Source organism: Synechococcus sp. H60.2 (assembly GCF_047462315.1).
Taxonomy (GTDB): domain Bacteria; phylum Cyanobacteriota; class Cyanobacteriia; order Thermostichales; family Thermostichaceae; genus Thermostichus.
This window is the reverse complement of record NZ_JANSIZ010000016.1, coordinates 1-42,612: the sequence shown is the minus strand read 5'-3', so window position 1 is coordinate 42,612 and position 42,612 is coordinate 1. Positions and strand designations below refer to the sequence as shown.

The 42,612-nt window shown below is 60.9% G+C and carries 31 protein-coding genes and 1 tRNA gene; 17 read left to right on the top strand and 15 right to left on the bottom strand.

The annotated features are described in order from the left end of the window. Window positions 1-228: 228 nt before the first annotated feature. From thiL to NW845_RS04220, 3 genes are all read left to right on the top strand, one after another. Window positions 229-1,251 carry a thiamine-phosphate kinase gene (gene thiL, locus NW845_RS04230; protein ID WP_414377021.1) on the top strand — a complete coding sequence of 341 codons (1,023 nt, stop codon included), beginning with the start codon at window positions 229-231 and terminating at the stop codon, window positions 1,249-1,251. Window positions 1,252-1,503: 252 nt separating this feature from the next. Then, window positions 1,504-2,097 carry a hypothetical protein gene (locus tag NW845_RS04225; RefSeq protein ID WP_414377019.1) on the top strand — a complete coding sequence of 198 codons (594 nt, stop codon included), beginning with the start codon at window positions 1,504-1,506 and terminating at the stop codon, window positions 2,095-2,097. Between the two features lie 84 nt (window positions 2,098-2,181). Further along, complete coding sequence (locus NW845_RS04220; RefSeq protein WP_414377017.1) at window positions 2,182-3,711, top strand: S10 family peptidase; 1,530 nt, start codon at window positions 2,182-2,184, stop codon at window positions 3,709-3,711. Window positions 3,712-3,721: 10 nt separating this feature from the next. On the opposite strand, the gene cysS is transcribed toward NW845_RS04220, so the two are convergent. Next, window positions 3,722-5,254, bottom strand: coding sequence for a cysteine--tRNA ligase (gene cysS, locus NW845_RS04215; RefSeq protein WP_414377016.1), 1,533 nt, complete (start codon window positions 5,252-5,254; stop codon window positions 3,722-3,724). Window positions 5,255-5,653: 399 nt separating this feature from the next. Between cysS and NW845_RS04210 the strand changes: the two genes are divergently transcribed. The 5 genes from NW845_RS04210 to NW845_RS04190 all read left to right on the top strand — a co-directional run bounded on the left by NW845_RS04210 (window position 5,654) and on the right by NW845_RS04190 (window position 12,818). Further along, window positions 5,654-7,255 (top strand): LysM peptidoglycan-binding domain-containing protein, encoded by a 1,602-nt coding sequence (locus NW845_RS04210; RefSeq protein WP_414377014.1) that lies wholly within the window; start codon window positions 5,654-5,656, stop codon window positions 7,253-7,255. A 93-nt stretch (window positions 7,256-7,348) separates the two neighbouring features. Then, the gene (locus NW845_RS04205; RefSeq protein WP_414366074.1) at window positions 7,349-8,689 is read left to right on the top strand and encodes an FIST N-terminal domain-containing protein; all 1,341 of its coding nucleotides are present in this window, start codon (window positions 7,349-7,351) and stop codon (window positions 8,687-8,689) included. Window positions 8,690-8,850: 161 nt separating this feature from the next. Beyond that, complete coding sequence (locus NW845_RS04200; protein ID WP_414366075.1) at window positions 8,851-10,638, top strand: ABC transporter ATP-binding protein; 1,788 nt, start codon at window positions 8,851-8,853, stop codon at window positions 10,636-10,638. 178 nt (window positions 10,639-10,816) lie between these two features. Continuing rightward, on the top strand, window positions 10,817-11,569 hold the full coding sequence (locus NW845_RS04195) for a response regulator transcription factor (protein WP_414366077.1): 753 nt from the start codon (window positions 10,817-10,819) through the stop codon (window positions 11,567-11,569). Between the two features lie 466 nt (window positions 11,570-12,035). Further along, on the top strand, window positions 12,036-12,818 hold the full coding sequence (locus NW845_RS04190; protein WP_414377012.1) for an S-adenosyl-l-methionine hydroxide adenosyltransferase family protein: 783 nt from the start codon (window positions 12,036-12,038) through the stop codon (window positions 12,816-12,818). Window positions 12,819-12,864: 46 nt separating this feature from the next. Here NW845_RS04190 and NW845_RS04185 read toward each other — a convergent pair whose 3' ends face one another. Then, window positions 12,865-13,338 carry an Hsp20/alpha crystallin family protein gene (locus tag NW845_RS04185; protein ID WP_414377010.1) on the bottom strand — a complete coding sequence of 158 codons (474 nt, stop codon included), beginning with the start codon at window positions 13,336-13,338 and terminating at the stop codon, window positions 12,865-12,867. A gap of 509 nt (window positions 13,339-13,847) precedes the next feature. Between NW845_RS04185 and NW845_RS04180 the strand changes: the two genes are divergently transcribed. Beyond that, window positions 13,848-17,972 (top strand): hypothetical protein, encoded by a 4,125-nt coding sequence (locus tag NW845_RS04180; RefSeq protein ID WP_414377008.1) that lies wholly within the window; start codon window positions 13,848-13,850, stop codon window positions 17,970-17,972. 23 nt (window positions 17,973-17,995) lie between these two features. Here the strand turns inward: NW845_RS04180 and NW845_RS04175 are convergent, their stop codons facing one another. Continuing rightward, window positions 17,996-19,057 (bottom strand): histidinol-phosphate transaminase, encoded by a 1,062-nt coding sequence (locus tag NW845_RS04175; RefSeq protein ID WP_414377007.1) that lies wholly within the window; start codon window positions 19,055-19,057, stop codon window positions 17,996-17,998. An 83-nt stretch (window positions 19,058-19,140) separates the two neighbouring features. After that, window positions 19,141-19,214, bottom strand: a tRNA-Asp gene (locus tag NW845_RS04170). A gap of 49 nt (window positions 19,215-19,263) precedes the next feature. Between NW845_RS04170 and NW845_RS04165 the strand changes: the two genes are divergently transcribed. Next, the gene (locus NW845_RS04165; protein WP_414363979.1) at window positions 19,264-19,755 is read left to right on the top strand and encodes a hypothetical protein; all 492 of its coding nucleotides are present in this window, start codon (window positions 19,264-19,266) and stop codon (window positions 19,753-19,755) included. An 18-nt stretch (window positions 19,756-19,773) separates the two neighbouring features. Here the strand turns inward: NW845_RS04165 and NW845_RS04160 are convergent, their stop codons facing one another. After that, window positions 19,774-21,429: a protein kinase domain-containing protein gene (locus tag NW845_RS04160; RefSeq protein WP_414363977.1), complete on the bottom strand. Its 1,656-nt coding sequence runs from the start codon at window positions 21,427-21,429 to the stop codon at window positions 19,774-19,776. Window positions 21,430-21,716: 287 nt separating this feature from the next. Here NW845_RS04160 and alaS point away from each other — a divergent pair, with 287 nt between their 5' ends. Both alaS and NW845_RS04150 read left to right on the top strand, forming a co-directional pair. After that, window positions 21,717-24,386, top strand: coding sequence for an alanine--tRNA ligase (gene alaS / locus NW845_RS04155; protein WP_414377005.1), 2,670 nt, complete (start codon window positions 21,717-21,719; stop codon window positions 24,384-24,386). Between the two features lie 55 nt (window positions 24,387-24,441). After that, window positions 24,442-25,416 carry a GDP-L-fucose synthase family protein gene (locus NW845_RS04150; protein ID WP_414377002.1) on the top strand — a complete coding sequence of 325 codons (975 nt, stop codon included), beginning with the start codon at window positions 24,442-24,444 and terminating at the stop codon, window positions 25,414-25,416. On the opposite strand, the gene NW845_RS04145 is transcribed toward NW845_RS04150, so the two are convergent. The 3 genes from NW845_RS04145 to NW845_RS04135 form a co-directional block, all read right to left on the bottom strand. Next, window positions 25,413-26,150 (bottom strand): DevA family ABC transporter ATP-binding protein, encoded by a 738-nt coding sequence (locus NW845_RS04145; RefSeq protein ID WP_414377000.1) that lies wholly within the window; start codon window positions 26,148-26,150, stop codon window positions 25,413-25,415. The two genes, NW845_RS04150 and NW845_RS04145, sit on opposite strands and share 4 nt — an antisense overlap. 191 nt (window positions 26,151-26,341) lie before the next feature. Beyond that, window positions 26,342-27,526 (bottom strand): ABC transporter permease DevC, encoded by a 1,185-nt coding sequence (gene devC / locus NW845_RS04140; protein WP_414376998.1) that lies wholly within the window; start codon window positions 27,524-27,526, stop codon window positions 26,342-26,344. Between the two features lie 11 nt (window positions 27,527-27,537). Next, complete coding sequence (locus NW845_RS04135; RefSeq protein WP_414371883.1) at window positions 27,538-28,692, bottom strand: ABC exporter membrane fusion protein; 1,155 nt, start codon at window positions 28,690-28,692, stop codon at window positions 27,538-27,540. Between the two features lie 264 nt (window positions 28,693-28,956). Here NW845_RS04135 and murC point away from each other — a divergent pair, with 264 nt between their 5' ends. The 3 genes from murC to NW845_RS04120 all read left to right on the top strand — a co-directional run bounded on the left by murC (window position 28,957) and on the right by NW845_RS04120 (window position 32,346). Beyond that, entirely contained in the window at window positions 28,957-30,489 is a 1,533-nt protein-coding gene (gene murC / locus NW845_RS04130) for a UDP-N-acetylmuramate--L-alanine ligase (protein WP_414376996.1), read from the top strand. After that, window positions 30,486-31,418, top strand: a complete 933-nt coding sequence (murB, locus tag NW845_RS04125; RefSeq protein ID WP_414376994.1) for a UDP-N-acetylmuramate dehydrogenase — start codon at window positions 30,486-30,488, stop codon at window positions 31,416-31,418. Before murC ends, murB begins: the two co-directional genes overlap by 4 nt. Window positions 31,419-31,566: 148 nt before the next feature. Next, on the top strand, window positions 31,567-32,346 hold the full coding sequence (locus tag NW845_RS04120; RefSeq protein ID WP_414376992.1) for a DUF3598 family protein: 780 nt from the start codon (window positions 31,567-31,569) through the stop codon (window positions 32,344-32,346). Here NW845_RS04120 and NW845_RS04115 read toward each other — a convergent pair. Both NW845_RS04115 and NW845_RS04110 read right to left on the bottom strand, forming a co-directional pair. Further along, on the bottom strand, window positions 32,312-33,094 hold the full coding sequence (locus NW845_RS04115; RefSeq protein ID WP_414376990.1) for an alpha/beta hydrolase: 783 nt from the start codon (window positions 33,092-33,094) through the stop codon (window positions 32,312-32,314). The two genes, NW845_RS04120 and NW845_RS04115, sit on opposite strands and share 35 nt — an antisense overlap. A gap of 47 nt (window positions 33,095-33,141) precedes the next feature. Continuing rightward, window positions 33,142-33,915 carry a ZIP family metal transporter gene (locus NW845_RS04110; protein ID WP_414376988.1) on the bottom strand — a complete coding sequence of 258 codons (774 nt, stop codon included), beginning with the start codon at window positions 33,913-33,915 and terminating at the stop codon, window positions 33,142-33,144. A gap of 357 nt (window positions 33,916-34,272) precedes the next feature. On the opposite strand from NW845_RS04110, the gene NW845_RS04105 reads away from it, so the two are divergent. Next, on the top strand, window positions 34,273-34,461 hold the full coding sequence (locus tag NW845_RS04105) for a hypothetical protein (protein WP_414376987.1): 189 nt from the start codon (window positions 34,273-34,275) through the stop codon (window positions 34,459-34,461). A gap of 432 nt (window positions 34,462-34,893) precedes the next feature. On the opposite strand, the gene NW845_RS04100 is transcribed toward NW845_RS04105, so the two are convergent. From NW845_RS04100 to frr, 5 genes are all read right to left on the bottom strand, one after another. Continuing rightward, on the bottom strand, window positions 34,894-35,952 hold the full coding sequence (locus NW845_RS04100) for an aspartate-semialdehyde dehydrogenase (protein ID WP_414376985.1): 1,059 nt from the start codon (window positions 35,950-35,952) through the stop codon (window positions 34,894-34,896). A 35-nt stretch (window positions 35,953-35,987) separates the two neighbouring features. Further along, window positions 35,988-37,112 (bottom strand): 3-dehydroquinate synthase, encoded by a 1,125-nt coding sequence (gene aroB, locus NW845_RS04095; RefSeq protein WP_414376983.1) that lies wholly within the window; start codon window positions 37,110-37,112, stop codon window positions 35,988-35,990. A gap of 243 nt (window positions 37,113-37,355) precedes the next feature. After that, window positions 37,356-38,291: a M48 family metallopeptidase gene (locus tag NW845_RS04090; RefSeq protein WP_414376981.1), complete on the bottom strand. Its 936-nt coding sequence runs from the start codon at window positions 38,289-38,291 to the stop codon at window positions 37,356-37,358. A gap of 88 nt (window positions 38,292-38,379) precedes the next feature. Continuing rightward, window positions 38,380-41,097, bottom strand: a complete 2,718-nt coding sequence (locus NW845_RS04085) for a CBS domain-containing protein (protein WP_414376979.1) — start codon at window positions 41,095-41,097, stop codon at window positions 38,380-38,382. Between the two features lie 83 nt (window positions 41,098-41,180). Then, complete coding sequence (gene frr, locus NW845_RS04080) at window positions 41,181-41,729, bottom strand: ribosome recycling factor (protein WP_414363962.1); 549 nt, start codon at window positions 41,727-41,729, stop codon at window positions 41,181-41,183. Between the two features lie 176 nt (window positions 41,730-41,905). Between frr and NW845_RS04075 the strand changes: the two genes are divergently transcribed. Then, a partial coding sequence (locus NW845_RS04075) for a PD-(D/E)XK nuclease family protein (protein WP_414376977.1) occupies window positions 41,906-42,612 on the top strand: 707 nt, incomplete at its 3' end.

Genomic DNA, 42,612 nt, shown 5'->3' with positions numbered 1-42,612 from the left:
CCAGTCTCAAGGTTCCGCTTACTTGTTGACTGACAGCACTGTCCGGGTCTTTCACCGGGGTGGGTGCTTGCTTAGAATTATGGCATTGGCGAGCGACTCAAGTCGCTCAAGGACTACGTCCTGCTAACGCGAACGGGCTTTTCCGCCCCGTACTACTCGCGTCAGCGGTGCGGAGCGCTTAGTACGAGGCTAGCAAGCTACCCCGCTGTGTATCCGCAAAGGGCTCCTTTGTTTTTCGATCCTCCGTGTCGTCCTCCCCAACCCAGCGGCGACCTTTCTCCCCTGCCGATCTCGGCAATTGGCGAGGCAGGGCTGTTGCAGATCGTACAGCGCTACTGCCCTGACCAGGTGGTGGGGGATGACGCGGCAGTGTTGGCCGCTCCCAAAGGGCAGTTGGTGGTGACCACCGATGTCTTGGTGGAGGGGGTTCACTTTAGCGACTTAACCACCCCGGCCCATGCAGTGGGCTGGCGCGCGGTGGCGGCCAATCTCTCGGATCTGGCGGCGATGGGATCCCATCCCCTAGCTTTGCTGGTGGGCCTGGGCCTGCCGGGATCCACGCCGGTGGCTTGGGTGGAGGAGCTCTATCGAGGGATGCAAGCCTGTTGTGCCCCTTGGGGAGCGGAATTGGTAGGGGGGGATCTGTGTCGGTCGCCGCAGCGGTTTGTGGCGATCACGGCTCTGGGATCGGTACAGCCGGGGCGGGCTATTGAGCGCAAACGGGCCCAGCCGGGCGATTGGCTGATCGTAACAGGGCCCCATGGCGACGCGCGGGCCGGCCTGGAGCTGCTGCTCCATCCCGAACAGGGATCCTCAGCCGCGGCAGCCGAGCGAGAGCAGTTAATCAGGGCGCACCAATATCCGCGCCCGCGCTTGGATCTATTACCCCTTTTGGAAGGGATCCCGGATCCTTTGCGCCTGGCCGGCATGGACACCAGCGATGGCTTGGCAGATGCTCTGGTGCAGGTGTGCCAGACCAGTGGGGTGGAGTCGCGGATCGAGGCGGAGCGGATCCCGATTTCGGCGGCTTTGCAACATGTTTTTCCGGGCCAAGCCCTGGAGTGGGCGCTCTACGGCGGGGAAGATTTTGAGCTGTTGCTCAGCGCCGAGCCCGCGCTGGCCCAGCGCCTTCTGGAACAGTTGCCGGGGGCGACCTGGATTGGGGAAGTAACCGGCTGGGATCCGCAGGGAACGGTGCGGTTGAGTGACGGACAACCCCTCAGCCGCCAGCACGCCTTCCAGCACTTTTGAGCCCCATCCCCCCTCTCCCTCTGGGAGAGGGGCTGGGGGTGAGGGCCGTGCGCCTCAATTCAAGTTGAACAAGTAGGCTTTCGGGCTGCCCAAAACTGCCCAAAGTTGCAGATAAAGCTACTCACCCCGGAAAAGGGGCTGGCACTTTGATTCGATAACCTAGAAGTTATGGAGAGATCTGCACAGGGAAGGCAACTGGCCCCGCAAGGCCACAGACACCCGCCAGAACCCTGGAGAATTAGGAGATTTGCAATGAAAGCTATCTTAGCAGCCGCTGTGATGGGTTGGGCAGGGATCCCTCTGCTGGCCCCCTTGCCGGTGGTGGCCCAGCCGCTTTTTGAATTGGGCACCTACCGCCTTGAGCAGGGGACGATCATTCCCGTCGGCAGCCTCAGCAGCGAAGAGCCGCAATACTTTTATCCAGACACCATCTATCCCCTGGAAGTGGCCGTCACGCAAAACATTTTCGACAACCAGGGGCGTTTGGTGATCCCGGCTGGCAGCCGCGTCTTCGGGCAGATGGAGCCGGCGCCGGGCGGATCCCGCTTTGTTGCCACTGCCATCGTCCTCGGGGGTCGCACCTATAGCCTGCGGGCTGTTTCCAACATTCTTCACGACGAGAAAGATCCCCGGCAGTATTTGGCTGAGGCCATCGCCCAGGATGCGGCCATTGGGGCAGCCGCAGGCACCCTTTTGGGAGCCATCACCGGCGGTGTCTCGGCGGGCAATGTCCTGGCAGGGGCAGCGGCTGGCGTAGTGGTAGGCAATGTTACCGCTCCCCAGGTGGTGGTGCTGCGCCCCGGCCAATCTTTTAATCTGACCTTGGAAGCGCCGCTCACCCTGTAACCCTCGGCTCCTGTTCCAAGGCAGGGGTGGAGATCTGGCAACTTGTGATTTACTGGATAGGCAAGTTGCAGCTCCCGTGTCTCTATGCCTGCAGAATCTAAGTCCACTCCTGTCTTGCACACCACAGAGCACACGTTCAACGCTGGGGGGGAGTCCTTCCCCTACAGGGCGGTGGCTGGCTGGCAGACGCTCTTCCGCCGAGAAAAGCCGGTGGCCGAGATCTTTCACGTCGCTTATCTGAGGCAGGATTCTGACTCCCCGCACCGCCCGCTGACTTTTGTTTTCAACGGCGGGCCGGGGGCCGCCTCTGCCTATTTGCACATGGGATCCCTGGGGCCGAGACGGATTTGCTTTGGGCCCAACGGCAGCCTGCCGCCCTCGCCGGTGCAACTGGTGGATAACGCCGAAAGTTGGCTGCTGTTTTCTGATTTGGTCTTCGTCGATCCGGTGGGGACAGGCTTTAGCCGCGCCCTGCCCAAAGAGTCTCAAGACGCCAAAAGTTCTCAGGAAAAATCCGATCCGGCGGCCAAGCCCACTCAGCCGGAGGAGAAGGAGGAGGAGCCCCCCAAAGAAGCACCCTTCTGGGACGTGGAGCGGGATTTGCAATCTTTGGGCGAGTTTATCCAGGGCTTCCTCTCGCGGTATAAGCGCTGGCTCTCTCCCATTTTCATTGCCGGTGAGAGCTACGGGGGATTTCGGGTGGCGCGGCTGGCCAAGGAGCTGCAAGCCAAGTTTGGGGTGGGCCTGTCAGGAGCGATTCTCATCTCGCCGGCCATCGAGTTCGGGCTGCTGGAGACCACCGATTACAACCTCAGCACCTGGGCAACCCTGTTCCCCTCCTATGTAGCCACGGCGGCCTATCACGGGCGGTGTGGCTGGGGGGAGGATTTGCAGATCTTGCTGCCCAAAGCAGAAAGCTTTGCCCGCCAGCGGCTGTTGCCTCTTTTGGCCATGGGGGAGGCGATGCCAGAGGCAGAGCGGCAGGCCATCTACACAGAGATGGCGGCAGGGATCGGACTCTCACCTGAGTATGTGGCCCACAAAGGCGGTCGGATCGACCCGGCCAGCTTTGCCCGCGAGCTGTTGCGCTCCCAGCGGCTGGTGTTGGGGCTGTACGATGCTTCCGTCACCACGGTGGATCCCTTTCCGGATCGGCCTACCTTCGAGGGATCCGATCCCACCTTGGATGGGGTAGATCGCCTCTTTACCGCCGCCATCAACAGCCACCTGCGGGAGACCCTCCAGGTGGACACAGACTTGACCTACCACCTCCTGAACTTAGAGGTGTTCAAGTCCTGGCGGTTTACCCCCAAAGGGGAACTCAAGCAAGGGTTTATTGGCGCCATGGACGAGCTGCGCAGCAGCATGGCCCTCAATCCCCACCTGCGGGTGAGCATTCACCACGGCTTCTACGACCTGGTCACCCCTTACTTTGCCTCCAACCACTTGGTGGACTTGATGAAGCTGGATCCCCGCCTCAAGGCCAACCTTCTCTTGCGCCACTACCGCGGCGGCCACATGTTCTACACCTGGGATCCCTCGCGAGTGGAGTGGTTTGCCGAGATGCGCCAGTTCTACCACCAGGCCGTTTCCGGCCTAAGGATCCCTTCGTGATGGGCAACCCCTACTCCCGCAGCCAACGGGTGGTGCCGTCTTTTTGGTCGATGAGGGTGATTCCCAGGGCCTTTAACTGCTCCCGGATTCGATCCGCCTCGGCAAAGTTTTTCGCCCTGCGGGCTGCCGTGCGTTGGGCCACCAGCTCCTCAATCTGCTTTTCTTCGAGGGGTGGAAGCTTGGCCAGTTCCCCATTGGCGACGGCTTTCTCGGATCCCTGGGCGGTGGCAGGCTGGGGCCAGCAGAAGCCCAGCGTGGTCAGGATCTCCAGCAGGGCGGCGCTCTTCTGCCTCAGCACCTGCGGCTGCAGGTGGGTGTGGCCCTGGTGGGTCAAGAGGTTGTGCTCACGGATCAGTTCTTTGGCCAGCTCAAAGGCAAGGGCCAGCGCCCCAGGGGTGCCAAAATCATCGTCCATAGCGGCCTGAAAGGCTTGCATCGCCTCGCAATCGGGAGATGCCGTCTGGCAAAACTGCTCGGCGCAGTGGATCCCTTTCTCCAGGGTTTCCCAGCCGCGGCTGGCTGCCTGCATCGCCGGCTCGGTGAGGTCAATCGGGCTGCGGTAATGGGTCTGGAGCAGGAACAGCCGCAGGGCCATGGGGTGATAGACGGCAAGCGCCTGGCGTAGGGTGGTGAAGTTGCCCAACGATTTGGACATCTTCTGGCCGTTGACGTTGACAAAGCCGTTGTGCATCCAGTACTTGGCCAGCGGCTTGCCGGTAATCGGCTCCGATTGGGCCAGCTCGTTCTCGTGGTGGGGAAAAATGAGATCCGCTCCGCCGGCGTGAATGTCGATGTGATCCCCTAAGTTTTCCCGCACCATGGCCGAGCATTCGATGTGCCAGCCCGGACGTCCCCAACCCCAGGGAGACTCAAACCCCGGCTCGGAAGGGGGAGCCGCCTTCCAAAGAGCAAAATCGAAGGGATCCTGTTTGCCAGCCCCTTCCTCTCCCACCCGGCCACTGGCCCCTGCCTCCAGCTCCTCTAGCTTGCGACCGGAGAGCTGGCCGTAGTCCGGGAATTTACGGACGGCGTAGTAGACATCGTAAGCAGGGATCTCCGCCTGACGGGCAAGGGGATCCCGTACCCGGTAGGCAAAGCCCTTGAGCTCCAGCGATTGGATCAGCTCGAACATCGCCCGCAGCGATCGGGTTGCCCTGGGGTAGAGATCGGCCCGCTTGATGTTGAGGCGATCCATATCTTGGAAATACTCGGCGATGAAGCGTTCCGCCACCGCCTGCATCGATTCGCCCCGCTCTAAGGCCCGCTTGAGGATCTTGTCGTCCACATCGGTAAAGTTCTGCACATACTTCACCCGGTAGCCCCGCCACTCCAGGTAACGACGCACCATGTCCCACACTACATAGGTGCGCGCGTGGCCGAGGTGGCAGAGATCGTAAACTGTAACGCCGCAGACATACATCCGCACCAGGGGCTTCTCCCCGCCAGCCGCCTCGTCGGCAGACATGGGCTCAGAGCCACCGGCTGACAGGGGCTGAAACACTTCCTTACGGCGAGTCAAGGTGTTGTAGACAACTAAAGTCATGGAGAGTCCTGGTTTGTAGTTTCAGCTACAGCAAAGCGGGCTTTATCTTCCAGGTAAGCACGATGGCACATTCTGTCCTGCATCAGATAAGGCTCGACAAAATCTCAACGGGCCGGAGGCTGCAATCATTGGGGGACAAGCATCTCAGCTGAAACTACCTGTGAAGACTTGTCTAGATTTATTAACTACGGTACTCTAACCTGAGTGCGAACCAATCTGTTCATTATCGAACTGCGCTTGGGCTTCGCCAGTCTTGGTGCAGCTTGCTGCAAGGGGCTGCTGGCCTCAATTTTGACATCTTCTCTTCCACTCTAGTATCAGCCTATTGGTGTGAGGATGCCCCAAAGATTGACGTTCTCAAATGCCCAGAGGAGTGAGCTGGACATCCAGGGTGCTGCCGTGAGCACCCTTTCTCCGCCCGAAGATCCGGCAGGGATCCCGACCGCTCAGGAGCGGGCTGCCGAGGGGTGGGAGCCGGCACTTCTCTCTGCCCCGTCAAGACTCCGGTGGGCTGGCTTAGCCCTTTCTCTCAGCTTAACGGGCCTGGTGTGGCTCCTAAAGCTGGAGGCGGATCCCCGCGCCGATGCCCTGGAAGAGTCGGGGCCGGCCCCCTCCGATGAGCCAGCCGAGCCAGAAAATCCAGATCCCTCGACCTTGGCTCCGGCGCGACGGGGCTATCCGATGTGGACCACCGGCCTCTTGCTCATGTTGGGCTTGGCGGGGGCGGCCACGCTGCATCAACGTCAGCTTTCTCGCCACCCCTGGGGATCCCAGCTGGCGGAGCCGATTCCCCCCTCGGTGCACACGCTGTCCGGCGCCCTGCAGCAGAACTACGAGCAAAAAAAAGCCCGACTGCGGCAAGCCTTCGAGGCCGGCCAGATCCCAACCGGGGAAGGGCCTCGAGGCATTCTCGAGCATGAGGTGCAGCCGGGAGAAACCCTCTGGCATCTGACCCAGATGTACCAGCTCGACGCCGCCGCCATCACTGTCTCCAACGGCATTCAAGCCAGTACGCCGCTGCAGCCGGGGCAGAAGTTGCTGATCCCCAGCCAGCCGGGATTGATCTACACCGTCCAGCCAGGAGATACCCTGGAAGACATTGCCAACCGCTACCAAGTTCCGCAGCAGCGGATCATCGAGGCAACCCCCCTGGATCGGCCTGAATATCTGCGCATCGGCCAGCGGCTACTCATCCCCGGCGATGTGGGCGAGCTAATCCGGCGCGAGAAGGAGAGGATCGCCGCCCAGAAGGCCCGCGAAGCGGAAGAGCGCCGCCGCCAGGAGGAAGAGGCGCAACGCCAAGCCGAGGAGCAAGCTCGATTACAGGCCGAGCAGCAGCGCCGGGCCCAGCAGATGCAGCAAGAACGGCAGGCCCTCTTGGCCGGTGGCTCCCTGACCCACACGGTGGGAGCCGGTGACACCATCGAGCGGATCGCCGCTCGCTATGGGGTAACGCAGCGGTCGATTATCCAGGCTAACAATCTGCGCAATCCCCATTGGCTGCGCATTGGCCAACGCCTCACGATTCCGGCGCCAGGCACGCAGCCCCCGATCCCAGCTCCTGCCCGACGAGCCCGGAGACAATCCCAAGCTCGGCCAGTGCTGGCAGCTCCTCCCCAGGCCCGTAGCAGTGGCTTCATCTGGCCGGTTGCCGGGCCAATCACCTCCGGCTTTGGCTACCGTCGCGGTCGCTTCCATGCAGGGGTCGATATTCCCGGCCCGGTGGGATCCCCCATTGTAGCTGTGCAGGAGGGGGAAGTCATTTTTGCCGGCAATTCCGGAGATGGCTATGGCAATCGCGTGGATATTCGCCATCCCAACGGGATCGTCACCCGCTACGCCCACGGCCATCAGATCTATGTGTCCAAGGGCCAGTACGTGCAGCAGGGGCAGACGATCATGAGCCGGGGCAATACGGGTCGCAGCACAGGGCCACACTTGCACTTTGAAGTCCGCCCTGGTGGGGGCGCACCTGTGGATCCGCGGCCCTATCTGCCCTAAACACCTTGCAAACAAGAGGCTACGTAGAACAGCCAGTCCTGGGCATAAATTGCTAGCCTAAAAAAGCAAACTCCAGACCGTAGGAACACGCCGATGCAGTGGGTGAACGCGCTCTCCCAGCTTCCTTCTCTGGAAGCGGCTCTGCGGCAGGTGGTGGAGGAAGCCAAGGCTAAGCTTCAGGCAGCTCAACTGAAGAGCGTTCTGACGCGACAGGTGCAGGCAGTGGGGTCCGGCAGCTTGCCGGGGCTGCTCACCGGGTACGTTCCCCCGCAGCCGCTGCGGCCCAACCTAGGGATCCTGTTTGTGTCGGCGGCCTTTGCCAGCGAATACATTCGCGTGTTGCCACTGCTGTCGGATCTGCTGGAGGTGGACGTTTTGATTGGCTGCTCCGGCGGTGGTATCGTGGGTGGGGGGCAGGAAATTGAAGATGGGCCGGCCCTGTCGCTGTCTTTGGCGGTGCTGCCGGATGTGGCCTTGCACCCGTTTCATCTGCGGGGGGAACAACTGCCCGACTTGGATGCACCTCCTGCGGCGTGGATTGATCTGGTGGGGGTTGCGCCGCAGGCCCAGCCCCATTTCTTGCTCTTGGCGGATGGATTTTCCTCTCGGATCTCTGAGCTGTTGCAAGGGCTGGATTTTGCCTATCCGGGGGCGGTCAAGGTGGGGGGATTGGCCAGTGGCGGCCGCGCTCCTCGCGGCAATGCTCTGTTTTTGCTGGATGCGCGTACCCCTACGCCCCGGCGGGAGCTGTATCGGGAAGGCACGGTGGGGCTGGCCCTCTCTGGCAACGTGGTGCTAGATGCGGTGGTAGCCCAGGGATGTCGCCCGATTGGGGATCCCTTGCGTGTCACCGAAGCGGAGGGGAACGTGATCCTCAGCTTGGAAGGTCGCCCTCCTTTGGTGGTCTTAAGGGATTTAGCCGAACGGCTCAGCCCGTCAGATCAACGCTTGGCCCGCCAAGCTCTCTTCATCGGCCTGCTGATGGACGAATTCAAATCCGAACCGACGCCGGGAGACTTTCTCATTCGGGTGATTCTGGGCGTTGACCCACGCCTGGGGGCAATGGCCATTGGGGATCGGGTGCGCCCCGGCCAGACGGTGCAGTTTCATCTGCGGGATGCCCAGACTTCGGCAGAGGATCTCCGGTGGGCCCTCAGTCGTTATTGTGTCGAGCGCAACTTGGGGCAAAGTTATTCGTCAGAGCGCCCCTCCCAGCCGCAACCAGAGCCCTGTGGGGCGCTGATGTTCTCCTGTTTGGGGCGAGGCAAAGGGCTGTACGGCACTCCCAACCATGACTCGCAGCGGTTTCGGGAATTGCTGGGGGACTTGCCGCTGGGGGGGTTTTTTTGCAATGGGGAGATCGGCCCGGTTGGGGGCTCCACCTTTTTACACGGCTACACCTCCTGCTTTGGAATCTTCTGGCCCGCCCGCTAAGGTTTTGGCCATCCTGAGCAGGAGCTGAGCCGAGTCTGTAGCTGAGACCCAGACTCCCTCAGTGACGCTGCCGAAGTCCCGCAGCTGCCCCAGCGGGAAAAGAAGGGAAGCTGGAGGGGTGGTCTATAATCCTGCCAATCCCTCGATCGCCGCCCTCAGCCATGGCCGATGTCGCTCCGGTTGTTACTTCTGCCCTTCTGACTGTTCAGGGGTTGCGGGTTTTCTTGCCCAGCCGCACTGCCGGCAGCAGCCAGACAGAATGCTTGGGATCCCTGGTGGTGGATGGGCTGTCCTTTCAACTGGGGGCCGGACAAGTCCTGGGCCTAGTGGGGGAATCGGGATCCGGCAAGACCATGACCGCCCTGACGCTGATAGACTTGCTGCCCAGCTCCGCCCGGGTGGAAGGCACCATTCTCTTTCAGGGCCCCCAGGGAACGGTGGACTGGCTGCGGCTGGATCCTCGGCAACGGCGGCGCTACCGCGGCTCCCAGATCGCCATGATCTTTCAGGAGCCGAGCACCGCCCTCAACCCCCTCTACACCTGTGGTCAGCAGTTGCGGGAAACCCTGAGAACCCATACCTCCCTCCCCCCGGCGGAGATCCACGCCCGGGCGATCCGCCTGTTCGAGGAAGTGCAGCTTTCCCCGCACCTGCTGGAGCGCTATCCCCATCAGCTCTCCGGCGGCCAAATCCAGCGGGCAGCCATCGCTTGTGCGATCGCCTCTAACCCTAAGCTGTTGATTGCTGATGAGCCGACTACCGCCTTGGATGTGACGGTACAGGCGGAGATTTTGCGCCTGCTCCGGGATCTGCAACAACAGCGGCAGATGGCCATTCTGTTTATCACCCACGACCTCAACCTGGTGGCCGAATTGGCGGATCAGGTGGTGGTGATGTGCCGGGGCCAGGCTGTCGAACAGGGAGCAGTGAGCCAAATTTTTTGCCAGCCCCAGCACCCCTACACCCGTGGCCTGCTAGCCTGTCGCCCACCGTTGGAGCGGCGGTTGCGGCGGCTGCCCACCGTCCAGGATTTCCAGACGGGTCAGGGATCCCTCTCGGTCGAGGAGCAGTGGCAGCAGGTGGAGATCCCTGCCGCCGAAGAGGAGGAACGGCTGCGGTGGCTGCAAAGTCAGCCTCCGCTGTTGCAGGTGCGGGAGTTGCGCACCCACTACCCCGTGCGCCAGGGGCTGTTTCGCCGCCCGCTGGGCGAGATCCGGGCCTTGGACGGGATTAGCTTCGATCTGTATCCGGGAGAAACCCTAGGGTTGGTGGGAGAATCCGGCTGCGGCAAAACCACCCTGGGGCGAACCCTGTTGCGTCTGATCCAAGCCAGTTCCGGCCAGGTGATCTACGACGGAGAAGACTGGCTCCGCCTACCGCCCCGGCACCTGCGCCGCTTACGCCGGGAAATCCAGCTTATCTTCCAGGATCCGGCAGCCTCTTTGGATCCCCGCATGAGCGTGGGAGCCAGCATTATGGAGCCGATGGTTTTGCACGGAATTGGGAAAAATGCTGCCGAGCGGCGGCAACGGGCCCAACGCTTGCTAGAACGGGTAGGGCTGGATCCGGAGGCGCTGGATCGCCTGCCCCATCAGTTTTCCGGCGGGCAGCGGCAGCGGATTTGCATTGCCCGCGCCCTGGCTTCGGAGCCGCGCCTGCTCGTCTGCGACGAGGCGGTGTCTTCTCTGGATGTCTCCGTACAGGCCCAGGTGCTGAACCTACTCAAAGATCTGCAGGAGGAGCTGGGGCTGACCTATCTGTTCATCTCCCACGACCTGAGCGTGGTCAAGTTCATGAGTGACCGCATCATGGTTATGAACCGAGGCCGCATCGAGGAAATCGGCCCTGCCTCCCAGATCTACCGGAACCCGCAGCAGGATTATACCCGCCGCCTCATCGCCGCCATTCCCAAAGGGGATCCCAAAAAGCGTGCCCGCCAAGCCGGATGAAGGGTTTCCCCTGAAGCCGGCAGCTCCGCCCTTTGCCCAGCGGCCACCCCACCCGCCTGTCTTTCGGCCAGATTTGCAATGAGGCTAGAATTAAGTAAACTTTGAGTCGTAAAGCTTTGGACTCCTTGTTAGCTGATTTAACAAAACGTTTTATCCGCAGTGTGGGCTGCAACCGGCTATGGCTCGCATACTCATCATTGAGGACGACCCTTCGATTCTGGATATCCTGCGCATCAATCTGGAGTTGGCGGGCTATGAGGTCGTAAAGGCCACTGATGGGGTGCGCGGACAGGCGCTGGCCCTGCAAGTTCTCCCCGATCTAATCATCCTCGACCTGATGCTACCCCAGGTGGATGGCCTGACGGTTTGTCAGCGGCTGCGGCGGGAGGAGCGCACCAGCGAGATCCCGATCCTGATGCTCACTGCCCTTGGTCAAACCCAAGACAAGATCGAGGGCTTCAATGCCGGCGCCGACGACTACCTGACCAAACCCTTTGAGGTGCAGGAGCTGCTGGTGCGGGTGCGGGCCCTGTTGCGACGTGCCGATCGGATTCCGCAGACGGCCAAACACGGCGAGATCCTCACCTATGGCCCCCTCACCCTGGTGCCAGAGCGCTTCGAGGCGGTGTGGTTTGGCAAGACCATTAAGCTCACCCACCTGGAGTTTGACCTGCTCCACTGCCTGATGCAGCGGCACGGCCAGACAGTCTCCCCCAGCGAAATCCTGCAGGAAGTGTGGGGCTACGAGCCTGACGATGACATCGAGACCATCCGCGTCCACATCCGCCATCTGCGCACCAAGCTGGAGCCAGATCCGCGCCACCCCCAGTACATCAAAACTGTCTACGGGGCGGGCTACTGTCTGGAGCTGCCCAACATTGCCGAGCCGCAGCCGCTGCAGCCGCAACTGGCAAAGGAATCCTCCAACTGACCTCCTCCCGGCCCTGACCCCCCTCCGACTCCCCCCCCCGTATACGAGGGGAGGGAGGCAGGTACAGCGCCGGCCTTCCCGTCTTGCAAGGTAACTCCTGAGGGCGCTGCCTACCTCAACTGCTGCTGACTGGGAGGATCCCTGATGTTGGTTGAGCAATCGCTATCCTGTCTGTTCTGCCTGGGGTTTTGCGATAGAGAGGGACAGGGGGGCAGTGATGGTTATGTACAACGTTGCACCTAATCAGCACCCGGGGCTGGGAACCCGCCTCGTGCGTCTTGGATGCTGCAGCTCTACGATGGCTAGCGCCACGCTTTGCAAACGGAGACTCGGTATACGGGATGGACTCCGTCCCGCTGCCGCGAACGATGAAGCAACTGGGGCGGAGGAAGAGACAAAAGCCTTGCCCAGATGGGGAAACCCGTCTGCCCATGCGGTGAGGTAGTTCATGACGTTGAGACAGTATATGCCTTTCATTAGCCTACTGACGGATTTTGGCCTCGAAGATCCCTACGTAGGCATCGTGAAAGGGGTGATCTGGGGAATCGCGCCCCAAGCCCAACTGATCGACCTCAGCCACGAGATCCCGCCCCAGGATGTGGCAGCGGCCCGTTTTGCCCTGATGACGGCCTATCCCCATTTACCTTCTGGAACCATTCACCTGGCGGTGGTAGATCCGGGGGTGGGGAGCAGCCGAAGGGCGGTGGCCGTCCAAACCCAAGGAGGCTATTTGGTCGGCCCTGACAATGGCCTCTTCAGCGGCGTTTTGGAGCAATCCCCACCTCTGGCTGCTGTGGAACTCAACCGACCCCGCTACTGGCGCACTCCTTCTCCCAGCCGTACCTTTCACGGGCGGGATATTTTTGCCCCGGTGGCCGCCCACCTGGCCAACGGGATCCCTTTGGCAGAGTTGGGGGATCCCTTGGAGGTGGCCGAGCTGGTTCGCTGGGACTGGCCACCACCTCAGGCAGAGCCCGACGGCGGCCGCGGCGTGATCCAGGCCATCGACCGCTTCGGCAACGGCATCACCACTCTCCCCGGCAACTGGGTAGAGGGCCGCAACTGGAGAGCTTGGATCAAGGGGATCACCATCCGCTCCGCCGCCACCTTTGCCGAGGGAAGTGAGGGCGAGCTGCTTGCCCTGGTGGGCAGCTCCGGCTTGGTGGAGATTGTGCAAAACCGGGGCAACGCCAGCCGCACCTTGGATTTCAAAGTAGGGGACGAGGTGGGCGTGCAGTGGGGTAGCTAGGCGAACTCCCTCACCCCTGCCCCCTCTTGCTTGGGGAGAAGGGAGACTAGGCAGGCTGGCTTTCCACCGTTAAAGTTTCCGACGGAGCTGCGGAAGTTGAGGTTCCTATCTGAACTTTGACCGCCTGCACGGCATCGGCCTTGGGCAGGGTGAGGGTGAGAATGCCATCCCGGTAGATGGCCGAGACTTTTTCCGGCTGAATGCTTTTGGCTAGCTTGAGGATGCGTTGAAAAGGCTGAGGCTCCACCTCTTGGTAGCGTAATTCAGCACCTTCAGGGCCTTGAAGCTGGATTTCACCGCTAATGGAGAGCTGCTGGGCTGTGGCCTCGATGTGGAAGCGCTCGCGATCGGCGCCGGGCACCCAGAGCTGGACAGTGTAGGCCTCGCTGCTCTCCCAAACCTGTAATGGTGTGGGGAAGAAAGTGCGAGGGCGCTCTCCAGAGCTCTGCTGCTTCGGGAAGTCAAGGGTGCTTCGCTGCAGGCGCACATCGAGGATGGGGGTGAAGTAAACCAATTCCATAGCCGCTCCTTGGGTAGTAGGGTGGACAATTCTTGAAAAACAGGTCAACAGGGATAACAACCGGATCCCACCGTTCTACAGAACTCCCCCACGTTGGAAAAAGCTGTATTGAGACGAGATGGGATCCAAACCCAATTCTGCTTCAATGATCCAAGACCGCTGTTGCCAGCAGGGAGGGCAAACCGATCCAGCTAGGGGAGGATCCCATCACCTTTCTCCAAAGTTTGCTTTGGACAACCTTATCTAGAGCCAGCGGGATCCCTGTCGCAACCTTTTCTCTGCCAGTTCGATCGGCTTCTGCTGGGGATGCTGCCAGACAGCTTGACAGAGGAATGGGGGTTAGGGCCGTGCGGTAACAGCTTGGATTCTCTAATTTGCCCACCAGTTCAGCACACTTTATCAAAGCTTAAAATTCTAACCCTAGCTTCAATTGAAGTTATTTGGTTAGTCTCTCAGTTTGGTAGCAAGTTTTGAGAGAGAGCTGACAGGCAAGGCAGGTCGCCTCTAAGATGGCCTTCAAACCAGGACAGCTTGAGCAGTGGGATCCCATGTACGTGTATTGTCTAGAAGAAGTTTTGGAGGCAGGAGCGCCATACAACCTCGAGGAGCTGATAGAACGGCTATCGCAGGGGGATCGCACCCTTTTAAGCCGGTTGTTCGACGTTCGCTACCCCTACTGGAAGCGCAACCTCCGGCGCAATGTTCGCTTGGTGGGTGATCTGCGCTATCTGGGAGAGGTGCCGGTTTTGGTCTTGTTTGGCCTTTGGGGGAGAGGCAGCCACGAGTACCGAGAGTTCCTGGAGCGGCGGCAGGATCCCGGCTATCAAGAGCGGGTGAGGAACTGGGTGCCTGACGATCAGCTACAGGCCTGGCTGGCACAAAGGCAAGCGGAAAATGAACAAGAGGAAGCGCGGCAAAACCAGCTCCTCCCTCTCCCCAGTGAACTGTACGATTGGACACAGTTTTTAAATACTCCCAACCGCCAGGAGCGACTGGTGTTGGAAAGCGGGGAATGGGTTCGGCAAGTGCAAGCCCTTTCTCTAGAACAGCGGCGCCAAGTGTATCGGGCGGTAGAGCAATTCATTAGCGATGAGAAAGGTAATCTCTACCAGGAACTACCACTGTTTTATCCAGGAGCTGAGGTTAGATGCTGGCGGGAAGGCTCGATACATCTGGCTATCAGCCTGGTGCAGGTATGTGAGCAGGAAAGAGTCTTATCTCCATTTTTAATTGGGGTTTACGACCACGCTCCGGAGCAGAGAGAGCGGTTTGACCTAGGGCGCCAAACTTGCCTATTTGGGATGGGGGCCGATCGGCCGGATATTCTCCAACACCCACAATCTTTAGAGATTTGGAAGCGATATGCCCGCCGCGCCTACCCCGATTACATGGTTGCAGATGAAAACGTCTGGCTGGAAATCCAGGAAACTACAGAGGGGAACTTAGCTTTATCGATGGAGGAAGAAGAAATTCTCCAAAGCACCTCTATGCCTCTACTGATCAACGGGCGAGCTGGAAGCGGCAAATCTCTGATGTTGTATTACCGTTTTGCTGATTACTGCAGCCATTACCTGAAGAATTCAAGCAAAGGAAACTTTCAGTACCATCCTCTCTTTTTAACCTACAGCCCGAGTCTAGTACAGCAAGCCCGCAGCAAGGTAAGTACAATTTTGCGGGTCAACCATCGTTACCGAGAGAGAGGCAGTGACTTCTCAGAAGAGGAAATTGGGCGATGTCAAGCTTTCTTTAGCACCTTCCAGGACTACCTGTTGAGCTGTCTTCCGCCGGAGAGACAAGAACGCTATCAACTGGAGCGATATGTCAATTTTTATCGATTTCGGAGCTGGTACCGCGGCCGCAGCGATATAGAGTTAGCTTGGCATACGATTCGCACTCTGATCAAGGGCTATGAAGTAAGCGACTACTTGGATCCAGATTGCTATCGGGAATTGCCTCAAGCTGACCGCACTGTAGATGTAGAAGTCTTTGATCGAATATACAAGCAAGTTTGGCGAGGTTATCAGGAACGAACTACCTACGAAGGCTACTGGGACGATCAAGATTTGGCTAGAGATGTCCTACAGAATGGTTGTCTTAGATCAATTCATCCGGTCATTTTCTGTGATGAGGTTCAAGACTTTACCCAGCTTGAGCTGAATATTGTTTTCTGCTTGTCACCTTGGGGAAAATATAAGCTGGATTGGGCTATCGAGCGTTTACCTTATGCTTTTGCTGGGGATCCCCTGCAAACGATCAATCCTACAGGATTTCGTTGGGATGCTCTAAGGAGCCATCTCTACAAGCATATCCATGCTTACTTGTTGCCGAGTCATTCTCTCGAGATTCCAAGTCCCCGAGAGTTAAAAAATAACTACCGCTGTAGCCCTCAGATCACTCGTTTTAGCAACCTGGTTAACCTGTGGCGGCGAGTTCTTAGCAATGATCGGGGGATTTATCCACAGCAGCCTTGGCGTTTTCAGGAACCGGGTAGGCCAGCTCAAAAGTTTGTGCTGGATGGCCAGGACAAGAACTTAACTCAACATGAGCTGAGGAGTATGCTCAGGAACAGCACGGGTACAGTTTGCATCCTGCCTTGTCCCATAGGAGAGGAGCTGGACTACGTGCGCCAAGATCCCGAACTCCAGAGAGTTTTTGCCGAAGAGCTGGAGCAAAATCTCAAGCCGGCGCTGCTGCAGACTGTTACCGCTGTCAAGGGCATGGAGTTCAAAAAGATTATTCTCTACAAGTTTGGCGACTACTATCGACAAAACTTTAGCAGAAGGCTTAACCACTATGCTCAAGAACCTGCAGAGAAAGTATCCCTACAGCTACATTATTTTCTCAACCAGCTATACGTTGGTATTACCCGCCCCATCGAAGCCTTAGCTGTTGTGGATACCGCAGTTGGCTGGCGGGAATTTTGGGATCCTGCCTTGGAGATTGACTTTTGGCTCAATCACTCTCATTTGCAGCCCGATCGATCCCAATGGCAAACGCATCCGCCTGTACTGGCGGGCTTCGCTCCAGGCACCGGCATCCAATACTGGACGGATAAAAACTTACAGGATGTCCTGGACTTGGCTCTTGGGTTTCTTAGGCGAGGGGTAGAGGAGGGAAATCCTGAGCTCTTGGAAGATGCACGCGCTTTTGCTCGGCAGGCAGGCAACCAGAAATTAGAACAGGAATGCCAAGCTTGGATCCTCAAGCTGCAGAGGGATTACGTTCCTGCAGGTCGTCAGTTTTTAAGCCTGGAAAGATCCGCCCTACCCAATAGACATCTCATCCGGGAAGCCTGGGAGTGCTTTTGGAAGGCAAAAGCTTGGTTAGAGTTACAGCAGCATCGTCCCACTCACTTTGCCAGGTGCTCCGAGATCCCCGACTACAGTCCTCTGGTGGATTTGATGGTGGTAACCCAAAACAGCTCTGCCAAGTCCATGGAGCGCTTTCGACAGATAGTTCGAGTGCGAGATTGGTTGAGCGTTGAGGTCAGCCCGAAGCATTCGGATCCCACCTGGAAGGTTTGTGTGGAGAAGTTTTTGGTGGAGCTGGAGCAAGTTTTCGATAATCTAGAGACTTTTCGTTCTAAGCTGGAGGACCGTGAACTTTTTTGGCAAGAGACCCTTGAGGCCTTGAGGGAGCGTTTGGCCTTTCTTGGCCAGCGGCAGCCGTTCGCAGGGCAATATCACAAAATTCTCGGCATCTGTTATTTCCAGCAACAGAAACTTGAGGAGGCAGTTGCCATTTGGGATCAAGGTGGCCAAACGGAGCATTCCTACTACTACCGGGCCAAGATCCAATTGGAGAAGCCGCCTGGCCAGGTGAGGTGGCTATCCAAAGACCGGCAGGACGCAGCAGTGGTGAGCAAATGGCAGGAGGCGGGACGTCCCCTCGCGGGCGAGTGGGAGGAGTACATCAACGATGTCATCCTCAGCCTGGAGCGCTTGAAAGAGTGGCCGCTGCTGCTGCGAATCCTGATCCGGCGCCGCGAGTGGGGCAGGCTTTGGGAAGTGGTTCAGGCCCACCCACAGGCGTGGCAGCGCGGACATGACTACGAGTTGGTGGCCAGCATGGCTCGAGACATGGCAACCAACTGGGATGAGCTGAGGTGGAAGCTCCCTGGACTGCGGGATTTTCTGCAGGAAGTGGTAAGCAGTGTGCGCGGGGAGCACGCTTGGTGGCTGCAACCGCTGGAGGTGGGCCTGGCCTATGAGCGACTGGGCCGCTACCGAGACGCGCTCAGGTTTTATGAGCGCTTTGCTGAAAACGGAATCGGTAGAATCCCAAGATGGCAACGCTCTCAGATTCGGCAGCGCTGGCTTTTGGTTCACAAGAAGTATCGAGATTCTCTGCAGGCGGAGGGACGACCGACCGATCTTTTGGCAGAGGAGTTTAGCCGCGCGCAAGAGCGCTGGCGTGAGCAACTGCCCCAGGCAGAGCCTGAGCTGGAGGAACGGGATCCCTGGCTACACGACTTCGTGGAGCACCCCAGCCCTGTTCAGAGTTGGCTGCTGGAGCGGGAGCAAACTGAGGCTCAAAGACTGCAAGTGGCAATCCGCGAAGAACTGAAGCGGCTCAACGAGAGGCAGCTCCAGCAAGTTTATGGCCTGATCCAGCGATTTCTCGGCCCAGGTTGAGCAGGAGTTGGAAGTAGAGCCACCTACCGCAAGATCTGCTGCAGGCGCTCCAGGGCGCGTTGGTTTTCTTCAGGGGTGCCCACCGTTAGGCGCAGCCCGCCGCCGGTACAGCGCACACAAGTTCCCAGCTCTTGCCAGGCCCGCTGCAGATCCTGGGGATCCCATCCTGCCACCCGGAAGTAGAGAAAATTGGCCTGGCTAGGCCACACCCGCACCCCCGGCAGCTCCTGCAGGGCTTGGTAGAGGGCTTCCCGTTCCTGACGGATAAGGGGTAGGTCGGCCAAAAACTCCTCGGCATGTTCCAGGGCAATCTGAACGGCCCACTGGGAGATGGCCGAGAGATTGTAGGGCAGGCGGATGGCATCCAGCACCTGGACGAGCTGCGGATGGCCGATGGCATAGCCCACCCGGTGAGCTGCCAGGCGAAAGGCCTTGGAGAAGGTGCGCAAGATAACCCAGTTGGGGTGCTCCGCCAGCTTGGGCAGGGCCGTGTGTTGGCTGAACTCGAAATAGGCCTCATCGAGGATCACCAAAATCTCGGCGGGCAACCCTTCCACCCACTCCCACTCGGCGGTGCTCAGGCCATTGCCGGTGGGCGAATTGGGATCCACCAAACACACCACCCGCACCTGCTGCTCCGCTATCGCCTGTTGACACCGCTCCAGATCCAGGGCAAACGTCTCAGGGTGGCGGGGCACCCGCACCACTGGGATCCCCAGGCTCTGGGCCAGGATGGCGTACATAGAAAAGGTAGGCTCTGGCACCAGAATGCCACCCCTTCCGCCCAGGCAGGTGGCAATGAATAGGGATCGGATGAGCTCGTCGGAGCCGTTGCCCAGGCTAATCTGGGCAGGATCTGCCCCGGCATAGGCGGCAATGGCCTGCTTGAGGCCCCGGTGATGAGCATCGGGGTAGCGGTTGCTCGGGATCCCTTTTTCCCAGAGGAGGGAGAGTTTCTGCTTGAAGCCCGCCGGCCAATCCCAAGGAAACTCGTTGGCATCCAACTTGTCGGCAGCTTGGGGCGGCACGGCATCATAGGACTTGAGGTGAAGCAAATCCGGGCGCAGATACCGCAAGGCACACATCTCCCTACCCTAACGGAGCAAGGTACCTATGATAGCAGTGCTGACCTGCTTGCCGATGTAGGCTACAGTGTTCCTAACAGGTACGGGGCTGACGGGGCTCGAACCCGCAACTTCCGCCGTGACAGGGCGGTGCTCTAACCAATTGAACTACAGCCCCAGGAGCTGCGAATACCCATTTTGAACCTAAGTAAGGATGGTTGTCAATCATGGTATCTAGTCTGGCGGCCCAGGCCGCAACGCTGGTAGAGGAGGCCCCGCAGAACGGGATCCCGACAGCGGCGATGCAACAGGTCGCAGAGGTGCTCACCCAGGTGGCCCAACACCTGGATCACCTGCAGTACACCACCTTGCGCTACCCCGATGGCGGCTGGCTGACGGTGCGGGTGGTAGAAAGATCCGCCGGGACGGAGTCCCCCCCAGGATTCGAACCCATCGGCCAGCTGTGGATCCCGGCCTTTGGCCACCTGGAAGATGCTCAAGCCACGCTGGCGGAACTGCGGGAGCAAGCGCCGGACTTGGAGGCCACCTCCTTTGGGGTTTTGGAGCTGCTCTTTTTGGCCCTGGGCCTTTCCCGCGCCGAAGGCATTGTTTTTTACGACCAGGCGGGGGATCGGCGGCAAGGGAAAGCCGTAGCCTGCCGGCCTCTGGCGGAGCAGGTGAGCCAGGCTATCCGCAGCGGGCTTCCTCCCATAGCCTAAGGCGGGAACGGATCCGCTCTAGCTCACGATGGCACCCTGGCGGCGGGCGAACTCCCGCAGCTTCCTATCCATCTGCGCCCCTCGCAGATCCGCTTTGTAAAAGCTGGTGAAGCGCTTGCCCTTTTCTTCAGCTTGGCGTGGCAGGGAAGTCCTGCCGCCTGCAGACCAGAGCACCGACCCGGCTACCACCAAAGCAATCCCAGCCGCTCCCAAGGCATAAACCACATTGCGCGTGGTGAGGTGGACGAGCAAAAACGCCAGGCTCCCAGCTCCCAAGAGCCCTCCCAGGCCTGCTAGGATCCCTCCCAGGGTCTTGGCCGAGCCGAGGAGCCGGCTCAAAAAGCGCAGCCAGCGGGGTTGCGGTGTGTTGAAGCGGATCCCGCGCAGATCGGCTCCCTGCAAATTGGCCCCTGAAAAATCGGCCCCCCGCAGATCGGCGCAGCGCAAGTCATAACCGGCTAAGTTCTGGTTGGCGAAAGACTTGCCCCGCAGATCCGCCCCCGCCAAAGACGGGATCCGCGGCGGGGTGGCTGGCTTGATCTGCCCGCTGCCAGTGATGCGGCTGGCTTGGCCCAGTTGGGTAAAACCGGTGGGAACCGCTCCCACGGGCAGCATGCCTCCCGCACCGGACCGAGGGAGCGGCGCAGGCGAGAACCCATCTGTTCGGGCCAGGGGGAGAGCGGTTGAACGGCGTTTGGCCCACTGGTCGGAGATCAGCAACGGGCTGGAATCGGCAGTCAACGGAGAACTGGGCAAGAGAACCGGCGAGGAAAGGGGGCCCTCCTGCACCGGGATCCCTTGCAGAGCCCGCAGCACCTCGGTAGCCGTGGCAAAGCGCTGGCTGATGGCCGGCTGCAGCATGCGGCGCAAAATGGCGTCGAACTCAGGGCTGAGCTGCAGGCGATCCGACCAATCCCATTGGCCGGTGTTGTGGTCGTAAAACTTGGCCGGCGACTCCAGAGTCATCAAATTGATGCAAGTGGCGGCCAGCGCGTAGAGATCGCTGGCGGGGCCCACCGCCTGGCCAGCCATCTGCTCCGGCGGAGAAAAGCCCAGGGAGCGAATCGCCGTTCCCTCCTCCGACGACTTGTGGCCCGGCCCAAGCTGCTTCACCGCCCCAAAGTCGATTAGCACCAGGCGGCCATCTTCTTTGCGGCGAATCAGGTTAGCCGGCTTGATATCGCGGTGGACGGTGTTCTGGCTGTGGACATAGTTGAGGATCAGCAGCACCTCCTGCATCACTTGCCGGGCTTGTTCTTCGGAGAAAGGCCCATTGCGCCGCATCTCCTGAGAAAGCGTGATCCCCTCGATAAACTCCTGCACCAAGTAGAATTGGCCGCCTTCTTGGAAGTGGGCGTAGAGCTTGGGGATTTGCGAATGCTCCCCCAGGCGCTCCAACACCTCAGCCTCGCGGTTAAACAGTTCCTCCGCCAGCCTGGCCAGTTGGGGCGAATTTTCAGCCGGGCGCAACTGCTTGATCACCCGCCAGGGCTTGGAGGGCATGTCCTCATCGCGGGCCAAGAAGGTGGCGCCAAATCCCCCCTGCCCCAGACGCTTGAAGGCCCGGTAGCGATTGCGCACCAGCAGCGGCTGGCCACAGGAGGCACAGGTGGAGGCATCCGGTGGATTTTCTGGCTGCAGACAGTCAGGATTGAGACAATAGCAGGTGGGCATACCCCTCCAAGCGCTACCGACTGACGGCTAGGTAACCGAGACGAGGCTGATGGGCGGGCAAGCGCGTTGCCAGAGATACATCTAGCCTAGACCAAGGGGAGAAAAATCTTGTACATCTGGCTCCAACAGGCTGATCCTAGCGTTTGCCCACGCGGGCTCAATCGGAGAAATCGCTTAGATTTTTCTGCTTTGGCGGGCGGTGCCGACAAAATCCAGACCTCAAGAGTTCAACTGCCCCAGCGGCAAAAAACCTAGAATTATCAATACAGTTATTCTTCGCCTTGACCATGTCTCCATCCTTCTCCGGTGCCGCCATCCGGCAGGCTTTTCTGGACTTCTACGCCCAGCGGGGCCACCAGGTACTGCCCAGCGCCTCCTTGGTGCCGGAGGATCCCACGGTGCTGCTGACCATCGCCGGCATGCTACCCTTCAAGCCCATCTTCCTGGGGCATCGGGATCCGGAGTACCCACGGGTCACGACTGCCCAGAAATGCGTACGCACCAACGACATCGAGAACGTGGGACGGACGGCTCGCCACCACACCTTTTTTGAGATGCTGGGCAACTTCAGCTTCGGCGACTACTTCAAAAAAGAGGCCATCACCTGGGCCTGGGAGCTGGTGACGGAGGTGTTTGGCCTGCCGCCGGAGCGCCTGGTGGTGAGCGTCTTTCGAGAAGATGAGGAGGCCTTTGCCCTCTGGCGCAATGAGATTGGGATCCCGCCCCACCGCATCCGGCGCATGGGGGAGGAGGACAACTTCTGGGCTGCCGGCCCCACCGGCCCCTGTGGCCCTTGCTCCGAGATCTACTACGACTTCAAGCCGGAGCTAGGGGATGAGCAGATTGACCTAGGGGACGACTCCCGCTTTCTGGAGATCTACAATCTGGTGTTCATGGAGCTCAACCGGGACAGCGAGGGCCGCCTCACTCCCTTGGCCAAGCAAAACATCGACACTGGCCTGGGGCTGGAGCGGCTGGCTCAGGTGTTGCAGGGAGTCCCCAACAACTATGAGACAGATTTGATCTTCCCCATTGTGCAGAAGGCGGCTGAGATCGCTCAGGTGGACTACTTCCGGGCCAGCCCCGAGCAGAAAGTCTCCCTCAAGGTTATTGGGGATCACGCGCGGGCGGTGATGCATCTGATTGCCGACGGGGTAATCCCCTCGAATGTGGATCGGGGCTACGTGCTGCGGCGCTTGATCCGGCGGATGGTGCGCCACGGGCGCCTCTTGGGGATCGGCGAGCCCTTTACCTGGCCAGTGGTGGAGACGGCCATCCAGTTGGCGGAGGCGGCCTATCCCGAGGTGCGGGAGCGGGAGGCGGTGATCAAAGCCGAGCTGCAGCGGGAAGAGGAGCAGTTTCTCAAGACTCTGGAGCGGGGGGAGCGGCTGCTGTTTGATCTGTTTGCCAACGTCACCGCCACTGGCGCGCCAAAGCAGATCTCCGGTGTCGACGCCTTCAAGCTCTTTGACACCTACGGCTTCCCGTTGGAGCTGACCCAGGAAATTGCCCAGGAGCACGGCTTTAGCGTGGATGTCCAGGGCTTTGAGCAAGAGATGGAAAAACAGCGGCAGCGGGCCCGCGCCGCTCACCAAACCCTCGACGTCATGGCCCAGGGATCCCTGGACGAGCTGGCTGAGTTTTTAATCGAGACGGAGTTTCTCGGCTACAACCAGTCCTCTGCCCGCGGCGTGGTGGAGGCGCTCCTGGTGGAAGGGAAGTCGGTGCCTCAGGTAGAGGCGGGGCAGGTGGTGCAGGTGGTTTTGGATCGCACGCCTTTTTATGCGGAGTCCGGGGGGCAAATTGGCGATCGCGGCTACCTGGCCGGGGACGGAGTGTTGGTACGGGTGGAGGATGTGCAAAAGCGGGGGGATCTGTTTGTCCACTTAGGCCGGGTGGAGCGGGGGATCCTGCGGGTGGGGGATCCCGTGCAGGCCCAGATTGACCTGGCCTGTCGGCGGCGCGCCCAGGCCCACCACACAGCCACCCACCTCTTGCAGGCAGCCCTTAAGAAAGTGGTCGATCCCTCCATCAGCCAAGCGGGATCCCTGGTGGCCTTTGACCGGCTGCGCTTTGACTTTACCCTGTCGCGTCCCCTTACCCCCGAAGAGCTGCAGCAGGTTGAGGATCTGGTCAACACCTGGATTGCTGAGGCCCATCCGGCTCAGGTAGCCATTCTGCCCCTGGCAGAGGCCAAAGCCAGAGGGGCGGTGGCCATGTTTGGGGAAAAATACGGTGCCGAGGTGCGCGTGGTTGACTTTCCGGGGGTGTCGATGGAGCTTTGTGGCGGCACCCACGTCAGCAACACTGCCGAGATCGGCCTGTTCAAGATCATCTCCGAGAGTGGGGTAGCCGCCGGGATCCGCCGCATCGAGGCTGTAGCGGGGCCAGCGGTGCTGGAATACCTAAACGAGCGGGATAGCGTCGTGCGGGAGCTGAGCGCCCAATTCAAGGCCAAGCCGCAGGAGATCCCAGAGCGGGTAGCGGCTTTACAGGCGGAGCTGAGGGCTACCCAGAAGGCGCTTGAGGAGGCCCGCAGCCAGCTGGCCCTGCTCCAGGCAGAGCAGCTCTTGCCCCAGGCAGTATCGGTTGGGAACCTCAGGATCTTGGTGGCGGAATTGGGATCCACTCCTCCTGAGGCGCTTAAAACCGCCGCCGAGCACCTGCTGCAGCGGCTAGGGGAAGGGGCAGTGGTGCTGGGATCGGTGCCGGAAGCCGGCAAGGTCAGCCTGGTGGCCGCCTTTAGCCCGGCGGTGCAGCAACTTGGCCTCAAGGCGGGCTCCTTTATCGGCGAGATTGCCAAACTCGCTGGCGGTGGTGGGGGTGGGCGGCCCAACTTGGCCCAGGCCGGTGGCAAGCAGCCCGAGAAACTGGCGCAAGCCCTACAGGCGGCCCAGAAGCGGCTGCAGGCAGAGCTGGAAAAGGGAGGGAAGAAACCTGCAAGCTCGAGCAGTTAGGAGAGGAGCAGCCCCTCTGCCCCATAATGGAAGCCGGGGATTTTCCGCACTCACCATGATGCCCAACAGCTTGTCTACTGCCATCGATCTCAGCCAAAAGCGCATCTTGCTCACGGGGGGAAGCGGCTTTTTGGGCAAACATGTGCTGCAGCAGTTGCAAGTGCTGGGGGTGAAGCCGGAGCAGGTGCGGATCCCGCGCTCCCGCACCCACGACCTGCGCTGCTGGGAAGTCTGCCAAGAGGTGGTGCAGGGGCAAGATGTCGTCATCCATTTGGCGGCCCATGTGGGCGGCATCGGCCTCAACCAGGCCAAGCCGGCGGAGCTCTTCTACGACAACCTGATCATGGGATCCCAGCTCATCCACGCCGCTTATCTAGCCGGGGTGGAGAAGTTTGTCTGCGTGGGCACCATTTGCGCTTATCCCAAGTTCACCCCCGTCCCCTTCAAGGAAGAGGATCTCTGGAATGGCTACCCGGAGGAGACCAACGCCCCCTACGGCATCGCCAAGAAAGCCCTGCTGGTGCAACTGCAGGCCTACCGGCAGCAATATGGCTTCAACGGCATCTACCTCCTGCTGGTGAACCTCTACGGCCCCATGGACAACTTCGATCTCAAAACTTCCCACGTGATCCCGGCCTTGATCCGCAAGGTGCATGAAGCCCAACAGCGGGGCCAGAACTACGTGGAGGTGTGGGGAGATGGCAGCCCCACCCGCGAGTTTTTCTACGCCGAAGATGCCGCCCGCGGCATTCTCCTGGCCACCCAGCTCTACAATAGCTCCGAGCCCCTGAACCTGGGCACCGGAGAGGAGATCTCCATTCGGGATCTCATTGCCCTCATCTGCGAGCTGATGGAGTTTCGCGGCGAGATCCGCTGGCAAACGGACAAGCCCAACGGCCAGCCGCGCCGCTGCCTGGACGTCTCCAAGGCCCGTGAGAGGATTGGTTTTGTGGCCAAGGTGGGGCTGCGGGAAGGGCTGCAGCGCACCATCGACTGGTACCGCCGCCACGCCTCCAACGGGGCAAACTAGGCAAGGGGCTGGCTCTCCAGCCGTCCATCCTCCATGTGCAGCACCCGGTCGGCGATGTCGAGGATGCGGTTGTCGTGGGTCACCATCAGGATGGTGCAGCCCTGCTCCCGCGCCAACTTCTCCATCAGGGTCACCACCTCGCGGCCCGACTTGCTGTCCAGGGCTGCCGTCGGCTCGTCGGCCAGCACCAGTTTGGGGTGGCTGACCAGGGCCCGCGCAATGGCCACCCGCTGCTTCTGCCCACCCGAAAGTTGTTCGGGGTAGTAGTGGACGCGATCCTCGAGACCCACCGCCGCCAGCATCGCTTCCGCCCGCTCTTGGGCTTCCTGGGCGGAAAGGCCGTTGTGCAGCTCCAGAGCCATACGCACATTTTGAGCTGCCGTCAGGGAGCGCAGCAGGTTGTGGGCCTGGAAGATGTACCCCACCTGGCGGCGGATCTGGATGAGGGTGTTGGGCTGGGCGCCCCGCAGCTCCTGCCCCAACACCCGCAAGCTGCCCTCCTGCACCGAGCGCAAAGCCCCCAGGAGCGTGAGCAGCGTGGTCTTGCCGGAGCCGGAGGGGCCGGTCAACAACACGATCTCCCCCGGCTGCAAAACGAAGTTGATGTCAAAAAGCACTTGCTTGCGCAGGGATCCCTCGCCAAAGTAGTGGTTCACCCCTTCGGCTTTGACCACCGGCTCAACGGCATTTTGGGTGGAGGCGAGGGCGGCTTGATCGAGAAGGAAAGGCCGCATAGGGAACTCAAAATCTCAAACAACTTGGGTTGACAACTTATCGTGGGCCATCGTGGGAACTGCCGCGATTGAACCATCCAGAAACCTTTGGCCGAAGGCCTTTAAAGGGATCCCAGAAGCTTTTGGGCAGTTGAGTTCAAGCCATTCAACAATCCATTCCCCCCTCCCCCATGCAACGCCTTGCCAAAACTTTAGAAGATATCGGCGGGATCGGCTGCCCGCAGCCGCCGCACGGCAATGGCCCCTGAGATAAAGCACATGCTCACCGTCAGGAGCAGCACCAGCACCGCCCGGCTGAAGGTCATGGCAATTGGCAGCAACGTGGCATTGGCCGTCAAATCGTAGAGCAAAACCGCCAGGGCAAAAGCGGGAATATATCCCAGACCGGCCAGCAAAATAGCTTCTTGAAACACCACCCCCAGCAAGTAAGTATCCGTGTAGCCCATGGCCTTAAGGGTGGCATATTCTGCCAGGTGATCCGACACATCGGTATAGAGGATCTGATAGACAATCACAATGCCGACGATGAAACCCATGGCCACCCCCAGGCCGAAAATAAAGCCGATGGCCGTGCCCTCCTCCCAGTAGCTTTGCTCCATATCGATAAACTCTGCCCGCGACAGCACCCGCACATCCTCCGGCAGCAAAGCCCGCATCTGCTGCACCAACAGCTGGGGATCCACCCCCGGCTGCAGTTGCACCACACCGATATCCACGAGGCCGCGCTCCCGCTGGGGAAAAATGCGCAGGAAGTTGAGGTCGCTGGTGAGGATGGTGCCGTCGGCGCCAAAGGTAGCCCCCATCTCAAACAGACCCCCCACCTGGACGCGGCGGTTCCCCACCTCGGTAAAGACCTCTCGACCGGACTCAAACCATTCCGGGATGGGGCCAAACTCGCTGCGGGAGCGGCGGTCGAAGAGCACCACGTCCGCCTTCTTGATCTCCTCCAACTTGTCGGGGGTCAGCTCCGGCAACTCCAGCAGGTCGGCAGAGGGATCCACCCCCACCACAAAGATGCTGCGGGTGCGGCGGGTCTGGGGGTTTTTCCAGAGGGCAAAGCCCACATAGACGGGCGAGATGGCCCGTACCCCCTCAAAGCCCAGTGCCTGGTACAGCCGCCGCTGGGAAAAGGTGTTCATGGCAATGAGGGCGTTGGACTGGGGGCTGACCAGGAAGATCTCCCCCTTGAGGGCGACGTGGAAGCGGATGGCGCTCTCCAGCAGGCTGTCTTGGAAGCCCAACTGCATGAACATAAGGATGCAGGCAAAGGCAATGCCCGCCAGGGCCACCAGCAGGCGGATCTTCTCCCGCGTCAACTGCAGCCAGGCCAACGGGATGCGGCGCCCGATAAACGCTACGCTGAACAAGCCGGACATCGTCCCCCCCCCTACCCCTCGACCTCGATGGCCACATCTACTTGCAGGTTGGTCAGGCCAGCCACGCGGGCGCTGCTTTCCGGATCCAGGCGGATATACACCTCCACCACACGCGCATCCACATCGGCGGCGGGGTCGGTGTTGAGCACATCTTTCTTGCCGATTTGCAGGCCCAGGCGCTCGACCCGGCCCTGCAGCGTTTCTGGCAGCGCGCGGTTGCTGATGGTGGCCCGTTGTCCGGGCCGCACCCGCAGGATGTCGGTTTCGTAGACCTCCGCCACCACCATCATCTGGTCGGTGTTGCCCAGCTCGAGGATCCCTTTGTCGGCAGCGATAACTTCCCCAGGATGGGTGTGGATCTTGAGCACCTGGCCGGCCCGGGGGGCGCGGATGAGGGTGCGCTCCAGGCGGGCTTCTGCCAGCTCCAGGTTGCGGGCCAGGGATCCCAGTTGCACTTGCGCTTGGGCCCGCCTCAGCCCTGCTTCAGCGGCTTGCACCTGGGCTTGGGCGTTGCGCAGATCCCGCTCGCGGGCCAGGCGCAGTTGATCCAGAGTGGCCTCAGCGGCCCGCAAGTCCTCCTGCCGTTGCCGCACCAGCAGAGCCTTCTGGTCTAGCTCCTGCTGGGAGATAGCCCCCTCCTGCCACAGGGTCTGAAAGCGAGCCAGGTTGGCCTCAGCATCGGCCAGCTCCGCCCGAAGGCGCTCCACCACCGCTTCCTGGGATCGGATCTGCAACTGTTGCGGTTCGTCTAGACGGTTGAGGCGGGTGCGCGCCTCTTCAACTTGGGCTTGGCCAAAGCGGGTCTCGGCCTCTAGTCGGGCGCGGGCTTCTTGCAGTTGGGCAGCAGCATACTCCCGCTCCGCCAGGCGCTCGCCATAGTTTTCCAGTCGCGCCAACACTTGGCCTGCTACCACGCGATCCCCTTCAGCTACCAACAGCTCTCCTAACCGCTCTCCCGGGGGGCCGGCCACCCGCACCACTTCTCCTTCCGGCTCCAGGCGACCCAGGGCGCCAATACGGGGAGGTAGCCGCGTTTCCTCCGTTGCCTCTGCATTTGCTTCTGATACGGATTGGGTGGCCGCCTGCTGGCTCAGTCCCAGCCAGGCCAGCCCGGCTCCGGCCAGCAATCCAGCTCCCGCAATAGACCAGAGTAGCCGCTGATTCATCGTTCCCTGCCCGTTTAGTTTTGCGGTTGGGGACGGTCGTTACAGTTGCAATTCTTTAATAAATGTAAAGTTTATGGGGCGAGGATGTCCAGGTTTTTCTCATGTGTTTATTTTTCGGGTACTTGTTTTTCTTCGGCTGATCTTCGGTTGTCGGCCTCCGTCGGCTACCTAACCCAAGGGATTCCTGATATGATCTGGCCTGTTCGGGGCCCTTCTGCAGGTGCCAATTTCTAGGTGTGGTGCGAGGAGTGAGGTGGAGTTGCGATGGTGGAAACAGTTGCAGGGGAAGATCCCGTTGTGCCGGCGCCAGCTCGTTCTCCATCTCTGCCTGCCAAAAATTTGGATCCGTTAAAGCCGCTACTGCCGGCTTACCACTTTGTTGGGATCGGCGGAGTGGGGATGTCGGCCCTAGCCTACATTTTGGCCAAGCAGGGGTTTCGCGTTTCCGGCTCAGATATTGCCGCCAATGGCCGTACCCGTCGCCTGGAAGCCTTGGGGGTACGCTTTATTCAGGGCCACACTCTAGAGGGTTTGGCCGGGGATCCCCAGGTGGTCTATTCCAGCGCCATCCGTCCCAGCAACCCGGAATTGGCAGCGGCTCTAGACAAGGGATTAAAGGTTTGGCATCGAGCCGATTTACTGGCCGCCTTGTTTAACCATCGCCCCAGCATTGGTGTAGCAGGCACCCATGGCAAAACCACCACCAGCAGCATGATTGGCTATGTGCTGCTGGCCGCGGGCTGGGATCCCACCTTGATTATCGGTGGGGAGATGGATGCCTGGGATGGCAACGCCCGTCTGGGCCAGGGGGAATATTTGGTGGCGGAGGTGGATGAGTCGGATGGATCCCTGGTGCGGCTTTACCCCAAGATTGGCGTGATCACCAACATTGAGCTAGATCACCCGGATCACTATGCCAATCTGGAGCAGGTAATCCGGGCCTTTCAGCAGTACGGGCAGCAGAGCCAAACCCTGGTGGCTTGCCTAGATTGCCCCAACGTGGCCACCCACCTGGCGGTGGACATTGGCTACAGCCTGGCCGGCCATCCCCAAGCCCACTACCAGGCGCGCGAGATCGTCTATGCCGCGGACTTTACCTCCGCCGAGATCTGGGAGAAGGGATCCCTCCTCGGCCAGCTCCGCCTGCAGGTGCTGGGATCCCACAACCTCAGCAACGCTTTGGCCGCCGTTGCCGTCGGGAGGCAGTTGGGCTTGGAGTTCCCCGTGATTGCCTCTGCTCTGGCCCAGTTTCGGGGGGTGCAGCGCCGCTTTGAAGCCAAGGGCGAGGTGGGCGGGGTCACCTTTATCGATGACTATGCCCACCATCCCAGCGAGGTTCGCGCCACGCTGCGGGCGGCCCATCTGCAGCAGCGGCGGGTGGTGGCGGTGTTTCAGCCCCATCGCCACAGCCGCTTGGCCGCCTTGTTCCAAGATTTTGCCCGCTGCTTCGAGAATGCAGATGTGGTGGTGATCGTGCCCACATACGGGGCCGGAGAGCCGGCGCCGGAGCGTTCTGACAGCTTGCGGTTGGCTGTGGCGGTGGCGGAGCACCATCCCCAGGTGCGCTATGTGTCTTCTTTGCGGGAATTGCCGCAGGTGTTGGCCTCTGTTTTGCAGCCTGGAGATCTCGCCATTTTTTTGGGCGCAGGCGATCTCAATCAGCAGATAGCCGCTACGATGCGGGCCTATGCGGCTCAGGTGGGGGAGCAGGCTCTGGCAGACTTGGAGGAAAAATTGCCGGGGCAAGCGGAGAATGGGATCGGGGAGATGGGGGCTTCTGAGGTATTGGCATCATGACTACAGCTCCCTGCGTGCCCAATGCCTCCTGCGTTGCCCGGCTTTCTGGGCGGATGCAAGCGGGGATCCCGTTGGCTCCTCTGACCACCTTCCGCGTGGGTGGCAAGGCGGAGTGGTATTGTGAGCCCGGCAGCAACCTGGAGCTGCAGCAGTGTTTGGCCTGGGCGCGGGCCGAAGGGATCCCTGTCACCCTGTTGGGGGCAGGTAGCAACCTGCTCATCAGCGATGCGGGGTTGAGGGGGCTGGTTGTCCACACCCGGCGTTTGCGCGGGCTGCAACTGTTGGAGGGGGGAAGGATCTGGGCCGCTGCCGGAGAACCTTTGGTCAACCTAGCGCGGGTAGCTGCCAAGCGGGGCTGGAGCGGCTTGGAATGGGCCATCGGGATCCCAGGCACGCTGGGGGGAGCGGTGGTGATGAATGCCGGCGCCCATGGGCGCGCCATGGCGGATGTGCTGGTGGAAGTGCAGATTTTGGATGAAGACCAGAAGCCCTGCCGCTTGGAACCTGCTGCCTTGCAATTTGGCTACCGCCGCTCTCGCCTGCAAGACTTGCCCTGGACGGTTATAGGGGCAACCTTGCAGTTGATCCCAGGCCGGGATCCAGCCCAGGTGCAGTGGGAAACCCAGCGCAACCTCAACCAGCGTCTCAGCTCTCAGCCCTATCATCTGCCCAGTTGTGGCAGCGTCTTTCGCAACCCCGAAACCTACCCTGCCGGCTGGTTAATTGAGCAGGCCGGTCTAAAGGGCTACCGGATTGGCGGGGCCCAGATCTCCGAGCGCCATGCCAACTTCATCCTCAACTGTGGCCAGGCCAGCGCCAGCGACATCTATCGCCTGATTCGCCTGGCGCAGGAAAAGGTTTATCAGCAGTGGTCAATACTTCTGGAGCCAGAAGTACGGATTCTAGGCTCCTTTAAGGAAACTGGTTAGAGGGCCAGTACCCCGCAATGGTTGCTTCGAAGGAGCCCCTGGGGGTTGCCACCCACTCCAGAGCTAGCCAAACCATAGGCAAGCGGCGAGCCAAAGAGAGAGTACTCCCCCGGGGATTCTTCCCCGTCCGCAACAGTTCCATCGCTTTATGAAAACCCAGAGACAGTGTCTAGCTTTGCACCTAGGAACATGGCAGGGCCTCTTTTCCAACTACCGACCCACGGCTCATGGCTGGGAGCTGGCGGGCCAAAAGCGCAGCCTCATCACCTTTGAAGCTTTGGATTTGGGCGGGATCCGCCAAACCAATGCCTACTACCCCCTAGAGGGATCCCCTACCCCCGAAAGCCACCAGAGCTGGGTTTATCAGGATTTCTCGCCCGGCTTGCGCTTTTTCCCCGATGGCTCCTTTTCCAACGGGCGGCTGCAACTGGCGCCATTTGGCGATTTTGCTGTCGAGCAGGGCTTCCTCTGGGGGGATCGCAAGGCGCGGCTGGTGCAACAGTGGGACGCCCAGGGCCGCTTGGTGGGGGTGACCGTCATCTTGGAGCGGCGCGGCCAAGCGCTGGATCTTGCTGCCGACTTTCCCTCACTTACCAAGGCGCAACTAGGCCTGGCCCTGCAAGGGCGATGGCGGGGGATCGCCCAGAGCTTTTCTGCCACTGACAGCCTGCTCAGCGAAACCAACGTCGATCTCTCAGAACCAGACTGGACCAGCCCCTGGGATCCCTTGCCGGGGGGGCTGTGGATTGGCGGGCCGGATCCCTTGCCCATCCCCACCCTGCATCGGGATCGCCGCTTTTCCGTCAGCCTAGGCTGGTTTCCGGAAGGGCCGGAAGGCCGCCACCTGCTGCACTTGGTGCGCGACTACGACGAGCGTGGCGCCTGGCAACGGGTTACGCTGATCCGGCTGGAGCGGGATCCTGGGTGAGAAAAGCGCAGACTTGGGCAAACACCGTCTCCCGCTCACAGTCCAACGTGAGAATGTGGTCGGAGTGCTCCAGCCAATGCAGGCTCTTCTGGGCGGATCCCAGTTCTTGATAAAGCCACGCTGCTTGTTCAGGATCCACCACCGTATCTTGGCGCGGCTGCAGGATGAGGGTGGGAACCTGGACACTGGCCACCTCCCCCTTGACCCGCTCGATGAGCTCAAGGGCGCTGCGCACTGCCGTCAGATTGAAGCTGCGAAAATAGGCCACTTTTTCTGCCAAAGCGCGGACATCGCCATCCCGAATCGCTAGGCGAAAGCGAGGGACATCTTCCAAGAGCCAGCCCAGGCTGTTGAGGTACTGCTCCGGGCGAAAGAGATAGTACCAGTGGTGGCGAATGGCAAAAAACGGCGCCAGCAGCACCAATTTGTGGACAGGATGGGCAAAGGCCAGGTGCAGCGCCAACAGGCAGCCGGTGGAAAACCCCACCAGCGAAACACGCGGGTACTCCTGCCGCAGGGCTAGGTAATGTTCCAAAACCCGCCCGTACCAGTCGGTCCAGCGGGAAGGGGGCATGCGGGGTGCTGGACGCTCGTGGCCAGGGTAGTTAAACCCCTGCACTGTCAGGCCGGCTGCCAGCAACCGCTCCGCCAGCCACTGCAACTCGTAGACGCCACCCCCCAACCCATGGAGCAGCAGGCAGGCGTGCTCCCTTGATCCCCGCCACAGAAAAGGCTCGTTGCTCAGCATCAAAACCTCGCCTCAAGACTTGACCCAGGTCAGGACAGGATCCCTTTTTAACCCAGAGCAATATCCAGCAGCAGCATCACCACAAACCCACTGAGAACGCCAAAGGTGCCCTCCCGCTCCAGCCCCTGCCGATGCGACTCAGGGATGATCTCATCTGAGATCACAAACAACATTGCCCCGGCGGCAAAGGCCATGCCCCAGGGCAACAAGGACTGCGCCAGAGAAACCACTGTCGCTCCCACGATGCCGCCGATGGGCTCCACCAGCCCGGTCAGCAGGGCAATGGCAAAAGCAAATAGCCGCGAGTACCCCTGGCCTGCCAGCGACAAGGCCACCACCAGCCCTTCCGGCATGTTCTGCAGGCCGATCCCCAGTGCCAGCACCAACCCATCGCCGACTTGGCCGGTGGCAAACCCCACCCCCACCGCCAGGCCTTCTGGGAAGTTGTGCAGGGCAATGGCGATGATAAAAAGCCAGATCCGCTTTAGATGGGCGCGGTTCTCCCCTTCGATCCCTTTAAAGAAGTGCTCGTGGGGAAGAAACTGGTGGGCACTCTCCAGGAAGATCGCCCCCAGCAACAGGCCCGCCACCATCACCACGGCCGCCCCCAACTGGGAATATCCGAGTGCCAGCGCCGCCTCGGTGCCCGGTACCAGCAGCGAAAACGAGGTGGCGGCCAACATCACCCCACCCCCAAACCCCAGCAGGATCCCTTGCACCCTCGCCGAGAGCGAGGGGAGAAACAGCGCCGGCAAAGCCCCCAGCCCCGTTGCTAATCCGGCCACAAAGCTGGCCAGGGATCCCATTGCAATTGGATGCACAAGCTACTCTCCGCCAAGGCCCAATGCCTCTTAATTTTCCCCTTTTTCTGGTTAATTCCCATCCACCGGCTCTTTTTCCTCGACGGCTGAAGATGGTTCTTTGGCTGCTGAGGCACAGCTTGCGACCTTCCCCACCAGCGTCGTAGGCTGGGGATCCCTGCTCTGGAGCTCGTTACCCTGCTAGGCACCAGACAACCCGGGTGTCAATGTTTTTCGTCACTTTCAATAAACTCGTCTTGGTGCTAGGCCCTCTGGAACTGAGCTGAGGAAAACAGCGATTGCCACTCTTGTAGTCTGGGAGGAGTTTGCTTGGGGCTAGCCGGCTGCTGCGGCGGCGGAAGCAGCGGAACGACGATATTGCCGACACCCACGCCAACACCCACACCAACACTGGCTCTGACTGCCCCGACTTTTGCCAAGGCATTTAGCCCCACCTCGGTGGCTGCCGGCCCCACCGCCAAAACAACCCTGACCTACACAATTACCAACACAGCCGCCCTGCCGCTGACCGGCCTCTCTTTCTCCGATCTGCTACCTGCCGGCTGAATTGTCGCCACTCCCAATAACTTGAACAACGGCTGCGGCGGGACGGTGGCCGCTCCGCCAGGGGCAAATTCCATCTTGCTGGTCAACGGTTCGTTAGCAGCTAACGCCAGTTGCACCATCAGCCTAGACCTTCAAGTTACGGCCACCACAGCGGGATCCCTGACCAGTCCAGCGGTAGTCCTCAGCAGCAACCAGGCGCCCAATGCTACCGCTGCTGCTATCAACCTGACGGTAACGGTGCCAGCTCCCACCTTTACCATGGCCTTTTCTCCTAACCCGCTTGGACCAATTGGCCCGGCCCCTGTTACCGGCACTGGAACGCTCACCTTTACCATCACCAACAACGCCGCTATACCCTTGACCGGCGTGAGCTTTAGCCACACCTTGCCAGTAGCACCGTCTTTGACAGTAGGGCCTGGCGCACCTCCTCCCTTACCTGCTGCCTGCGGTGCTGGAGCTAATCTCGCAGCTACCGGGGGTGGGAACACCATTCAAAAGCAGCTCGGCAATTTGAATGGCGTTGAGGGCTGCTCCTTTACGGATCTGATCCCCGCACAGCCACAGCTCTAGGGCTTTGGGCTCGGAGATGTCCTGGCGGAGGCGGCCCACGGCCACTTCGTCTTTGCCGGCTACATCAATGGGCATGGGGAAGCGGTTGCGTTCCCAATCTTCGATAAGCACCACCCCCGGAGCCTGGGCCAGAATTTGTCGGGCTTGTTCCACCGGGAAGGGCTGCTCGAACTCCAGGTTGAGGGCCTCGGCGTGGGTGCGCAGCACCGGTACCCGCACGCAGGTAGCCGTCAGCCGTAGGTGGGGGGATCCCATAATCTTGCGGGACTCGTTGACCATCTTCATCTCTTCCTGGCAGTAGCCGTTTTCTTGCAGGGGGCTGTTGTGGAGGAAGAGGTTGAAGGCAATGGGATAGGGGAACACCTGCGGCTGCAACGGCTGGCCTTGCAGGTAGGCGCGGGTTTGCTCCTCCAGCTCCACCATGGCGCGGGCCCCGGCCCCGCTAGCGGACTGGTAGGTGGCAGCCACCACGCGGCGCAGCGGGATGTGGCGATGCAGCGGGTAGATGGCCACGCACATTAGGATGGTGGTGCAGTTGGGGTTGGCGAGGATCCCCTGGTGGCGAAAGGCTTCCTGGGGGTTGACCTCCGGCACCACCAGGGGGACATCGGGATCCAGGCGGAAGGCGCTGGAGTTGTCAATTAGCACTGCCCCTGCCTCGACGATGGTCTTAGCCCAAGTTTTGGAAACACTTGCCCCGGCAGAGGCCAAGACCAGGTCCAGACCCCGAAAGGACGCTTCTGCAACCGGCTCCACCGGGATCCGTTCTCCCTTGAAGGTCAAGTGGGTGCCCGCCGAGCGGGGCGAGGCCAACAGCTTCAGCTCTGCCACCGGAAAGCGGCGCTCTTCCAGCAGCTTTAGCAGCTCCATTCCTACGGCTCCTGTGGCCCCCAAGATGGCTACCCGTTGTTGCCGTCCCATGCTTTCTTGTCCTCAGGTCTTCCTAATTCTAGGGTTCAAGAGGTTGCTGTCATTGCGGCCAGAGCGGCCTGCACATCCGCCAGCTCGACTTGATCGGTCAGCTCCGCTTGGCCAATCCGGCGGGGCAGAACGAAGCGGATCCGCCCTTGCTTGACTTTTTTGTCTGCCTGCAGCGCCTGCAGCACCGCCTCCCAAGGGATCCCGGCGGGCCAGTGGCTGGGCAGCCCTGCCCTTTCGATAAGGCGTCGCTGCCGCTCGGCCTCAGTCGCGCTCCACCACCCCAGGCGACGGGCGATCTCCCCCGCAGCCACCATGCCAATGGCAACCGCCTCCCCGTGCAGGTAGCGGCGGTAGCCGGTAACAGTTTCCAGGGCATGGCCGAGGGTGTGGCCGTAGTTGAGGATGGCCCGCAGGCCCCCCTCTCGTTCGTCTTGTTGTACCACCCAGGCTTTGCACTCGGCACAGCGGCGCAGCAGATAGTGCAGATCTGCGGGAGCAAAGTCGGCATAGCGGCTCAGCTTGGGCCGGTCTTGCAAAAACTCAAACAGGTCGGCAGCCTGGATGACGCCGTATTTGATCACTTCCGCCAGGGCAGAGGTAAATTCCCGCCGGGGCAGGGTCTGCAACACCGTTGGATCAATCCACACCAGGCGCGGCTGGTAGAAGGCCCCAATTAGGTTTTTCCCGCCGGGATGGTTGACCCCGGTCTTGCCGCCAATGGCCGCATCCACCATGGCCAAAAGCGAGGTGGGCACCTGCACCCAAGGGATCCCGCGCAGCCAGGTGGCGGCAGCAAACCCCACCATATCCCCGATTACCCCGCCTCCCAGGGCCACGAGGGTGGAAGAGCGCTCCAGGCCAAAGCTCAAGGCAGCATCGTAGATCTTGGCCACGGAGCGCAGGGTCTTGTAGCGCTCGCCGGCGGGCAACAGAAAAAGATGAGCGGCAAACCCGGCTTGTTGCAACCCTTGCATCAACTTTTCGGCAAAATGCTTGGCAATACCCGGATGGCTCACCACCAGCACCTTGCCGGCTAGCCCCAAAGCTCCCATCTGGGATCCCAACTGGCTGAGGCTGTGGCCGCCGGAACCTGCGGGGGACTGGATGAGAATGTCGTAGGAGCTGTGGGGAAGCTTGACAGGGATTAGACAGGGATCCATGGGCGCCGCTGTTGAAGAGATGGGATCCAGTGTGGCACGTTCTGGTGCTTGACGTTTTTCGCATGCCTTCTAGATTAGCCAGTCCTACGGCCCACTTTAGATGAACTGCGTACAGGGCAGGTGGGGAGCTCTTTCTCAGCTTACAAGACTACCCTTGCCTACTGCTCGCGCCAGCGGTGCGAAGCATTCCCCACCAGGTGTCGATCTCCACCCTACGGGGAAAAACGGATCCCAGCGGGCTACTCAGGGCAAAACCGGCAGCAGCGGCAGAATCTCAATTTCGGGGCGCTGGGTTTGGGGGAGAGATTGCGAAGGCCAAGTGGAGCCGCCGGAGCCATAGGCGGCAGGGCTGACCATGCTGTGCTCAGCGATAAGCTGGTTGAGGCGGGCGATGCGCTCCGCGATGGGGGGATGGGTACGCAAGAAGTCCGGCAGGGATGGACGGAATTGCAACTTGGCCAAAAATTGCGACATGCCCCTGGGATCGAAGCCGGCGCGATAGGTGGCCCACAGACCTTTTTCGTCGGCGACAAACTCGTTTTCGCGGCTTTGCGGTCGGCGTACTCCCAGCTCCAGGGCTAGGGCAGCCAAGGTGTTGTCATCGAGTCCCAGCAATTGGGCGCCAAAGCGGGCGGCGGCAGCCTGCTGCAGTTGTTGAAGGCCGTGACGTTCGCTGATATGGGCGATTTCGTGGCCCAAGACAGCGGCAATTTGGTCGTCGTTGTCGGCAGCTTCCAGGGCGCCAGTGGTGATGTAAACAAAACCGCCCATCGTGGCAAAGGCGTTGATGTCTGGATCCTCCACCACCTGAAAGGTATAGGGCAAGTTGGGGCGTTCGCTGTGGGCGGCCAGCCGCTGGCCGATGCGATTCACCCGCTCCACCCAATAGGGATCTGCACTGACGCGAATCTGTCCGCGGGCTTTCAGTTGCTGGTCGATCTGGCGGCCCAAGCTCACCTCTTGGGCATCGTTCATCTGGCTCACCTGCAGCCATTGCAGGCCGTGGATCAGCAGCCGACCCAGGTCTTGGGCTTGGGCAGGGGATCCCATCCCAGCGGCAAGGATGGCCAGTAGAGCAAAGGCAACCGGCCTGGCCGCGCAGCAACTCCTTCTCTGAGAGGGGACGGGGCCCACCAGCGGGATTGCCTCGGCAGCAGAGCGAGGTCTTAATACCCGCATTGGATGCCTCCAAGACAGCCTTCTCTTAGGCTAGCGATCTGGCAATGGGATCGTCCTACCAGAAATGGAAACCCCTCTACCCTTTTGGCTACTTTGACTGAGCTTGCGGCAAGGGGAAGTGTTCCCGCAGCCAGGCTTCTGCCTCAGCGCGAGTGGTGAGCTGGCCGTTGAGGGTGAGGCAGCGCAGGCGATCCAGAATCTCCTGAAAGAGAGGACTCGGCTTGTAGCCCAGGCAACGCAAATCATGCCCGTTGAGGAGCGGCTTCACCCAATGCCACTCCTGCAGGTAGCGCCAGATCAGCCGCCGCGCCGGCTTAGCGGCGAGCCCCGCCAACAGGATCACCGCCGGGATGCGCAGCCTCTGCAGCCGTTGTACCACCTGAGCTGGGGATAGGGATCCGCTTGCCAGTTGCGCCAGCAGGGTTTGGTAAGAGGGAAAATGGCTGAGGCGTTCGATGCCTGCTTGGGTGAGGTGGAGCTGGCTTGCCACCTGGGGCGCTTGGGGGAGCGCCAGAAGCAGAGCTTCCAGGCGCAGTTGCCAGATTTCCTGGGATCCCAACTCGGGGTAGCGGCGGCGGAAGTGATAGGCCCAGCGGCCAACCCGTTGCAGCCGCTGGCACAGGGAAGGCTCCCAGGTTAGATCGGGGTGAATGCAGCGCAGGGCTCCCCAGGCCGAGAGCCGCTCAAAGGCCAAGGGCCAGTCCTGGGAGCGGAGGATGTAGGCCAGCTCCTGCTTGAGGCGCTCCCCGCCAACGGCATCGTGGAGGCCGCTGGCTACAGCAGCGCGGATCCACTCTTCGGTGGTCGGATCCAGCGTAAAGCCCAGGTGCACAGCAAAGCGCACCGCCCGGTAGATGCGGGTGGGATCCTCAATGAAGCTGTTGGGGTGGAGAGCGCGGATGATCCCCTGCTGCAAATCCGCTTGCCCGCCAAAAAAATCCAGCAACTGACCCCGCTGGGGGCCGTTGAGGCGCAGGGCCAGGGCGTTGATGGAAAAATCCCGCCGGTAGAGATCTTGCTGGATGGATCCCATGGCCACCTCAGGTGGCGAAGCCGGGTAGGGGTAAAACTCCGTGCGGGCACTGGCAATATCGACACAAAAGCCCCCTGGCCAGATCAGGGCTGCCGTCTGGAACTTGCCGTGGATCTCCAACCGCGCCTCGGGGAAGTGCTGCTTGAGGGCCTTCCCCAAGATCAACCCCCAGCCCGGCGGATCCGTACCATCGGCGGCCACAGGGTAAGGCCCGTCCACCACCAAGTCCAGATCTAGCCGCTCCAGGCGAGAGGAAGGCTGCCGTCCCCACTGGTGCAGCAGTAGATCCCGCACCGCTCCCCCCACTAGATACAGCCGCAGACCCTTTTCGTCGGCAAGGCGGGCAGCTTCCTCTAGCAACTGGCGGTGCCGCGGCGAGAGAGCAGCAAAGGTGAGATCCAGAGGACAGGAGAGGGCAGGAACAGCTAGGCGAGGGGAGAGGGCCGGCAACTGGTGCAGGTGCCGCAACACGTCGGTGCGGGTAACAATGCCCACCAATTGGCCATCCTGAAGCACCGGCAGCCGACCAATGTCCCACTGCACCATCAGCCGCTGGATCTCCGCCAGCGGAGTGTCAGGGGAGAGGGTCTTGACATCCGTGGTCATGTAGCCCTTGACGGGGGCATGGCCAAAGCCGTGGTGCAGGGCAATGTCAATGTCCCGCCGCGAGATGACCCCCACCAGGTGCCCCTGGGCGTCCACCACCACCAGGCCAGAGTGGCCGTAGCGCAGCAGCACCCGCTGCGCCTCCTGGATGGTAACCTCGGGCCGAATGGTGCGCACCGGTGAGGACATCAAATCCTTAGCCGTCACCGGCGGCGGGATCCGCTCTCTAACTGCCTGGATGAGGTCGGCCAGCACCTGGGCTGGATCGGGCAAGGGCTGGTCTGGGGAGGCTTTTAGGGTAGCTGCTGCCGCGCAGTCGTGGCCTCCGCCGCCGTAGCGGGCCATCACCTGACCCAGTTGGGCAAACTCCTGCCGCGCCCGCCCAATGAGGCTGAGCCGCTCCCCTTGCCGTGCCACCAAGAGCAGCACATCCACCCCTGTCAGCTCCATCAGCCGCATCACCAGGCCGGCCAAGCCGGGCACAAACTCCGGCAGCTCTAGGAGCCATGTTCCCAGGCGGTACTCCCCCACCTCCTCCACCTGCATCTGGGCCAACCCCTGACTCAGCAGCTCCTGCATCAAGGGGGTAAGGCCATCCCCCAAGAAGCGCCGCAACAACACCAGGTTTACCCCCTGCTGCAACAGCCAGGTGAGGGCGGCAGCGTCACGGGCCGTGGTTTCCGGGAAGGTCAGGGATCCCGTGTCCATGTGGATGCCCAAAGCCAGGGCCAGCCGCTCAAAGGGGCTGAGGCGGATCCCAGCTGCCTGCAGCCGCTCCACTAGGAGGGTACAGGTGGATCCCACCGCCTCAATGTGAGCGCTAACTTGCTGCTGGGGCCACAGGCGCTCGGGCGGGGTTGGCGGATCCCCGACATGGTGGTCAAAGATCTCGATCTGCGTCCCGGGTGCGCTCAACCATGCAGCGGCCTTGCCCAGGCGATCCGGATCGTGGCAATCTACCAGGATCCAGCGCTGCACCTGGCGGGGATCCACCGAGCGCAGCTCGATGAGGGGAAACTCGTCCCGGTAGAGGGCCAAGAACTCCTGCACCCCCGGCAGGGATCCGCCGGTCAAGGCAATACGAGCACCCGGATAGAGCCGAGCTGCGCCCACCGCCGCCCCCAGGGTGTCAAAATCTGCCGCTTGATGACACAGGATAAGATTCATGCTACAAGCCCGCCCTCCCCCTCCATCCTGACGGAGGCCAAAACCCCGGCCGCAGGGATCGAGGGAAAGCGCTGCTGCAAGCCCTAGAGCGTAGTTAGTTCCTTTTCTTTCTCTGCCAGCAGCTCGTCAATCTTCTTGACGTAGCGGTCGGTCAATTTTTGGATCTCTTCTTGGCGACCCTTGGACTCGTCTTCGGAGATCTCGCCGTTTTTCTCCTGCTTGCGCACCGCGTCAATGGCGTCGCGGCGAATGTTGCGAATAGAGACCCGGCCCTCTTCGGCCAGCTTGGCCACCTGTTTGCTCAGCTCTTTGCGGCGCTCTTCTGTTAGAGGAGGGATGTTGAGGCGCACCACCTTGCCGTCGTTGCTGGGGGTTAGGCCCAGGTCGGAGGCGACGATGGCCCGCTCAATTGCCGCCAGGGTCGAGGGATCAAAAGGCTGGATCAAGAGAGTGCTGGCATCTGGAGTGGTAATGCTGGCTAGCGCCTTCAGGGGAGTGGGAACGCCGTAGTACTCTACTTGAACGCGATCCAGCAGGCTGGCATTGGCCCGCCCGGTGCGCACCGTGTTAAAGGAGCGCTGGGTGGCCTGCACTGCTTTGTTCATCAACTCCTCGATCTCAGCTAGCTCCACGGCCTTTTCCTCGCTCTCAAGACGGTTTGCCAAAGCTCAGGCGCTAGCGGCCAAAAACCAAAACCTCTAGCGCCAGCCTGAGTTTAATTCTATCCCTTTCTAGAGGCCATTCTTTGTCCTGGCAGCCGACCCAATTGCAGTCCCCTAGAATCGTCATGAACTTCTCGTCTTGATCCATGTCCGGGATCCCTTCCGCTCTCTCCTCGCTGAGGTTGGGGCTTGAGCAGGTCAACCTCTCGGCTTCGGCTCTATCGCTATTGGACTACTGCCCCCGCTTGTTTTGCTACGTGTACCTAGAGCGGCTTCTCTGGCCTGCAGCCAATGCCTTTGAGCACGAAGCAGAACAACGGCGAGGCCAGCAGTTCCACCGCCTGGTGGAGTGGTACAGCCGCGGGCGGCAGGTGGAGCCGCGCTTGTCTGGTTTGGACGAGACAGTACGCCAGTGGTGGCAGGTGTTCTTGGCCAGTCCTCATGCTCATCCGCAGGGGCGGGTGTTGGCCGAATTGCCCCTCTGGCAGCGCATGGAGGGGTTCAACCTCACTGCCCGCCTGGATCGGCTGGTGATTGCCCCGGGATCCCTGCAGATTGTGGATTGGAAGACGGAGCGGCAGCGCCCGCCTGACGAACAGTTGGCCCAGGACTGGCAGGTGCGCCTCTACCCGCTGCTGCTGTGTGGGGTGGCCGATCAACTGCCCCTGGAAGTCCCCTTCCAGCCGGAGCAGGTGCAACTGACCTTTTGGTATGTGCAACACCCGCAGCAGCCTTTTCAGCTGCGCTACAGCGCCGCCGCCTACAAGCGGGATCTGGCCCACCTCAAAGCCACCCTGGCCCGTCTGCGGCAACTGGAGGCGCAGGACTTTCCCGGGATCCCCTGCGGTGAACG

Excerpts from the sequence above, each read along its gene's own strand:
- NW845_RS04225 (WP_414377019.1), top strand. The coding sequence starts at position 1,504 with ATGAAAGCTATCTTAGCAGCCGCTGTGATGGGTTGGGCAGGGATCCCT.
- NW845_RS04220 (WP_414377017.1), top strand. The coding sequence starts at position 2,182 with ATGCCTGCAGAATCTAAGTCCACTCCTGTCTTGCACACCACAGAGCAC.
- cysS (WP_414377016.1), bottom strand. The coding sequence starts at position 5,254 with ATGACTTTAGTTGTCTACAACACCTTGACTCGCCGTAAGGAAGTGTTT.
- NW845_RS04205 (WP_414366074.1), top strand. The coding sequence starts at position 7,349 with ATGCAGTGGGTGAACGCGCTCTCCCAGCTTCCTTCTCTGGAAGCGGCT.
- NW845_RS04200 (WP_414366075.1), top strand. The coding sequence starts at position 8,851 with ATGGCCGATGTCGCTCCGGTTGTTACTTCTGCCCTTCTGACTGTTCAG.
- NW845_RS04195 (WP_414366077.1), top strand. The coding sequence starts at position 10,817 with ATGGCTCGCATACTCATCATTGAGGACGACCCTTCGATTCTGGATATC.
- NW845_RS04190 (WP_414377012.1), top strand. The coding sequence starts at position 12,036 with ATGCCTTTCATTAGCCTACTGACGGATTTTGGCCTCGAAGATCCCTAC.
- NW845_RS04185 (WP_414377010.1), bottom strand. The coding sequence starts at position 13,338 with ATGGAATTGGTTTACTTCACCCCCATCCTCGATGTGCGCCTGCAGCGA.
- NW845_RS04180 (WP_414377008.1), top strand. The coding sequence starts at position 13,848 with ATGGCCTTCAAACCAGGACAGCTTGAGCAGTGGGATCCCATGTACGTG.
- NW845_RS04175 (WP_414377007.1), bottom strand. The coding sequence starts at position 19,057 with ATGTGTGCCTTGCGGTATCTGCGCCCGGATTTGCTTCACCTCAAGTCC.
- NW845_RS04165 (WP_414363979.1), top strand. The coding sequence starts at position 19,264 with ATGGTATCTAGTCTGGCGGCCCAGGCCGCAACGCTGGTAGAGGAGGCC.
- NW845_RS04160 (WP_414363977.1), bottom strand. The coding sequence starts at position 21,429 with ATGCCCACCTGCTATTGTCTCAATCCTGACTGTCTGCAGCCAGAAAAT.
- alaS (WP_414377005.1), top strand. The coding sequence starts at position 21,717 with ATGTCTCCATCCTTCTCCGGTGCCGCCATCCGGCAGGCTTTTCTGGAC.
- NW845_RS04150 (WP_414377002.1), top strand. The coding sequence starts at position 24,442 with ATGATGCCCAACAGCTTGTCTACTGCCATCGATCTCAGCCAAAAGCGC.
- NW845_RS04145 (WP_414377000.1), bottom strand. The coding sequence starts at position 26,150 with ATGCGGCCTTTCCTTCTCGATCAAGCCGCCCTCGCCTCCACCCAAAAT.
- devC (WP_414376998.1), bottom strand. The coding sequence starts at position 27,526 with ATGTCCGGCTTGTTCAGCGTAGCGTTTATCGGGCGCCGCATCCCGTTG.
- NW845_RS04135 (WP_414371883.1), bottom strand. The coding sequence starts at position 28,692 with ATGAATCAGCGGCTACTCTGGTCTATTGCGGGAGCTGGATTGCTGGCC.
- murC (WP_414376996.1), top strand. The coding sequence starts at position 28,957 with ATGGTGGAAACAGTTGCAGGGGAAGATCCCGTTGTGCCGGCGCCAGCT.
- murB (WP_414376994.1), top strand. The coding sequence starts at position 30,486 with ATGACTACAGCTCCCTGCGTGCCCAATGCCTCCTGCGTTGCCCGGCTT.
- NW845_RS04120 (WP_414376992.1), top strand. The coding sequence starts at position 31,567 with ATGAAAACCCAGAGACAGTGTCTAGCTTTGCACCTAGGAACATGGCAG.
- NW845_RS04115 (WP_414376990.1), bottom strand. The coding sequence starts at position 33,094 with ATGCTGAGCAACGAGCCTTTTCTGTGGCGGGGATCAAGGGAGCACGCC.
- NW845_RS04100 (WP_414376985.1), bottom strand. The coding sequence starts at position 35,952 with ATGGGACGGCAACAACGGGTAGCCATCTTGGGGGCCACAGGAGCCGTA.
- aroB (WP_414376983.1), bottom strand. The coding sequence starts at position 37,112 with ATGGATCCCTGTCTAATCCCTGTCAAGCTTCCCCACAGCTCCTACGAC.
- NW845_RS04090 (WP_414376981.1), bottom strand. The coding sequence starts at position 38,291 with ATGCGGGTATTAAGACCTCGCTCTGCTGCCGAGGCAATCCCGCTGGTG.
- NW845_RS04085 (WP_414376979.1), bottom strand. The coding sequence starts at position 41,097 with ATGAATCTTATCCTGTGTCATCAAGCGGCAGATTTTGACACCCTGGGG.